Here is a 57,057-nt window from a genome sequence, read left to right on the forward strand (position 1 = left end):
ACCGCCGGACGACGAACTGGAGCGATCATGACCAGGAACCACGACCACCACGACGACGCCGACGAGCCCACCCGCGAGTACCCCCGGGACGGCTTCGCCCGTGACGCACAGCCGACCGAGCAGTTCCCGCAGGCCTCCGAGACCCGGCCGGGAGGCTCGGCACCGGTCGCGTCGTCGGCCGCCGCCGGGGAGCGGGGTCGCCGCCAGGGCCTCGGTCGCCGACTCGGGATCGGTGCGGCCGTCGTGGCCGTGCTGATCGGCGGGGTCGGTGTCACCGCGGCGGTCGCCGCGGGGAACGACGGTGGGGGCAGCAGTGCGGTGGGGGCGCCGACCGGTGCGCCGACCGGAGCGCCGTCAGAGGCTCCTTCTGGTGCACCGAGTGGGGCTCCGAGTGGGGCTCCGACTGATGGTCCGGCCGCTGGAGGGCCGGCCGCGGGCGGTGCCGCCGGAGGCCCCGCTGCCGGTGGTCCCGGCGCGACGTGCGGGCCGGCCGGTGGAGCGGCGGGTGGCGCGGCCGGTGCTCCCGAGGGTGACGCCGCACCGAAGCCGCCGGCCGGGGCGCCGAAGCCGGGCACGGACACGGACGCACCGAAGCCGGGCGCGGACGCAGACGCGCCGAAGCCGGGAGCGGACGCACCGAAGCCGGGCACGGATGCACCGAAGCCAACCGGTGCGCCGTCTGCACCGACCGAGGCTCCGACGACGGGGTCCTGACGCCTGGGTCCTGACCCGGCTCAGGACCTGCCGGCACCGCTCCGGACGTGCCCGACGAGCACCGGCTCGTCGGGCCGTCCGGTCACGCGCAGCAGGACTACCGGGGCTCGTCCTCGTGCCGCTCGAACCAGGTGTCGGCCTGTTCCCGTTCGTCCTCCGCCAGGAGCTGCCGGGCGCGCGGCATCGACCGACGGGCGAACACCAGCGTCGAGACGCCGATCCCCGTGAAGCTCGCCGCCGCCACGAACGAGAAGACGCTCGACCACGGGTCCTCCCCCTCGAGGACCGTCGACACGCCACCGACCGCGTTGAGCAGGCCCGCCGCAAGGCTCACCCAGCCGACCCACGCGCCACGCTCGGTGACCCGCCGGAGGTACCGGATGCGGACGGGCACGGGCACCTCGGCCGGGAGGTCGCTCCCCCGGACCCAAGCCTCCAGCCGGCGCTGCTGGCGGTACCCACCCGCGACCGCCCAGCTCGTGACGACCGCGGCGACCAGGACCACCAGCACGGCCGCGGCGACGAGCACCACGACGACCGGTGCCAGGGCGAAGTCCTTCACCGCGAGGAGCGTCCAGAGTCCGGCGACGAGGAGTCCAGAACCGACGAGTCGGACCCACCCACGGGCGTCGATCTCACGAAGTCGCATGGCCTGAGCGTAGTGAGCCGGCGCGCGTCACGACGCCGGGGCCTCCGACACGGACCACGCGAGCAGACGCGTCGTCCAGTCGGCGAGTGCGGCGACCGCGCGGCGCGAGACGACCGCGTGCGGCACCATGCTGGTGAACCCGTGGAAGGCCCCGGGCCAGACGTGCAGCTCCGCGTCGACCCCCGCTGCCCACAGCCGGCTGGCGTAGGCGACGGTCTCGTCGCGGAACACCTCCGCGCTGCCGCAGTCGAGGTAGGTGGGAGGCATCCCGCGCAGGTCGGTCGCGCGTGCCGGTGCCGCGTGGACGGAGACGTCACCGTCGCGGTGGTCCCCGAGGTACGCGTCCCAGCCGAACCGGGTCATCGCCCGGTCGGCCACACCGACGCCGTCGATCTGGCGCGTGGAGGTCGTCGAGTCGCTGTCGTCGAGCATCGGCGAGACCAGGACCTGGGCGTGGACGGAGGGGCCGCCACGGTCCCGAGCGAGGAGCGCCGTCCCCGCGGCCAGTCCCCCGCCGGCACTCTGCCCGACGAGCACGATGCGTGCCGGGTCGATCCCCAGCTCCTCGGCGTGGTCGGCGACCCAGACGAGGCCGGCGTAGCAGTCCTCGACGGGCACCGGGTCGGGGTGCTCCGGTGCGAGTCGGTAGTCGATGCTCAGCAGGACGACGTCGTGGTCCAGCAGCCAGTCGTCGTAGGAGTCGAGGTTGCCGAGGTGATGCCCGAACATCATGCCGCCGCCGTGGATGGTGAAGAACGCCGGCGCCGCGCCCGTCCTGCCGATGCGCTGGATGACGGCGAGGGCGATCGACGTGTCCCCGTCGACGGGCACGCGCACTGATCGGCGTTCCAGGCCGCGTCCGCGGAGACGGTCGTCGAGCTCGGCCTCTGTCACGTCGAGCTCGCGCATCGCCGGCAGCATCTCGCGGGTCAGGACGAAGGGGCCTCGGGCGTGGAGCCGGTCGAGGAACTCCTGCAGCTCCGGGTCGAACGGGGGTCGGGACATGGTGTCGGTCATCGCGCACTCCTGTTTCACGAGAAGTGGCGGCCCAGTCAGACCACGTGTCGCCGCGGCTGACGACAGCCGCGTTTTTCCTTCGCGAGGAGCATACCCCGCTGGGAGGCGAACCCCGGTCGTCAGGGGAGGAGCGCGCGGACGCGGTCCTCGAACCGAGCAGCCGCAGCACTCCGTGCGGGCGGTGCCTCGTCCTGGAGCCGTTCGGCGAGGTCGATCGCCGCGGTCAGCACGAGGGGGTGCTCTCGACCGTAGGTGACGACGCCGTCGAAGACCGTGCCGACCAGGTCCTCGAGCTCCGGCCAGTGCGGGAGCACCCGGGCGACTCCGTCGTCGTCGACGCAGGCCGTGACGGTCGCCCGGTCGCGCCAGGCCGGGACCAGCGCAGCGGAGGCGAGTTCCAGTGCCCCGACGGCTGTGTACGGGTCGTTCGTCCCGCTGGCCAGTCCGCGGACCGCGATCTCCACGAGCTGCTGCAGCGCGAACCGGACGTCCTGGTACGGGGTCCTCGCGGTGCCTGTCGTGACGCATGCACGGAGCGCCCGGACCGCGCGGTCGTCGAGGTCGACGCACTCCCCCGCCTCGGTCAGGACGGCGAGGACCGGTTCGCCGGGCAGCACGTGCTGCCCTGGCATCGCACGCACGTCGACGACTGCGTGCTGGTCCACCGCCCAGCGGACGAGCCGACGCCAGGCAACGGACTGCACGTAGCCGTCGTCCTCTGCCCGGACCGTGGTGCCACGGGCGGCGCAGGACGAGCGCGGCGCGGTGCTCACCCGGTCGTCGTCGACCGTCGCGAACGCCTCGTCGAGGGCCGCAGCGAGCTCCACCTGCACCCGTTTCTGCAGGGAGGTGATCTGCACGCTCGACGCGATGTGGTGGATGAAGAAGACCAGGACTGCGACGTCGATGAGCCCGATGAGCACCGCGACGTGCACCGCGATCACCGGCACGAACGCCGTCCCGTCGTCGACGTCGGTGTGCACCGAACGCAGCACGACGACGGCGTAGACGAAGGTCGACGTGAACACCGCGAGCACGAGCTGGTTGGCCCGGTCCGCCATGAAGTTGCGCACCAGGCGCGGACCGTACGTGGACGATGTGGTGGCGAGGACCGAGATGGTGATGGAGAACGACGTCCCCGCGACGGTGAGCATCGCGGTCCCGATCGTGGTGAGGATCGACCGGCCACCGCTCGCACTCAGCGCGTCCAGTACGGCGATCTGGATCCCGTGGTCGATGACGACCCGGTCCACGGCGACCAGTACCTCGGCCAGCAGGATCGCTCCGAGACCGAACACGGCCGGCAGGAACCAGAAGGACTCACGGATGCGGAGCGCCAGAGCCTGCACGCGGACCACCAGCCTCTCGGGACGCACAACGGGGTCGAGCACCACCGAGTGCCGGCAACAGTACCGGGCGACACGCCTGGGTGAACGCACAGGAACGAGAGCAGGCACCATGGGGTGCATGGCAAGCACAGCTCCACCCCTGCCCGATCCCGTCGCCACCACGCCGCAGCTCCGGCGGTGGGTGTTCTGGCCCGCCGCCATCATCGTGCTCGGCTTCGTGGCGTTCACCCTCGTCTCCCCCTCCACCGCCGAGGGGCTGTTCCTCGGGTTGCAGGACGGCATCGTCCGCAACTTCAGCTGGTACTACGTCCTGGTCGCCGCGTTCTTCGTCGGGTTCTCCCTCTTCGTCGGCTTCAGCCGGTACGGCGACATCACGCTCGGGAAGGACGCAGACGAGCCCGAGTTCTCCACCGGGTCCTGGTTCGCCCTGCTCTTCGCGGCGGGCATGGGCATCGGCCTGGTGTTCTACGGCGTCTCCGAACCACTCAGCCACTTCGCGTCGCCGCGCCCCGGGGTCACCGGGACCGAGAAGGAACTCGCACAGCAGGCCCTGACCCAGACGTTCCTGCACTGGGGCCTGCACGCCTGGGCGATCTACGTGGTCCTCGGGTTGGCGCTCGCCTACGCCATCCACCGCCGCGGTCGGCCGGTGTCGATCCGTTGGGCACTCGAGCCGTTGCTCGGCAACCGCGTCCGTGGCGGCTGGGGCAACCTCATCGACGTCATCGCCCTCGTCGGCACCCTGTTCGGCGTCGCCACCTCGCTCGGTCTCGGCGTCATCCAGATCGGCGCGGGTCTCGAGGCCGCCGGCATCGCCGAGAGCAGCATCGTCAGCCAGATCGCCATCATCGCCGTCATCACCGCTGTCACCATCGTCTCCCTCGTGACCGGCGTGACCAAGGGGATGAAGATCCTCTCGAACTTCAACCTCCTCCTCGCGGCCGCGCTGCTGCTGTTCGTGCTCATCGTCGGACCGACGCAGTTCCTGCTCCGCGACTTCGTGCAGTCGATCGGCTCGTACCTCCAGAACATCGTCGGCCTCTCCTTCAACGTCACCGCCCAGCAGGGCGCCGAGGGCGAGGCCTGGCAGGGCGCGTGGACCACGTTCTACTGGGGCTGGTGGATGTCCTGGGCTCCGTTCGTCGGCGTCTTCATCGCGCGCATCTCGAAGGGACGCACTGTCCGTCAGTTCGTGTTCGGAGTGCTCCTGGTGCCGACGCTGCTCACCTTCCTCTGGTTCGCGGTCCTCGGCGGCACGGCGATCCACCGACAGACGGACGGCGCGGGCGGCCTGGTCGGGTCCGACGGTTCGGTCGACGTCGAGGGATCGCTCTTCGCGCTCCTCGGTGACCTGCCCGCCGGTGCCGTCCTGACGTTCGGTGCGATCCTGCTCATCGGCGTCTTCTTCGTCACGTCGTCGGACTCCGGTTCCCTGGTGATGGCGATGATCGCGTCCGGTGGAGACATCGAACCGAAGAACTGGCTCCGGGTGTTCTTCGCCGGCGTCTCGGCCCTCCTCGCGGTCGCCCTGCTGCTCAGCGGTGGTCTCAACGCCCTCAAGACCGCAGCGATCACCACCGCGCTGCCGTTCAGCATCGTCCTGCTCCTCACCTGTTGGTCGACGATCATCGCGTTCTCCCGGGAGCGCCGGGCGTACGACAAGGCGGAGCGGGACGTCCTGCTCGAACACGTCGGCGCGTACTACGGCCTCGAGGTCGAGGCACCCAGCGAGCGCACTCCTCGCTCCGGCCTCGCCCGTCCCTGGGCTGCGGTGAAGAACCGGGTCCGCGGCGGCAGACCGACCAGCACACCGGGGAGCAGTACGGCCACGATGGACGACTTCCCCGTCCGGCCGGAGACCGTCTCGTCCGATCCCGCGATGGACGTCGGGCTCGACGCCACCACGGGACCGACGACCGGTGACCAGCGCCGAGCGGACTGACCCGTCCTGACCGCGGCCCCGTACACCCATCGTCCCGCTGGGACCGGATCAGCCGTTCCAGGCGTCGCGGACAGCGTTCCCGAGACGCGTGCGGGTGTCGTTCCGCTGCGACTCCGATCGGAGTGCGTCGACGCTCAGTGCACCGTCATGCAGGGTGAGGTCCGCCGACGTCTCGACGGGCTGCCCCGCGATGTCCACGGCCAGCCGTGTGCCGTCCGGCAGGACCGGCTTCAGCGCGGCTGCGAGGGCCGATGCGTCCTCCACCTTCGCCACGGAGACGGAGACGGAGGCGGTCGCATCGAACAAGGACACGCGAGTGGGCAGGAACCCCGTGAGCTCCCGACCGACGTCCACCGCGTCGCTGAACCGCGACGGAGACCCGCTCAGCAGCAGACCGTCCTCCCCGCGGTCCTCGAGCGCGGCCTTCGACGAGCCGACCTCGAGGGTCTGGATCGGCTTCGCCGGGGACGCGGCGGCGAGCGTGGCCGCAGCGCTGAGCGCGTTGTCGGTCCCGTCGGCGGTGACCGTCACCCACGCCGGCCGCAGGACGATCGCTGAGACCCCGGGACGGTCGATCGTCCGGGCGAGGCGGTTCGCTTCGACGTACGCACCGGGGTCGGGCCGCTCACCGTCGTCGGCCGAGTCGTCGGTGGTGATGATGCCGCCGTCGACGAGCGCCGCGGTCTCCGGTGCCGCCTGCTTGATCAGCGCGGCGGTGTCGGCGATGTCGGCGGCGTCATCGAGGTGCACGTGGAGGCGTCCGGGCTGGACGGAGGCGCTGGTCACCGTGTGCTTCGCCGTCACCGCACGGTACGCGGCGACCTCGGCGGACGGGTCACCGTTGACGTCGTTGGTGCGGCTGTCGGCGTTGGAGATGCTGTAGTCGGGGTTGCGCCGACTCAGCGCGGTCGTCTCCGGCGTGTTCCACGCGTCGGCTGACAGCGACACGTCCTTCCACCCGGATGCCGCGCCGACCTCCTGCACCGCATCCCAGCCCCGCACGAGGTCCGACGGACGCTCGACGTCGAGCTGGATCGATCCGTTCCCCGCCCCGGGCCCGTCTCCGGAGCTGATGGTGCCGCCGAGCCAGTGCCCACCGGCGCGGAGGTCGTCGACGACCGCGAGGACCGGGGTGTTCTCCGACCGGTGTCTGGCGACGTAGAAGCCGAACCCGTCCGCTTCGATGCGCGCCGAGTACGTCACCGAGGCTCCGGAGTGCTGCACTGCCCACCGGCCGACCTCGTCGGTGACGGTTCGCAGCTCCGTGTCGGACAGGTCGTCGTCGGTCACGACGAACGCGGTGACGGTGCCGGCGAACGGGAGGTCGTTCGTTCCCATGCCGGACACCGACCGCACGCCGTCGATGTCCGCCAACGCCTGCTCCGCCTTCCTGGCACCGGCCGAGCCCGCGTCGACGTGCATCGAACAGCCGCTCAGCATCACCGCGATGGCGACCCCCGCGGCGGTCGTCGCAGCCGTCAGCCGTGGTCGTCGTCTCCCCCTGGACATGGCGGGAGCGTAACGCAGTCTCCTGACGCGAATGGGACATCGTCCGGTCGTGTGCGCCGCGCCGCTGCCCGGACGCTGTCACTCCACGCGCGTTCATACGACAGCAGGCGATTCGCAGCGGGCACCAGTGACAGCCCGCGTGCACAAGCACATGGTGCCGCGCCCCGCACGCACGAAGAAGCCCCCGGCCGGACCTGGTGGTCCTGCCGGGGGCTTCGTGGTGGTGGGCGATACTGGGATCGAACCAGTGACCTCTTCCGTGTCAGGGAAGCGCGCTACCGCTGCGCCAATCGCCCAGAGAGTCCCTGCAGACCGAGGTCCGACAGAGTCTTGGAGGTGGGGACGGGATTCGAACCCGCGTGGACGGCTTTGCAGGCCGCTGCCTAGCCTCTCGGCCACCCCACCATCGAGGTTCACGTCTCCGTGAGTACCCGAACGGTGGGATACCCTCTGGTGAGAAACCGGCTCCCGAGGGAACCAGTACTCGAGCGGATGACGAGATTCGAACTCGCGACCCTCACCTTGGCAAGGTGATGCGCTACCACTGCGCCACATCCGCATGTCGTTGTCCGCTCTCGCGGCGACTCATGAACACTATCCGACTCAAGGCCCTTTCTCCAAAATCCTTCCCGTTCACCGGGCGTGTCCCCCGGGTTCATGCGGATCGGGGCCCTCGCACGGTGCTCGGTCGCTCGACTGGTGCGCGGTAGACCTCTCCGTGCGAGGCTCTCGGGGCGCACGGTGTGGCCAACCTCGCACCACGTTGCGCGAACACCGGCCGCGAACCAGCGCGACGCGCGCGAGGGCGACACGCGGTTCGGCACACCGCCGCTCTTCCGCTACTATCGATCCGCACGCAAGTGCAGGGGGCGATTGGCGCAGTTGGTAGCGCGCTTCGTTCACACCGAAGAGGTCATCAGTTCGAGTCTGGTATCGCCCACGAGCCCATCCAGGGCCTGAAGTACCCCCAAGAGCCCGACGCAACCGCGTCGGGCTCTTTGCATGACCACGACCCGACCGACCACCAGGGGCAGCATGACCGACGTCGACCTCGAGTACGCGCGCGTCCGTGCCGTGCTCGACCGTCCGACGCTCCGGCTCATGTCCCGCCCGACGAGCGGCGTCGTGCTCGCCGTCTTCCGCACGGTGTTCGACCGCGACGTGCAGTACGTCCCCGCCGACCGGATGCACCTGCAGGTCGAGGAGCACGTCACCCGCCTGCAGGCCACCGGCGCCCGGGTCCCGGCGAGCGAGCAGCCAGCACCACAAGCACAAGCACAAGCACAAGCACAAGCACCCGACGAGAACCGCCCGAACGGCCGTGCCCTCTGCCGCGAGTGGGTCACGGCACAGTGGCTCGTCCGCTCGAACTCCCCCGACGGCGACGAGCAGTACTCGCTCACGAGCCACGCGCTCGAGGCCCTGAGCCTCGTCGACACCCTGTCCTCCGACCGCGCCCTGATCAGCGAGAGCCGCCTGGCGATGATCGTCGACGCCGTGCACCGCTGGGCCGCCCGCGCCGAACCCGACCCCGCCGTGCAGATCCGCCGCCTCGACGCCCAGATCGCCGAGCTCCAGGCCGAGCGCGAGCGCCTGGCGTCCGGCGACGAGCCCGCCGTGGTCGACGAGGACCGGATGCGCGACGGCTACACGAACATCACGGACCTGATCCGGCAGCTGCCGAGCGACTTCAAGCGCGTCGAGGAAGCGGTGGCGTCGATGCACCGCGAGATCGTCGAGGACTTCCGCAACGAGGTCCGTCCGATCGGGGAGATCCTCGACGACTACCTCGCCCGGACGGACACCCTGATGCAGGCGACCCCCGAGGGCCGGGCCTTCGAGGGCGCCTTCGAGCTGCTCCGCGACGACGCCCTGCTCCTGCGCCTCCGCGACGACATCGCCACGATCCTCGAGCACCCGTTCGCCGCCGGACTGACCAGCGCCGAGCGCCGCACCTTCCGCAACACGGTGAGCATCCTCCGCCAGGGCATCGAGGACGTGCTCGCCCAGCGTCGACTCCTCACCGGCACGCTCCGCGACCAGATCGTCGCGCACGACGTCGTCCGGGACCGCGAGCTCGACGCCGTCCTCCGCAGCGTCAACCGTCGACTCGCCGCGCTCATGGACGGCGGTGGCCTCCGCGACCGCGTCCCGCTGGAACTCCTGCCCCCGGTCGCCGAGGTCGGCACCCTGCGCGAGCGGTTCTACGACCCCGACACCGAGGCGGTGCCGCCGCTCATCGAGGAACCCGACGACGACGTGTTCGAGGAGCTCGACGTCGAGTCCCTCCGGCGTCACGGCGGTCCGCTGCTCGCGGAGCTCCGCACCGTGCTGCGGTCGGGCACCGCCGAGTCCAGCGACCGCGCCTTCCACGGGCTGCCGCCCGAGCACCGCCGCCCCGTCGAGCTCTTCGGCCTGGCGCACCTGCTCACCGGCCGCCCCGACTTCGAGACCGCGGCCGCCACCGTCCCGCACCACACGGTGCGCCCGGACGGCACCGCGGTCACCTTCACCATGCCGACGGCCGACCTGGCACCACCGGTCCCGTCCGGCGACGACGACACCCTGGAGGCACGGTGACCGACACGACGCCGGCATCCGTCGACGAGACGGACGAGTTCGACGGCATCGACCCGTTCGACGACGCCGCATCCGTCCCCGACGACGACCGTGACGAGTCGAGCTTCGCCCTCTTCGAGGGCGACGAGGGTCGGCTCGACGAACCGCAGCGCCGGGCGCTCGTCGCCCTGCTGCGGCACTCGTACATCAGCGCGCGGACGCACGCGGACGAGTGGCGGGCGGTGCTCGACGCCGAACACCAGCTGCGGTCGCGCCTGAACGACCTGTTCCTCGAGCTGCACGTGGACCGCGACCGCGAGGTGGCCTGGAAGCGCCAAGCCCGCTCGGAGAGCCAACGCCGGGGCTTCCCGACACTGCTCCGCGACGTGCCGTACACCCGCGAGGAGACGATCGTCCTCGTCTGGCTCCGCATGCGCCTGCGCGCCGACGCGCGGCCCGGCCCCGACCAGGTGGTGGTCGACCGGTCCGAGATCCTCGCGCACGTGGCGGGGTTCCGTCCCGCCACCGCGACCGACCGCACCCGCGACGAGGGCCGCGTGGCGAAGGCCGTCGAACGACTCGTCACTGCCCGGGTGCTGCTCAAGACCAGCGACCCGGACCGCTTCCGGATCGCGAGCGTCGTCGAGGTGCTGCTCCCCCTCGAACGGCTGCTCGAGCTCGACGCCTGGTTGGCGAGCACAGCGTTGGCAAGCGCGACCACCGCGAGTGGCGACGTCCCTGGCGGAGCCGAGCCGAGCCTCCCGGCCGACCTGGACCTGGACGCCGAGACCGACGACACCGAGGAGGGGGCCGCGTGAGCGACCACCGGATGGACAGCGGCGGGATCCCCGCGCTGTTCGACACCGTCGCCCAGTGGCGCGCCGAGTCGATGCAGGTCGTGAACTGGGGCGGCTTCCACGGCCACCGGCAGATCGAGCTGTCCGGCACCGCGACGCTCATCTCCGGCGCGTCCGGAACCGGCAAGTCGACGCTGATGGACGCCTACCTCGCCGTGATGATGCCGTCGGACGTGCCGTTCAACGGCGCCTCGAACGACGCCACCACCGGTCGGGCGCGCAGCGCGGACCAGCGGAACCTGCTCACGTACCTGCGCGGCAAGGTCGACACCCGGCGCGACCCGGAGTCGGGCGCCCTCCGCGACGTGAACCTGCGCGGCGACGACACGACCACGTGGGGCGCGGCGGCGGTGACGTTCCGCAACGACGACGAGCGACAGTTCACGGTGCTGCGGGCGTACATCGTGCCGAAGCGGGCCCGCGGGGTCGGCGACATCCAGATGACGATGGCGACGGTCGACGACGCCTTCGACCTGCGGCGGCTCGAGGACTTCGTGCCGTCGCGGTTCAGCCACCTCGAGCTGACCGGTCGCGTGCCGGGACTCGTCATCCGCGACACGTACCAGGAGCTCGCGTACACGCTGCAGACGCGGCTCGGGATCGGCGACTCCGGTGGGGGCAACCGGGCGATGCGCCTGCTCGCGCGGATCCAGGCCGGGCAGCACATGCCGACCGTCGACTCGCTGTACAAGTCGCTCGTGCTCGAGACCCCCGGCACGTACGAGGCCGCCGACCGGGCGCTGGCGCACTTCGCCGCGCTCGACGACGCGTACGAGGCGATGGACACCGAGGAGCGGAAGGTCCGGATCCTCTCCCCCATCACCGAGCTGCACCTGGAGATCGAGCGTTCCCGGGCCGCGGCCGACGCCCTCGGCGGCATCGCCACCGGGTCCGAGGTCTCCCCGTTCGCGCACTGGACGGCGTCGCGGAAGCGCGAGCTGCTCGACGACGAGGTCGCGCGCAACGGTCGGGAGCGCACGGCTGCCCGCGCCGAGGTCGAGGCCGCGTCCGCGCGTCACGCCGCCGTCGAGATCGAGCTCCGGGAGGCCGAGGCCCGGCTGCGCGACTCCGGCGGCAACGCCCTCGCCCAGCTCGAGGACCGGATCGACCGCCGCACCCGGGAGCGCGACGTCGTCGTCCGCGCCCGTTCCGCCTTCGAGGCGCGGACGGAGGTGCTCGGGGAGTCGGTGTCGTCCGAGCAAGAATTCGTCGAGGCGCAGCGGGAGTCGCACGAGTTCCTCGGCACCTTCGCGGCCGCCCGGGACGACCTCGACGCCCGGCGCGACGCCCTGACCCGCGAGGAGTACCCGCTCCTCGACCGCGAGCGGTCCCTGCGCCAGGAACGGCAGTCGCTCGAGCACCGCCAGGGCGCGATGCCGCTGCCGATGCACGAGGCCCGGGTCGCGATGGCGCGCGCCGCCGGCATCGACCCCGCCGACCTGCCCTACGTCGCGGAGCTCCTCGACGTCCTGCCCGGCGAGGAGCGCTGGCGCACGGCGATCGAGTCCGTGCTCGCGCCCGTCGCCCGCACGCTGCTCGTCGACCAGGACCGGCTCGACGACTTCAGCGCCGCGATCGACGCCCTGCACCTGAGCGTCCGCGTGCAGTTCGAGGGCGTGCCCGCGGGTCCGCACCTCGACGTCGACGGGGACCCCGCGATGGTGTCCGGCAAGCTCGCGATCAAGGACTCCCCCTTCAGCACCTGGGTCCGCTCCCGGATCGAGTCGGACCGCATCGACGCCCGGTGTGTGGCGTCCGCCGCCGAGCTCGGTGGTGGCGGGCGTCGGGTGACCGAGTCCGGCCAGCTCCGGGACGGCCGCCGCGGCGCGCACGGCGACCGCCGCCAGGCCAACGTCATCGGGTTCACGAACGAGGCGCGGGTCGTCTCGGTGGAGGCCGAACTCGCGTCCATCGCCCAGGACCTCGCCACGCTCGAGGCCCGGCGCACCGACGTCGCGCAGGACATCGCCGCACTCGACGCCCTCCGGGCCGCGCACCAGCACCGGGTCGACACCACGTGGGACGGCATCGACGTCGCCGGCGTCGACGCGTCGCTGGCCCGGCTGTCGGCGGAGCGGGACGCCGTGCTCGCCGCCGACGACGGCCTGCGGACGCTGCGGGCGTCGGTGGCCAGGCTCCGGGGATCGCTCGACGAGGCCGCGGACCGCCGTGCCGCTGCGCGCCTGTCCGTGCAGCGCCTCGAGGAGCGGCACGGGGTGCTCGTCGACGGGCAGGACGCCGCCGCCGAGATCCTGTCGCGCTTCGACGACGCCCCGACGGCACTGCCGGACGACGAACAGGCGCGGCTGCTGGCCGAGACGTTCGAGGAGGTCGGTGCCCCGTCGGGCGTGGACGGCTTCGACGACGCCACGAAGCGCCTGCGCCGCCGGCTCGAGGAACGCCTGACCCAGGCGCTCGACGGGGCCGCCTCGGCATCCCACGCGCTGACCCTGACGTTCCAGCGGTACCAGGACGCCTGGGCCGACCCGAACCTCGGCACCGGGGTGGCGTCCTACCCCGACTACCGGGCGATCCTCGACCAGATCGTCGCGACCGGCCTGCACGCCCGTCGCAGCGAGTGGCGCCGACGGCTGTCGCAGTGGAGCGGCGAGGACCTCGTCCCGCTCGCCGGGGCCTTCGACCGCGCCGTCGTCGAGATCGAGGAGCGCCTGGAGCCCGTCAACGAGATCCTCCGCGACCTGCCCTTCGGCGCGAACCGGGACCGCCTGAAGATCGTCATCCGCCGGGTCACGCGCGAGGACGTCTCGCAGTTCCGCCGTGAGCTCCGGGCGCTGTCCGCGTCGGTCGACACCGAACTGACCGACGACGTGCTGGAGACCCGGTTCCGTCGACTCCGGCGCTTCATGGCCGTCATCCGGGTCGAGCCGGACGCCGCCCGCGGTCGCACGACCCAGCGCGACGCGGTGCTCGACGTCCGGCGCCACATGGAGATCACGGCGGTGCGGTACGACACCGAGGGCAACGACCTCGGCGTGTACTCGTCCCTCGGCGACAAGTCCGGCGGCGAGACGCAGGAGCTCGTGGCGTTCATCGTGGGGGCGGCCCTGCGCTACCAGCTCGGCGACGAGACCCGGCCGCGGCCCCGGTTCGCCCCGGTGTTCCTCGACGAGGCGTTCATCAAGGCGGACTCCGAGTTCGCCGGGCGTGCGGTGACGGCCTGGCTCCGACTCGGGTTCCAGCTCGTGGTGAGTGCGCCGCTCGACAAGGTCACGGCGCTCGAGCCCTCGATGGAGCGCCTGCTCTCGATGCGGAAGCACCCGGACACTGGCCACTCGTCCGTGACGGAGATCCGTCGGGAGGCCGTGCTGACGTCCTGAGCGGTCACGACACCCCGCTCACCTCCGCCGAGTGGTCAGGAACCGTCGGTGTCGGCGCGTCCGGGCGACGGTTCGTGGCCGCTCGACGCCGCACGAACGGGGTGTCGTGACCGGTCGGCGGGGCCTGGTGCGCGGGAGACCGACGATCCGTGGCCGCCCATGGGAGCACCGGGGGCGCGCGGTACGGTCGACGGGTGATGTGGAACCGGAAGAAACGACCCGAAGTGGGCCGGCAGCACGCCTCGCTCGGCATCGGTGCACTGGTGCAGGTCGTCGACGCGCAGACCGGCGGCGAGCACTGGCGGGACGCGATCGGGTCGGACGACGTGGTCGGGGTCATCGTCGCACCCGGCGGCAACCAGCTGGTCGGCTACCCCGGTGTCGGGGAACCGCTGTCGTGGACCGTCGCCTTCGACGAGCCCGTGTACACGAAGGACGGCCGCGGCCCCTTCGAGCGCGCGACCGTCCTGAGTCGTCAACTGGTCCCGGTGGAACCCGAGTAGGCAGAGGCCTAGTACTCGTCCCCACCGCTCTTGAGCATGGCCGCCATGGCCATGCAGGTCCCGACGCCACCGATGACGCCGATGCCGATGATGACTGCGCCGACGAGTTCGAGCATGGTGGTCTCCTGGTTCCGCGGGGCCGATGAGGGTCGTGTCCAGGCTACCGGAAGCGCTACCGGATGCCGCGCATCAGGCGCAGCACGGGGCGCGCGGTGACGAGCAGCAGCACCCCGACGACGACCGCCACGGAGCCGAGCACGGCGAAGTACGGCACCTCGTTCGCGGGGTCGTAGTACTTGGAGAGGACCCCGGTCACCGCGGTGCCGAGCGACACCGACAGGAAGAAGAGCGCCACCATCTGCGTCTGGAACTTCGGCGGCGCGAGCTTCGTGGCGACGGACTGGCCGATCGGGGACAGCAGCAGCTCGGCGACCGTGAAGACGAGCAGGATGCCGGCGAGGACGAGCACGGGGGTGCCGTTCCGGCCGGTCCCGGTGAATGGCAGGAAGAGCAGGAACGCGATGCCCATGATCCCGGTGCCGAGGGCGAACTTCGTCGGGGTGGACGGCTGCCGCTCCCCCAGCCGGGTCCACAGCGCCGCGAAGACGCCGGACAGCACGATGATCATGATCGGGTTGATGGACTGCACCCAGGACACGGGCATCTCGAACCCGCCGATCGTCCGGTCGAGTCGCTGGTCGGAGTAGATCGTCACGACGGTGAACTGCTGCTGGTACAGCGACCAGAACACGGCGCTGCCGATGAACAGCGGGATGAAGGCGAACACCCGCGACCGCTCGTCGGCGGTGACGCCGCTCGTCAGGATCACGACGAAGTAGGACACGGTCGCGACCACCACGACGGCGACCACCACGAGGGGCAGGTTGCCGACGGTGAGCAGCCCGGTCGTGACGGCGACCACGACGATCGCGAGCGCCACGACGACGCCCACCGCGACGACGGGGTACCGGCGCCGGTCGAGCGGGTTCGCGACCTTTCGGACCACGTCGGGGAGCTTCCGGCGGCGGATCGCGTACTGCACGAGCCCGGCGGCCATGCCGACCGCGGCGAGCCCGAAGCCGACGTGGAAGCCGGCGCGGCTCTGCAGCAGGCCGGTGAGGATCGGTCCGGCGAACGCGCCGATGTTCACGCCGAGGTAGTACAGCGAGAACCCGGCGTCACGGCGAGGGTCCTCCTTCGTGTACAACCCGCCGACGATGGTGGTGGCCGTGGCCTTCAGCCCGCCGGACCCGAGGGCGATCAGCACGAGGCCGACCCCGACCCCGGCGACCCCCGGCAGCAGTGCGAGGGCGATGTGCCCGAGCATCACGACGACCGCACTGCCGAACAGCGTGCGGTCGGCCCCGATCAGCCGGTCGGCGGTCCAGGCGCCGAGGATCGTGAACAGGTAGACCGACCCGCCGTACGCGCCCATGATCCCGGTGGCCACGGTCTGGTCGATGCCGAGGCCGCCGCGCGTGAGCGAGTAGTACATGTAGATGAGGACGATGCCCTGCATCCCGTAGAACGAGAACCGCTCCCAGAGCTCGACCGCGAAGGGGGTGGACAACTCGAACGGCTGGCCGAAGAACGTGCGTTGGGGTGTGCCCTCGCGATCCGGGGCGGTGGTGCCTGACATGCCAGCCAGTCTGGCGCGCGGGCCCGCAGGACGGCCAGTCGGCGAGGACTCCTCGTGATTGGAGGGTTCCCACGAGCCGCCGTGCACCGGCCGCAGCGGGGGTTGTCGCGCCGGCACCGCTCTCGTGCGGCTCACGGCCAGGGTGCATAGCGTTGCGTCCAGGAACGTCGTCCTGCGCCACCGCGCGACGACACCGGACAGTGCAGTTCAGGAGGCACCCCCGATGGTCGACATCGCACCCCGCACGAAGCAGACCGGCAGCGCGCAGACCGGCAGCACGCAGACCGACAGCACGCAGACCGACAGTGCGCCGAACGACAGTGCGCAGCGCGCCACGAGCCCGAAGGCCGACGCGACCGGCGACCCGGCACGCGGGACCCCGGCGGCCGGCACCGACCGCGACGTCCGCATCGACGTCGACCTGCTCGCGGAGCACCTGCTCGGACGATGGGCCGAGGACCGCCGGATCTCCCGCCGGCTCGTGCTCGACCCCGCACTGCACAAGACCGAGGGACTCGGCACGATCGAGCACCGACAGCGCGCGTTCGAGCAGCTGCAGATCCTGGTCGACGCCGGTGCGATCCAGCGTCCCTACCCGGTCGAGCTCGGCGGGCAGGACAACCACGGCGGCAACCTCGCGGCGTTCGAGGAGCTGACGACGGCGGACCCGTCGCTGCAGATCAAGGCCGGCGTGCAGTGGGGGCTGTTCGGCTCGGCCGTGCACCACCTCGGCACCGCCAGGAACCACGACGAGTTCCTGCCGGGCATCATCCGCTTCGACGTGCCCGGCTGCTTCGCGATGACCGAGACGGGTCACGGCTCGGACGTACAGAGCATCGCCACGTCGGCGACGTACGACCCGGACACCGAGGAGTTCGTCGTCCACACGCCGTTCCGCGGCGCGTGGAAGGACTACATCGGCAACGCCGCCCTGCACGGCAAGGCGGCGGTCGTGTTCGCCAAGCTCGTCACGCAGGGCGTCGACCACGGCGTGCACGCGTTCTACGTCCCGCTCCGCGACGACGACGGGGAGTTCCTGCCCGGTGTCGGCGGCGAGGACGACGGCGTCAAGGGCGGCCTGAACGGCATCGACAACGGCCGGCTGCACTTCGACCACGTCCGCATCCCCCGCACGAACCTGCTGAACCGCTACGGCGACGTCGCCGAGGACGGCACCTACAGCTCCCCGATCGACTCCCCCGGTCGCCGCTTCTTCACGATGCTCGGCACCCTGGTGCAGGGTCGCGTGTCGTTGGACGGTGCGGCCGTGGTGGCGCAGAAGATCGGGCTGCAGATCGCCCTGACCTACGCCATGGAGCGTCGGCAGTTCCCGACCGGCGGCGGCACCGAGGGCGTGCTGCTCGACTACGGCCGGCACCAGCGCCGGCTCATCCCCCGCCTGGCCACCGTGTTCGCGCAGTCCTTCGCGCACGAGCAGCTGCTCCGCACGTTCGACGACGTCTTCAGCGGCCGACTGGACACCCCGGAGCGCCGCGAGGACCTCGAGACCCAGGCCGCGGCGTTCAAGTCGCTCTCCACGTGGTCGGCGCTCGACACGCTGCAGGAGTGCCGCGAGGCCTGCGGCGGCGCGGGCTTCCTCGCCGAGAACCGGCTCACCAGCCTGCGCGCCGACCTCGACGTCTACGTGACGTTCGAGGGCGACAACACCGTGCTGCTGCAGCTCGTCGGCAAGCGCCTGCTCACGGACTTCCGGAAGAAGGCCCCGCGGGACGCGGCCTCGACGGCGAAGTTCGTCGCTGCGCAGGTCGGCGCGAAGCTCGCGGACGCCTCGGGCATCCGCCGCCTGGGCCAGACGGTCGCCGACCGCGGGTCCCTCGCTGCGAGCGTCACGGACCTCCGCGACGCCGGCACCCAGCGGGCGCTGCTCGCCGGCCGCGTCGAGACGATGGTGGCCGAGATCGGCATGCGGCTGAACACCGCGGGCAAGGACCGCGCCCGCGCGGCGCTGCTCCTGAACCGCTCGCAGCACGAGCTCATCGAGGCCGCCAGGGCGCACGCGGAGCTCATGCAGTGGGACGCCTTCACGGCCGCGATCGACGAGGTCCCCGAGGGCGACACCCGTCGCGTGCTCGTCTGGCTCCGCGACCTGTTCGCCCTCGGGCTGCTCGAGCAGCACCTGGACTGGTACCTCGTGCACGGGCGGCTCTCGGCGCAGCGTGCGCGCGCGGTGTCGGCGTCCATCGACCGCCTGGTCGCCCGGCTCCGCCCGCTCGTCCCGCAGCTGCTCGACACGTTCGGCTACGAGCCCGGACACGTCCGCGCCCCGATCGCCCTCGGCGAGGAGCGGGCACGGCAAGAGGAAGCTGCCGCGTGGTTCGCCGCGGAGCGCGCCGCGGGACGGCTGCCGGAGCAGGAGAAGAAGCCCCGCCCCTAGGGGCTCAGGCGCTCGGGTCGTCCGTGGGTGCGGGCGACCCGCTCGCCGGCGATCCGCCGAGCGCTGCACGCAGGCGCGCCTCGGCGTCGTCGGACGCTGCCCGGGTGGCCTCGACGTTGGCCTCAGCCACGGCGCGGACCACTTCCTCGCGCTGGATCTTGACGCCACGTGGGGCATCGATGCCGATGCGGACGCCGTCGCCCCGGGAGTCGAGCACCGTGATGACGATGTCGTCCCCGATGAGGATCCGCTCGCCGACCTTCCGCGTGAGTACCAGCACCCGCTCAGCCTAACCACGATGCCCGGTGTGGCTCGTCCGCGGCGCGGCGCGATCGGGGTTCAGCGCGGACGGACCGGCAGCCCGAGCTCGTGCACGCTGTCCGGCGTGGTGGTCTCCCGGGTGCCGACGGCGAGCACCCCGGCCACCGGCACGACCGCGGCGACGGCGTGCACCATGAGGAGCGAGTCCTCGTGCTTCCGCCCCGCGTCGACGACGACCCACACCTGGTCGGGCGCCAGGCCCTCGAGCGCCGCGTGGTCGTCCCACGCGACGGCACCGAGCAGCGCGTGGCCCGCGCGGACCCCGTCGGCCCGTGCGAGGATCCCGCCTCGGCGGTCGAGGGCGTCGGTCTCGCGGAGGTCGTGCCGCGCGGCGAACGCGGCGCGGGCGGCGTCGACGTCGGCGCTGCGTCCGACCAGCAGCACCAGGTCCCCGTCACCCGACAGGACGGGCGGCACCGGGGGCCGCCCCGCGGCCAGCGCACGCCGTCCGCGACGGGTGGTGAGGTCGTGGACGGGGGCCGAGCCTCCAGTCGGTCCGGCCTGGAGGCTCGGCGCGAGCTCCAGGGGCGGGCGCGACCCCGAGACGGGGTCGGTGGGGAACGGGAGCGCCTCCGGCGCTGCAACGGGGACGGGGCCGGTCGCCAGGACGGGGACCGGACCGGTCGGCGCTGCCGGGGCGATGCCGTCGGCGACGAAGCCGTCGAGCACGGACGCGAACACGTCGGCACGTGCCGACCGGGTACCGTCGCCGGTCGCGATGCGGGCCTCGGCCTCGTCGGCGTCGGCGAGGAGCGCGGCGATGCCGACCCGGGTGGCGGGTCCGTCGGCGATGGCGACGCGGACCGTCGGGACCTCGTCGGGGTCGAGCACCTCGACGGTGGCCTCGACGTGGGCGCGGCGGAAGAGCCCGCCGACACCGCCGCTGGTGACGCGCTCGGCGGCGATGATGCGCGCTCCGGCGCCGAACTCGGCTCGGACGGCGTCGCGGACGTCGTCGAGCGTCGCGCCGCTACGCTGCAATCGGGTCGGCGGCACGGACCACTCCCACGGTCTCGATGGTGGAGCCCGCCGCCGTTGCCTCCTGGTAGGAGAGCACGGGGAGGCCGTCGGACTGGGCGGCCACCATGCGGTGCACGGCCGGGCGGAGCTGCGGGGCGCAGACCAGCACGGCGGACAGCCCCTGCTCCTCGACGCTCCGGACGGCGTCACGCACGGAGCCGAGGACCTGCTCGATGCGGTGGGCGTCGAGGACGATCTGCGTGCCCTGCTCGGACGGCCGGAGCCCCTCGAGCATGGCCTGCTCGAGCAGCGGGTCGATCATGATCACGCGGAGGACTCCCTGGTCGAGGTGCCGGGCCGGCAGAGCCGGACCGAGTGCGGCGCGGGCGGCCTCGACGAGTCCTTCGGGGTCGGTGGACACCTTCGCGCGGAGGGTCAGCGCCTCGCAGATCCGGCCGAGGTCGTTGATCGGCACGCGCTCGACGAGCAGCCCCTGCAGCACGCGCTGGAGCTCGGCCATCGAGAGCATGCCGGGGACGAGTTCCTCGACGGCCGCGGGGTTGACCTGCTTGACGCCCTCGGCCAGGACCTTCACGTCCTCGCGGGTGAGCAGACGCGCGGCGTTGTCGCCGATGACGGCCTGCAGGTGGGTGACGAGCACGGACACGCGATCGATCACGGTCGCGCCGGTCATCTCCGCCGCGTGCCGGAGCTCGGCGGGGACCCACTTGCCGGCCAGGCCGAAGACGGGCTCGACGGTGGCGTCGCCCGGCAGGCCGTCGAGCTGGTCCCCGAGGGCCAGGACGCTCCGCGCGGGGGCGGTGCCGCGACCGGCCTCGACGCCGGCGATCCGGATGGCGTAGGTCGACGGCGGCAGCTCGATGCTGTCGCGGGTGCGGACTGGCGGCACGACGATGCCCATGTCCATCGCGATCTTGCGGCGGAGGGCCCGGACCCGGCCGAGCAGGTCGTCGGAGGCGCCGGAGACCATGTCGACCAGGTCGGGGGCGAGCTGGATCTCGAGGGCGTGCACGCGCATCTGCTCGACGAGGTCCTCGGTCGTGTCGCCGGAGGGTGCAGCAGCGGCGAGTGCCTGCTGCTCGGCCGCGGTGGCCTCGGCCTTGGCGGTGTTCTGCCCGATCCGCCAGCTGGTGAAGACCAGCGTCGCGCCGACGAGCAGGAACGGCATGATCGGCATGCCCGGGATGAACCCCATCGCGATCGCGGCCACGCCGGCGATCATGAGCGCGTTCCTGGACTGCCCGAGCTGCTTCGTCGCCGAGGCGCCCATCTCGCTCTCGGCACCGGAGCGGGTGACGATCATGCCCGTCGAGACGGCCATCAGGAGCGCGGGGATCTGGGTGACCAGGCCGTCGCCGATCGTCAGGATGCCGTACTTCGACAGCGCGTCCGTGACCGAGAGGCCGTTCTGCAGCATGCCGATGGCGATGCCACCGATGAGGTTGATGACGATGATGAGGATGCCGGCGATGGCGTCGCCCTTGACGAACTTCGACGCACCGTCCATCGCGCCGTAGAAGTCGGCCTCGGCGGACACCGACGCGCGGCGCTCCTTCGCCTCGGCGTCGGTGATGAGCCCGGCGTTCAGGTCGGCGTCGATGGCCATCTGCTTGCCGGGCATCGCGTCGAGGGTGAAGCGCGCCCCGACCTCGGCGACGCGCTCGGCGCCCTTCGTCACGACGACGAACTGGATGACGATGAGGATGAGGAAGATGACCGCGCCGATGATGATCGACCCGGAGACGGCGACGTGGCCGAACGCCTGGATGACGTCGCCGGCGAAGCCCTCGCCGAGCACCAGGCGGGTCGACGCGACGTTGAGCCCGAGGCGGAACAGCGTCGCGACGAGCAGCAGCGACGGGAACACCGAGAAGTCGAGCGGCTTCTTCACGAACAGCGTCGTGAGGAGGATCACCAGCGCCAGCAGGATGTTGCAGATGATGAGGAAGTCCAGCAGGAACGACGGCACCGGCAGGATCAGCAGCAGGATGATGCCGACGATGAGCACCGGGACGGCGAGCTTCGGCAGGTCCTTGAGCTTCATGCGGGGACTCCCTGGGTGGTGGACGCGGCGGGCGTCGGGTTCGTGGTGGGTCGAGGTGTGCGGAGCTTGCGGGGTCTGAGGTCCCCGGTGAGCGTCGCGGGGTCGAGCACGGTGGCGACCTCGTCGGGCGTGGTGGGCCGCGGCGGTGCGTGGGTGCCGGCCGCAGCGCCCCTGGCCTTGAGCGCCATCACGAAGGACAGCACCCGGGCGACGGGCGTGTAGAGGTCGACGGGCACCTCGTGGCCGAGCTCGCACGCGGCGTGCAGGGCACGGGTGAGCGGCACGTCGCGGACGATCGGCACCCGCGTCTCCTCGGCGCGGGCGCGGATGACGTCGGCGACCGGTCCGGCCCCCTTCGCCACGACCCGCGGCGCGGACTTGCCCGGCTCGTACTTCAGGGCGACGGCGTAGTGCGTCGGGTTCGTCATCACGACGTCCGCGTCGCCGACGGCCTGGATCATCCGGTTGCGGCTCATCGCGAGCTGGCGGGAGCGCCGCTGGCCCTTGACCTGCGGGTCGCCCTCGGCGGACTTGTTCTCGTCCTTGACCTCGCGCTTGGACATCATGGTGCGCTTGCGGTTGCGGCGGATGACGACGAACACGTCGAGCGCGGCGAGCACCAGGCCCGCGGCGATCGCGGCGCGGAGGAGCGTCCCCGCACCCTCGCCGGCGGCGCTGAGCACGGCCGCCAGTGGCAGCGACCCGCTCGTCATGAGCACGGGGACGAGTCCCTGCACGGCGAACCAGAGCACGAGCCCGACGACGGCCGTCTTCACGAGGGCCTTCACGCCGTTCCAGAGCGCCTGGGTGCCGAAGACCCGCTTGATGCCCTGCACGGGGTCGAAGTGCTCCGGCGTCGGGGCCAGGGAGCGGAAGTGCACGCCGCCCTGGGCGACGGCGGTCGCGGCCACGGCGACGAGCACGACGAGGAGCATCGGGCCGAGCGTCGCCGCCATCGAGCCCATCGCGTCCTCGAAGACGCCGCGCATGGTGCCGATCGACGGGTCGGCAATGACCGTGCGGACCGCGGCGAGCTGTTCCTGGCCGGCACCGGCGGCGCGGCCGATCGTCGCGGGGATCACCAGCGCCGCGGCGGCGATGCCGATCCACGCGCCGAGGTCCTGCGACCGGCCGAGCTGGCCCTTCTTGTGGACCTCCTTCATCCGCTTGGAGGTGGCCTTCTCGGACTTCTCACCGCTGTCGGACATGGGTCACCCCCTCCCGGTGATCGCCTGCACGGCGTCACCCGTCAGGCTGGACACGACGGACGGCAGCGCCATGAAGAGCGCCCCGGCGAAGATCACGGTCAGGCCGATCTTGATCGGGAAGCCCATCTGGAAGGCGTTGAGCGCGGGGGCGACACGGGTGAGCAGGCCGAGGCCGACGTCGGCGAGGAACAGCACGACGACGAGCGGGCCGGCGATCTGCAGCGTCGCGAGGAACATCTGCGACAGCGCCGCGACGAGGAGCCCGGCGACGCCGCCGAACGCCATCGTGCCGACGTGGCCGGTGCCGTCGACCAGGGGCACCGCGTCGAACGAGCGGACGATGCCGGCGACGATGAGCTGGTACCCGCCGGAGGCGAAGAGCAGCGCGAGCGCCGCCATCTGGAACAGGCGCGTGAACTGCGCACCGTTCACCTGGGACTGCGGGTCGTACGCCTGCGCGAGCGTGAAGCCGCCGAACAGGTCGATGAGCGCACCGGCGGACTGCACGGCGGAGAACACCAGGTAGACGAGGAACCCGAGGACGAGTCCCACGCCGAGCTGCGTCACGAGCGCGACGAGGAAGGGCCCGGTGTCGAGGGAGGTGTACCCGGCGGTGACACGCGGAGCGACCCCGACGGCGAGCCCGAGCGCCAGGATGAGCTTCGCCGTCGCGGGGAACGCCTTGTACGAGAACGGCGGCGCGACCATGAAGAACGCGATGAGCCGGACGCCGGCGAGCATGGTGCCCTCGAGCCCGTCGAGGTCGATCGCGAGCTCCATCAGGCGGCCCCGAGCAGCTTCGGGATCTGGTCGAACGCGAAGTGCGTGAAGCCGATCATCTCGGAGATCATCCAGTTGCCGCAGACGACCAGTGCGACGGCGACCGCGAGGGCCTTCGGCACGAACGACAGCGTCACCTCCTGGATCTGGGTGACGGACTGGAAGAGCGAGATCGCGAACCCGACGACGAGGGACGTGATGAGCACGGGCGCCGCGAGCTTGCCGGCGACGACGAGTGCCTGGAGGACGAGGTCGATGACCGCCTGCTGGTCCATCAGTGCACCACCTGGTAGCTCTCGATGAGCGACTTGATGATGAGTCCCCACCCGTCGACGAGCACGAACAGCAGCACCTTGAACGGCAGCGAGATCATCACCGGCGGGAGCATCATCATGCCCATCGACATCAGCGCCGCGGAGACGACGAGGTCGATCACCAGGAACGGGATGAAGATGACGAACCCGATGATGAACGCGCTGCGGAGCTCGGAGATGATGAACGCGGGGATGACGGTCGTCATCGGCACGTCGGCGAGCGTCTTCGGGTTGTCCAGCCCGGCGGCGCGGGTGATGAGCGCCACGTCCTCCTCGCGCGTCTGGTGCAGCATGAAGGTGCGGAGCGGCTTGGTGCCGATGTCGACGGCCTGCTGGAAGTCGAGGTGTCCGGCGAGGTAGGGCTGCAGGGCGTCGTCGTTGATGTGCCCGATGACCGGGGCCATCACGAACAGCGACAGGAACAGGGCCAGGCCGGCGATGACCTGGTTCGGCGGGATCGACTGCAGGCCGAGCGCGTTCCTGGTCATGGCGAGGACGACGAAGATCTTCGTGAACGACGTCATCATGAGCATGAGCGCCGGGGCGACGCTGAGCAGGGTGATGCCGATCAGGGTCACGACGGCGGACGAGGGCGCCCCGTCCGGGCCGTTCACGTTCACCGAGAAGCCGCCGCCGGTCGGGGCGGTGGGCGTCGCGGGGGCGGTCGGCTCGACGACGCCGGCCGCGTGGGCGCCGGTGGCGGTGAGCATCAGGAACCCGGCCACCACCGCCACGCCGAGGATCGCGAGCAGGACGAGCCTGGCACCGCGCGCCGCGGTCACCCGGCCCGCCGGGAGCGCAGCGCGGCGGCGGCCTGCCGCCAGGTGTCGGCGGACAGGAGCGAGCCCTGCAGCTGCGCGGACGTGGGGACGACGGTGCGCTGGGGGCGACGGTCGCGGTTGCGCGGACGCATCGGCAGCGGTTCTGCCGCCGGAGCGGACGGGAGGCTCGTGGCGGCCTGGTCCTGCAGCGCGAGTTCCTGACGGAACGCCTCCGCCGACGGGGTCGGTACGGGCGTCTGGGTCGGGGCCGCGACCGGGACCGCGCGCACGGGCAGCTGCACCGCTCCGGTCACGATGGTGAGCTCGGGCGCGGGCGCCTCGCCGCTCGTGAGCAGGCTCACGCCGTGCTCGGTGACGCCGAGGACGAGTCGCTCGCCCTCCACGTCGACGACGACCACGCTGGCCTTGCCGCCGATGCCGGTGCGGCCGACGACCTCGATCGCGGCGGACCGACGACCCCTGGCCTTCGCCCGGCCGAACTGCCCCTTCGCCGTGCGGCGGTGCAGCACCCACATGAGGGCGAGCACGACGCCGAGCGAGAGCGCGACGCGGAGGGTGATGACGAGGGTGTCCACGCGGGTCAGACCGTCTCGGCGACGTCAAGGATCTTGGTGATGCGGACGGCGTAGTCCTGGTCGACGACGACGACCTCGCCGTGCGCGATCAGGCGGCCGTTCAGCAGCACGTCGGCGGGCGCACCGGCGGAGCGGTCGAGCTCGACGACGGCGCCGGGCTCCATGCCGAGGACGTCACGGACGGACATCCGGGTGCGGCCGATCTCGACCGTCAAGGTCATCTCGACGTTGTTGATGCGGCCGAGGTTCCCGGCGGGGATGCCGAGCGCGGGCGCCTGGGTGGTGGCACCGAGGACGCCGTTCTCGCGGATGCGCACGGCGAACCAGCCGCCGGGCACACCACCGGCGGTGAGCTCGAACACGACTGTGTCGGCGTCGGCGAAGAGCGACGCGGCCGACTCGCGGCGGGCCTCGCCGAGGACGCCCACGCCGAGGACCGACGCCGCGGCCTCGAGCGACGGACGGAGCACATCCGTGACGTCGACCAGGCCGTGGTCGGTGCCGCCGGCGGCGGTGATGCCGTCGAGGTCGGTGAGGACCAGCGCGAGGTCCGCGGAGAGTCCACCGACGAACGAGGCGACCACGCCGTCGACCGCGGCCTGCATGCCGGCGGGGGTCGAGCCTCCCGGCAGGACCGCTGCGTGCAGCGGGACCGTCGTCGGGAGCTGACCGACGAGTGCCTCGGCGGCGCCGGTGTGGAGGGTGGTGGTGGCGCTCATGCGGGCTGCTCCGATGTGGTGGTGACGACGATGCCGGCGAGGCGCGAGCCGTTCGCGCCGACGGCCGCGGTGCCGACGGGCTCGCCGTCGACCGCGATGGTAAGGGGACGGTGCTGCGGGTGGGGCAGCGGCAGGACGTCGCCGACGGCGAGCCGCAGCACCTGCGACGGCAGCACGGTGGCTGGTGCGAAGTGCAGGGCGACGCCGACGGGGACGCTGGCGAGCTGCACGTCGAGGAGCGCTCGGGCGTCGGCGGGCGTCACGGTCGCCGCGGCCTCGCCGAGCTGCGGCAGGACGGCCTCGGCGGGCAGGGCCAGCGTGCCGGGGGCGACGCGCTCCCCCACGCGGATGTCGAACGAGGCGACGATCATCAGGTCGCCCTTTTGCGCGGCCTGGGCGAACTGGGAGTTGTACTGGAAGCCGCTGACGCCGATGTCCTGCGCGAGCAGGCCGCCGAACGAGTAGCGGAGGTCGTCGAGGGCGTCCTCGACGAGCTTGCGGACCAGGGCCTGCTCGATGGGCGTGAAGGTGCGGTCGGGGGTGGGCAGCGGGCGCGAGGCGCCGAGCGCGTGCGACACCCAGGTCAGGGCGGCGTCGAGCGGGACCTGCAGCACGCCCTTCGGCGCCGTGTCGACGATCGGCAGCAGGGCCATGCCGGTCAGCGCGGGCAGGGAGGCGGCGTACTCGTCGTACGTCATCATCTGGACCTGCTCGCACGTGACCTGGCTCACGACGCGGACCTTCGCGGTCAGCTGCGTGCCCCACTGCCGGGCGAACGTCTCGAAGGCGAGCTCGAGGACCCGGGCGTGCTCGCGGGCGAGCGTCGAGGGGCGCGCGAAGTCGTACACCTCGGGCGCGGGCAGGGTCTCGGTCACGGAGGCGTCTATCGGTCGCCTGCGTGTCCTCCGTCAGTGCTGTACCCCGTAGTGGGGCGGTGGGCGGTCAGTGCCCGGCATCGCTCCCGGTGCCGCCGTGGGTCTCGGCCGCCGCGGTGTCCTTCGTCCCCGTCGTCGTCTTCGTCGTGGCCGTGCCGCCGGTGCCGGCGGCGCTCGCGCCGTGGGCGTGGTCCTGCGCCGCGGCCAGTGCCGGCATCAGGGCGCTGACGTCCTGGTCCTGGTTCGACAGCACCACGATGTCGACCCGGCGGTTCAGGGCGAGGTCCGTGTCGGTGTCGCCCTTCGCCAGCGGACGGCTCGACCCGAACCCGACGCTCTGCACGTGGTCGCCCGGCATCCCGCCGCGCTCGACGAGGTCCCGCAGCACCCCGGTCGCCCGGGCGGAGCTGAGCTCCCAGTTCGTGGCGTACGGGGCGGTCGAGTTCCGCTGGTCGGCGTGGCCCTCGATGCTGACGTCGTGCCCGGCGGTCTTCAGCACCGGGGCGATGGCGTCCATGATCGTCTTCGCCTGGCCGGAGAGGTCCGCGCTGTTCGTGCCGAAGTACGTCTCGCTGCCGACCAGGCGGACGATGAGCCCGCGGGCGTCGACCGTGAACGTGACGTTGGCCGTCTGGCCGGCCTTCTGGAGGTTGCCCGTGATCGCCTTCTGGATGGCCTTGAGGTCGTCGAGCTCCTGCTCCGCCGCGGCGATGTCCTTCTTCGTGGCGGTGACGGGCACGACGGTGGACGCGGGGTCGACGTTCGTGTCCTTCGCCCCGGAGGCCGCCGTCGAGTGGTCCGCCTGCGCCTTGTCCGTGGAGTAGCCGGAGCCGTCCTCGACCTGGTCCTTCGTCACGACCGTGCCGCTCGCGGTGTCGACCTTCTGCGACTTCACCTCGCCGAAGCCCGTCGCGAGCGAGTTCTTCAGCGCGATGTACTTCTCCTGGTCGACCGTCGACATCGCGAAGAGCACCAGGAACATGCACATCAGCACGGTGATCATGTCCATGTAGGACGCCATCCACCGCTCGTCGGGGTGTTCGGCGTCGTCGTGACCGCCCTTCTTCCGACCACGGCCGCGGCCGCGGGGGTTCGCGCTCATCGTCAGGCCGCCAGCTGCTGGTCGTCGGCCGCGCCCTTGGCCGCCTTGCCCTTGCCGCCGGTGTCGTTGCGGGCGGCGGGCGGGACCATGGCCTTCAGGCGCTCCCCGAGCAGGCGCGGCTGGCTGCCGGCCTGCACCGCGAGCAGTCCCTCCATCAGGAGCGTCTGCCGGTCGGACTCGAGCTGCGCGAGCTTGCGGAGCTTGCCGCCGATCGGCAGCCACATGAAGTTGGCGGTGAGCAGGCCCCACAGCGTCGCCACGAAGGCGCTCGCGATGAGGGGGCCGAGCTCGTCCGGCTTGCCGAGGTTGGCGAGCACGTGGGTCAGCGACACGACGGTGCCGATGATGCCGACGGTCGGGGCGAACCCGCCGAGGCCCATGAAGAACGAGCTCGCGCTGCGCATCGGCGCGGCGTTCGACTCGATCTCGTCCTCGAGCAGGATCCGCAGCTCGTCGCCGTCCGTGCCGTCGGCGATGTTCTGCAGCGCCTTCTTCATGAACGGGTCGTCGTGCTTCTCGGCCTCCTGCTCGAGCGCCAGCAGACCGTTCGAACGGGCGACCTCGGCCAGGCCCACGACGTCCTCGATGACGGACGCCGGCGGGGTGACCTTGCCGGTGAAGGCCTTGGGCGCGGCCTTGAAGCTCGCGATGGCGTCCTTGAGCGTGGTGCTCGCGACCCCGGCGCCGATGGTGGCGCCGAACACGAGCAGGATCGGCGCGGGGAGGAACAGCCCGCCGAGCTCGACGTGCTCCATCTCGATCATGCCGAAGAGGGCGCCGAAGGCGAGGAGGATGCCGATGATCGTCGCGATGTCCACGTCAGCGACCCCCGTCCTGCGTCCGGGCCGCTGCGTGCAGGGCGGGCGCTGCGTGCAGGGCGGCGACGGGTGCGAGCGTCGGCTGCGGCCCGGTGAGGGTGCGCGGCTCGGTGCCGTAGGCCATGGTGACGATGCGGGCGCGGTACGCGGCGATCCGCTCGATGACCTCGGCCATGGACTCGCGGACGATGTACTTCGCGCCGTCGACCATGATGAGGGTCGTGTCCGGCGTCTCCTGGATGCGCTCCACGAGGTCGGGGTTGACAGCGAAGCCGCTGCCGTTGAGTCGTGTGACGACGATCATGGGGTCCGTCCCTGGGGTGTCTCACCTGCCACCGTCCGTGGGGCAGGTCGTCCGACCACCCGTCCGTGGGTGGTCAGTGCGCTCTATCGGCCGGTGCCGTGTCCCCGTTAGGGACGACACAGCCATCGAGGGAGCAGGAATGGTCGCCTCCGCCAGGGCGACCCGACGGTTCCTGCTCCCTCGATGGCGGACGGGAGGCTCCCCATCCGGCACGGCCGCCCCGCCGCTGGCGCGTCGGTGCGGAACCGGCGGACGTGGGCCCAGTGGCGGGGTCGCCACGAGCCTCCCGTCCGGTGCGGGTCACCTGACCAGCGTCAGCTGACCGCGATCTCGTTGGGGATGCCGGGCAGGCGGTCGCTGGAGGCGACCACCTCGCCGGAGGCGAGGTCCACCGCGTGCACGGTGCGCTCGGCGGGGTCGGTCACGTAGGCGGTGCCGTCGACGACCTTCAGCGCCGGGTGGGCGTCCTGCCACTCGGCCGGGCCCTCCCACGCGTCGATGACGTCGATGGTGCCGAGGGGCTTGCCGGTCTCCTCGTCGAAGCGGTGCAGGGCGCCGTCGGAGCCGAGGACGAGCGCCTCGTCGTCGAGCCCGCGGGCGAGGCCCCGGAACGTGAAGCCGACACCGTCGGGCAGGTCGGCGACGCGGTACTCGTCACGCGCGGCGTCGACGAGCGCGACCTGGTCGAGCAGGTAGCCCTCGCTGTCCGGGTCGTCGTTGTAGTCGCCCACGGCGATGCTCGACGTGTCGGTGGTGAACAGGTTGCCCGTGCGGCCGTACGTGGTCGGGGCGTCGATCTTGGTGAACGTGCCGTCCTGGTACACGAGCGCGCCGTCCGTGCAGCCGAAGACGGCGACGTCGCCGCTGACGGCCCCCTCGCCGTGCACGTCGGGGCAGACCTCGGAGCGGGCGGTCTCGGTGCCGTCGGCGTCGAGGGCGCGGACGCCGGAGCGGGACTCCTCGGTGCCGATGGTGGTCAGGAGCGTGCCGTCCTCGAGCTCGATCGCGACGCCGTGGTGGGCCGCCTCGGACTCGGTCGTGTCGACGTCCGGCAGCTCCCCGTCCGCGACGCTAGCGGCCAGGTCGGCGTGGTCGAAGGACGTCACGTCGCCGCTGCCGTCCGCGAAGAGCGCGGTGCGGTCGCCGTGCACGACCGCGTGCCCGCCGGTGTCGGCGGGGAAGGTGAGGTCGGTCAGGGTCGGTTCGCCGGTGGTGCCGGCGGCGGTGTCGAGCACGCGGAAGCCCTCCGGCACGGTGACGAGCACGTGGCGGTCGTCCCCGGCGGGGTTGACGCGGGTGAAGCCGTCGACCGGCTCGTCCCCGACGACGCGGAGGTCCTGGTCGAGGACGAGCAGGCCCCCGTCGTACGTCAGGGTGATGCGGGGGCCGGTGTCGGAGCGGTTGCCGGCGCCGCTGTCGGCGGTGGCCGATGCGCTGCCGGTCGCGGTTTCGCGGTCGGCGGTGCCGCTCGCGGCGGTGTCGCTCGCGCATCCGGTGAGGAGGAGGGCGGTCGCGCCGAGCAGGACTGCGGGCGCGAGGGTCGTTCGTCTGGTCATGGACAGCACTGTATTGATTCTCATTCTCATCTGCGAGCCGACAGGCCGGTGACGATGTCCTCGGTGTTCGACCGCATCATCTCGAGGTAAGTGGCGGCACCCTCGCCCGGGGGCGAGAGGGACTCGGTGGCGAGGGCGGTGACGTCGACGTGGACGTCGGCCTCCTGCGCGAGGACCTCCGCGAGGCGCGCGGGCTGCGAGGCGTCGACGAAGATCGTCGGCACGCCGGCCTCCTCGATCGCGGTGGTGAGGTCGCGCAGGTCGGCGGCGCTCGGCGAGGCCAGGGTCGTGCCGCTCGGGATCACGGCGCCGACGACCCGGAAGTCGAACCGGTCGGCGAGGTACCCGAAGACGTGGTGGTTCGTCACGAGCGCCCGGCGGTCCTCGGGCAGCGCGGCGAAGGCGGTCGTCATGTCGTCGTCGAGGGCGTCGAGCTCGGCGCCGTACGCCTGGAGTCCGGCGTCGAGCGCGGCGTCGTCGATGCCGTCGACCTCGTGGAGCTCCGCGCCGAGTGCGTCGACGACGTCCGCCATCCGGGCCGGGTCGGTCCAGAGGTGCGGGTCGACGCCGTGGTCGTCCTCGGTGGACCACTCCAGCGGTTCGATCGAGTCCCCGGCGGTGAACACGGGCACGCCGTCGGTCGCTGCGGCTGCGACGTGCCGGGCGACGCCCTCCTCGAGGCCGAGGCCGTTCTCCACGACGAGGTCCGCGCGGCGGAGGTCGGCGGCCTCGCGGGCGGAGACCTCGAACGAGTGCGGGTCGGCGCCGGGCGGCATGAGCACCATGACCTCGGCCTGCTCCCCCACGACCTGCTGCACGACGTCGCCGAGGATGTTCGTCGTCACCGCGACCAGGGGGCGGTCGTCCGCGCCGGGGCTGCTGCACCCCGAGGCGCCCAGCACGAGCGTCACGGCGGCTCCGACCGCGACCGCCGAGACCGCGCCTCGCCTCATCGCCCGACCTCGGCCATCACGTCGGGGCGGACGGGTACCGCGATCGAGCGGGCCAGGCGCGCGTCGTCGGCGAAGTCCACCTCGTGCACCACCCGGTCGTCCGGGTCCGCCAGGTACGCCCGCTGGGCGTCGACCTGCAGCGCGGGGACGGAGCCCGCCGGCACGAGCGGTTCGGTCGTCACGGCGGTCCGGTCCGTCCCGCTCAGCACCCGCATGCGGCCGTCGGCGTCGAGTGCCACGACGTGCTCGTCGGTGTCGTCCACGGCGGTGACGGCGACGAGGGGGCGGTCCGTGGGGACGTGCTCCCAGGTGCGCTCTCGGGTGTCGAGGAGCCAGGCGCCGGTGTCCCCGGCGAGGGCCGCGACCGTCGGTCGACCGGTGCGGTTCGCGAAGGCCGTGGCCCGCGGCAGGTCGGCGGGAGCTTCGAGGTGCTCGGCGGTGGGGGTGGCGTCCTCACCGGGCGTGTCCGCGGCCGTCACCAGGACCGCGCCGTCCGCACAGCCGACGACGGCGCCGACCCGGGTGACGATGCCACCGGCGGGGTCCGTGCACGCGGCGGTGACCCCGGTCGGCTCCCCCTGCGCGTCGAGCACCACCACCCGGTCTTGCTCGGCGTCACCGGCGACGAGCCGGTCCCCGAGGGGCAGGAGCACGGCGGCGGCGACCCGCGCGGTCGCGGTGACCTCGCCCTGCCCGAGTGCGGCGCGGTCGAGGGCGACCGCGGTGCCGGCGTCCGGCCAGGACACCGTCGTGGTGGACTCCGACGACGCCACGGCCACCGGTCCCCCACCCGGCAGCGTGCCGACGGTCCGCGCGGTGGCGTCGTAGTAGTGGGTGTGGTCGCCGTGGTCGACCGTCCATGCGCCACCGTCGACGATCGTCGTCCGGTCGGTGTCGCTCGTGACGAGGAACCGCCCGTCGGTGGCCGCGTGCTCGGGGGCGTCGACGGCGTCGAGGTCGGTGGCGTCGCCGGCGAGCAGGTCGTGCAGGGCGAGCGCGCCCGTGTCGTCCGCGACGAGCAGGCGGAGCTGCGGCTCGGCGGCCTCGGAGGCGCCCTCGACGAAGCCGTGGGGTCTCCCGGAGGACCCAGCGGCACCGGACGACGCGGCGGGGCCGGCCGACCCGGCTGACCCGCCCGTGCAGGCGGTCAGGCCGAGCGTGACGGCTGCGGCGAGGCCGAGGCCGAGGCCGAGTGCGGTGCGGTGGTGTGGTGCGTGGAGCATGGTTCCTTCCGGGTGGTGCGGACGTGGACGAGTCGGAGCGTGTGGGACAGGGCGACGACGGTGACCGCGACGGCGGCGATGCTCGCGCCCGCTGCGGTGCCGAGGTGCCACGAGACGAGCAGCCCGGCGAGCACCGCCGCCGAGCCGAGGACCGCGCCGAGGGCCATCGTCGCGAGCAGCCCGCGGGTCCAGGCCCGTGCGGCGGCGGCCGGCGCCAGGAGCAGCCCGACGACGAGCAGCGTGCCGACGGCCCGGTAGGACGCGACCACGGCGAGCGTCACGAGGGCGACCAGGACGACCTCGGCCAGGCGGGGACGCAGCCCGAGGGTGGCGGCCTTCCGTGGGTCGAACGCCGCCGCGGTGAAGGGCCGGTGGAACACGGCCGCGACGAGCAGCGCCACGACGGTCGCGACCGCCAGCGTGCCGAGGTCGACCGGGGTGACGGCGAGCACGTCCCCGAACAGGATCGCCGTCACGTCGGTGGCGAAGGACCGCGAGCCGGAGACGATGATCACCCCGAGCGCGAGCATGCCGACGAACAGCAGCCCGATCGCGGTGTCGTACGACAGGCCGCTCCGCCGTCGGAGGACCCCGACGCCGAGCACCATCGCTCCGGCACTGACCGCAGCGCCGAGCACCGCGGGCACCCCGGTCAACGTGGCGAGGGCGACACCGGGGAGCATGCCGTGCGCTAGCGCCTCGCCGAGGAACGCCATCCCGCGCACGAGGACCCACGTCCCCACGACGGCGCAGAGGACCGCCGCGAGCACGCCCGCCGCCAGGGCGCGGAGCATGAAGTCGACGGAGAACGGGTCGGTCAGCCAGGTCACGGTCCCGAACGCTACATGAAAATGGTTCCCGTTACTGTTAACCTCCACAGGTGCCGTCCCAGCCCGTCCGCCTCCGTTCCGTGACCGTCCGCCGCGGCCAACGCACCGTGCTCCACCGCACCGACGCCGTCTTCGAACACGGCTCCGTCACCGTCGTCGCCGGCGCGAACGGCTCCGGCAAGTCCACGCTCCTCGAGGCCGTCGCCGGCACCCTCCCCACGACCGAGGGCAGCGTCACCGGAGCAGGACCACGCCGGGTCGCCCACGTCGCCCAGTCGGTCTCGACCCCCGGGCCACCCCTCACCGTGCACGCCGCCGTCGCCATGGGCCGGTGGGGCGCCCTCCCCTGGTGGCGTCCCCTCCGCGCCGCCGACCGCGCACTCGTCGACGACCAGCTCCGGCGCCTCGACCTGGTCGACCTCGCCAACCGCCCCCTCGCCGAGCTCTCCGGCGGCCAACGCCAGCGCGCCCTCGTCGCGATGGGCCTCGCCCAGCGCGCCCCCGTGCTCCTCGTCGACGAACCCACCGCCGGCGTCGACGCCCACTCGCTCCGCCTGGTGCTCGCAGCGCTCGCCGCCGAGGCCGCCCGCGGCGCCGTCGTCGTGCACGCGGCGCACGACCCCGGGGCGCTCGCCGCAGCGGACCGCGTGCTCACCCTGCGCGAGGGCGCCCTGCGCTGACGCACCGTGCCCCGCGCCGAGGGAGCAGGAATGGTCGCCTCCGCCAGGGCGACCCGACGGTTCCTGCTCCATCGATGGCGGACGGGAGGCTCAGGGCGGGGTCTCCACGAGCCTCCCGTCCGGAATTCCCTGGGTGGGTGCATCCGGGCGGGCCCTCGGGACGGTAGTGGGGGTGAGCGTCGATGACGACGCCCACCCGACACGGCCTGCGGGCCGACCTGGAGGCACACCATGCGCAAGAACCTCGTGACCGGCATCGGTGCCGGCGCACTGCTCGCGGCCTTCGCGATCGCGGTCCCCGCGACCGCGGCGACCGCCGCACCTGGCGACGCCACGCTGAGCGTCCTGCACGCCGTCCCCGACACCACGGTCGACGTCTGGCTCGACGGAGCCCGCGCGATCGACGACTTCACCCCGGGCACGATGGCCGGTCCGATGTCCGTCGCGGCCGGAGCCCACACCCTCGCGATCACGGCGAGCGACGCGACCGACGACTCCAAGCCGATCATCGGCCCGGCCGACGTGTCGTTCGCCGCCGGCAGCAACTCCACCGCGGTGGCACACCTGGAGGCCGACGGCAGCCCGACGGCCACCGTCTTCACGAACGACACCTCCGCGGTCCCCGCCGGGCAGGGACGTCTCGTCGTCCGGCACGTCGCGGCCGCACCCGCGGTCGACGTGCTCGCAGGCGGGAAGGCCGTCGTGTCGAACCTGTCGAACCCGGACGAGCAGGCGCTGACCCTGGCTGCCGGCACGGTGTCCGCCACGGTCGCGGCGACCGGGACGACCGCCCCGGTGATCGGCCCGGCAGACGTCGCCGTCGCGGCGGGTGCCGACACGATCGTGTACGCGTGGGGCAGCCTCGAGGACGAGAACCTCATGCTCGCCACGCAGACGATCAGCGACCTCGGCGGTGACCCGAACGGCGTGCCGGCCGGGAACGCCGGACTCGTCGCGACGAACGGCACGGAGACCACCCCGCTCGTGATCGGCGGCAGCGCCGTCGTCCTCGCCGGGCTGGCGCTCCTGGTCCTCCGACGTCGCGTGAGCGCCGTCCGAGCCGCACGGCGCTGACCGTGCACCACCGGGTCGGGGCGGCGGTGGCGGTCCCCCTCGCCGCCGCCGTCGCCCTGGCCTGCCTGACCGGGTGCTCGTCGGCGGACCGTGTCCCCGGCGGGCGCTCGCTGTCGGGGGGCGGGTCGTCGGCTTCGGCTGGGGCTCCGGCGGGGGCTTCGGCTTCCGCTTCGGCGGGGGCTTCGGCTTCCGCTTCGGCGGGGGCCGGTGCGCCGTCGCCGGCGCCGTCCGCGTTCTCCACCGCCGTGCCCCTGCGCGACGCCGCGCTCCCCGCCGAGGTGCCGGCCGTTGTCGCCCCCGTGCGCGTCGCCGTCCCGGCCCTCGACATCGACCAGGCCGTCCAGCCCGAGGGCGTCGACCCCTCCGGCGCGATGGCACTCCCCGCTGACCCGGCCGTCGCCGGTTGGTGGCGCTTCGGCTCGACCCCGACCTCCACGGCGGGCTCCACCGTCCTGGCCGCGCACGTGGACGCGGTCGGGTACGGCATCGGCCCGTTCGCGCACCTGGTCGACGTGCCGGTCGGCACGCAGGTCACCGTCACCAGCGAGGACGGCACCACGACGCGGTACGCCGTCGCCACGGTCGACCTGCTCGCGAAGACCGGCGTGCCCTGGGCGAGCGTGTTCGACCACGACGGACCACGGCGTCTCGTGCTCGTCACCTGCGGCGGGACGTTCGACACCGCCACGCACCACTACCGCAGCAACCTCGTCGTCACCGCGACGCCGCTGTGACCGATCCCCGACTCCCCACCGCGACACGGTCCCGAGCCCTACCATCAGGGCAGGGGACCCGAGTTGCCCCTGGAAGGCACCACGCCGACGTGACGACCAACCAGCCCGACGAGAGCGACCTCGCCGACGCCTTCGGCAGCGGTGACGAGCGCGTCCTCCGGGCGGTCTACGAGCGGTGGTCGTCCCTCGTGTACACGCTGGCACTGCGCTCGCTGACCGACGTCGCGGCGGCCGAGGACGTCACCCAACAGGTCTTCGTCCGGGCCTGGCGCGGGCGGCACACCTACCACCCGGACCGGGCTCCGCTCGGCGCCTGGCTCGTCGGCATCACCAGGAACTGCGTCGCCGACGCCCTGGCCGAACGGGCCCGGCACGAGCGACTGGCCCACGCCGTCGCCGACGAGGAACGCACCGCTCCCGCCGAGGACCCGCACGACGGGATGGCGGAACGCGTGCTCGTCGCCGGGGAGCTCGACCGGCTCGAGGACGTGCCCCGCACGGTGATGCGACTGGCGTTCTTCGAGGAACTGAGCCACCGTGAGATCGCGGAGCGGCTCGGGCTGCCGCTCGGCACCGTGAAGAGCCACATCCGTCGAAGTCTGGCTCGGCTCCGAACACGTCTGGAGGTGATCGAATGAACCACATCGACGAGGAGACCCTCGCGTTGCTCGCCATCGGCGACGACGCGCCCTCCGGTGCGGCCGCCGAGCACCTCGCGGCGTGCCCGACGTGCCGCGCCGAACTGGCCGAGCTCCGGCACGTGGTGACCGTGGCGAAGTCCTCGCAGAGCGTCGAGCTCGAGCAGCCGTCCGCGCGGGTGTGGGACCGGATCGCGACGGACCTCGGGTTCGACGACCGGTCGGCCGCGCCTTCCGCTCCTGCTGTGGTTCCCGGGCCTGCCCCTGCCTCTGCTCCTGCTTCTGCTCCTGCTCCTGCTCCCGACGGCCACGTCGCGCGTCGCCGGCCTCGGGTCCGTCGTCGGACGGCGCTGCTCCTCACCGCGGCCGCTGCCGTCGTGGGCCTGGTGCTCGGCCTCGGCGGTGGCTGGTACCTGTTCGTCGGCGGCCCGGGCCGTTCCGACACGGTGGTGTCCCGCACGGCGCTCGACCCGCTGCCCGGATGGTCCGGTGCCCGTGGTTCCGCCGAGCTCGAGCGGGACGCCGACGGACGGCTCAGCCTGGTCGTCGACCTCGACCACCGGGCTGCCGACGGCGCAGCGCCCCTCCGCGAGGTCTGGATGATGCGCTCCGACCTCAGCGGGCTCGTCAGCGTCGGGTTCCTCGACGGTGACACCGGCCGGTTCGTGGTGCCCGCGGGCGTCGACCCGACGCGGTACCCCGTGGTGGACGTCTCCGCCGAGTCGAACGACGGCGACCCCGCGCACTCGGGCGACTCCGTCGTGCGCGGCACGCTCCACACGCGGGCCTGACGCCCCCCCCCCCGCACACACATCGAGGGAGCAGAAGACGTCGAGTCCCCCGATCCGACCCGACGTCTTCTGCTCCATCGATGACGGACCCGCCCGCCGCGCCCGACCCCCACCCGCGGGGTCCACGCAAGGGGGGACGGGCCGTCACCCGACCGGGGGAACCGGCCAGGTCCTCCCGGCCGTTGCCCAGGCCGACCACAGCACCAGCGCAGGTCGGGAGCGCTCCATCGAGGGATGGCCAGATCCCTGCTGACCGTCCCCCTGTCCCTCACCGTCGTCGCCGCCGCGCTCGCGTGGATCGTGCTCGGTCCGGCTGCCGCGCTCGCGTTCGTGGCGCTCGCGCTGCTCGAGATCGCGATGGCGGCGGACTCCTCCGTGCCGATGGCCGGCATCGCCGGGCGCCTGCACTCCCCCGCCAGGAGGCTGTTCCTGTCGCTCGGGATCGTCGCCGGCGTCCTCGCGATGCGGCTCATGCTGCCGCCCGTCGCCGTCGTCGTGGGCTCCGCCGAGGACCCGACCGCCACCGTCGGCGAGGCCGTCTTCGCCCCCGGCGCCTTCGCCGCCCACCTGCAGGAGGTCCGGCCCGCCCTCGCCGCCTTCGGCGCCGCGTTCATCTGGCTGGTGTTCGCGGAGTACCTGTTCAACACGGACCGTGCGTCGCGTCGGTCCTGGCTCGGCCGCCTGGAGGCTCGACTCGCCGCCGTCGCCCGCCCTCGCGTCTGGTCGCTGGTCACCGCCACGGCCGGGGTCGCGGTGACGAGCGTCCTGGTCGCCTCCGCCGCCGCGTGGGAGGCGCCCGAGGTCGTGCCGGTGGTCGTCGGCGGCGCCCTGGGCATCGGCGCGTACCTCGGGTCGAAGCGGCTCGCACGATGGGCGCTGCACGGGGGTGGGGGTGCTGGTGGTGCGGGTGCCGGGGGTGCGGCTGTGGGCACCGACACGGACGCGGTCGGGACCGGGCGTGGGGCCTGGCGCATCCACGTGTACGCGTCGACCGTGGTGTTCGAGCGAGGGCTCGTCGTGTTCATGCTGTTCGAGATCCTCGACGGCGTGTACTCGCTGTCAGGGTCCGGCGTGCTCGGCGCGGACGGGCTCAGCGCGCTCGAGCAGGCCGCGGTCGGTGCTGGGGCGATCGGCGTCGGGGCGTTGTTCCTCGCGCGGTTGACGTCGCGCCTGGACCAGGCGGCGGGATTGAAGCGACTGCGCTACCTGAAGGCCGGTGCGGCGTACGTGCTCGGGGTGCTGGCGGTGCTGCTGTGGACGAGCCTGCTCGTGCCGATCCCGGGCGTGCTCGTCGGGTGGTTCGGCACGGTCGTGATCGGCCTGGCGCTGGCGTCCTCGTTGCCGTGGCGGGCGTGGGTGCGGCGCGCGGGGCTCCGTCCGGCGCGGGGGTGAGGCGGGCGGGCTGGCGCGCACGGTCGTGGTCCGTGCAGCCTCGCACCGTGCTGTCCGCGCCGTGCTGCCCTGCACGCGCTGCCCCGCACCGTGCGCGCTTCCCCGGCCGGTGCGAGGTTGACCACTCCGTGCTGAGGCGTTGCGCCGCACGGGGTGGTCAACCTCGCACGGAGGCCACGACCTCGGCCAGCGCTGGCACGACGCACCCGCGTCGGCCCACACACGCCGGGCACCCGGGAGCCGGTGCGCCCGGCGTCGGCACGGCCGAGCGCACCGGGCACCTGCGCCGCGCCTACTCCCGCTCGCCCTGCCGGAGCAGCCGGGTCTCCTCGGCGTCGTACTCGGCACGGACCTGACGCAGCACGAGGTCGTCGATGTCGCCGTCGTCGCGCATCTTGATCACCCTCGCCGACTTCAGCCGCACGAGCGCGAGTTCGAGCTCCACCGCGGCACCGCGCTGCTGCAGGAGGGGGTGGTCGTCGTCGTCGCTCTGCTCGGCGCGCACGAGGGCGAGATGGCCCTCGTACTCGTCCTGGATGCGCTGCACGACCTCGGCGTCGGCGCCGGACCGCTTGGCCAGACGGGGCAGGGCGTCGAGCGCTTCCTCGATCGCCAGACGCTCGGCACGCCGGCGTTCCTCGACCACCTCGCCGCTGCCGTCGAAGTCCGCCCACCGCACCACCGCGGGCAGCACGAGCGACTGCGCGACGATCGTGACGACGACCACGCCGGCCACCACGAAGACGATGAGGTCGCGGTCCGGGAACGCGCCGCCGCTCTCGACCATGCGCGGGACGGCGACGGCGGCCGCGAGCGAGACAGCCCCACGGAAGCCCGTGAATCCGCTCACCACGCGGTCGCGGTGTCCTTCGCGCGGACCGCCGCCGGTGCGCAGGGTCACGAGCCGGATGGTGCCCCACGACAGGTTGAGGAACGCGAAGCGGAGCACGACGACCGCGAGCGACACCAGCCCGATCATGCCGAGGCCGACCAGGAGCTCGCGCGGCTCGAGCTCGCGGATGGCGATCGTGGCCTCGATCCCGACGAGCACGAACAGGGCACCGTTGAGCAGGAACGTGGCGAACGACCAGAACGAGCGCACCTGCTGCCGGGTCTCTGCGCGGTCGAGCTTCGGTGCGACCTGGCTGACGACGAGGCCGGCGACGACGACCGCGAGCACACCCGACGCCCCGATCGCCTCCGCCGCGAGGAACGCGACGAACGGCACGAGCAGCGTCAACATGTTCTCGAGGATCACCGCCGACACCCGGCGCAGCACGAGCATCCCGAGCCAGGACACCAGCAGCCCCGCCGCGATGCCCCCGACGTAGGAGAGCAGCAGCATGCCGGAGACGTTCCAGACGGTGAGCGTCTGCTCGCCCGCCGTGACCGCCACCGCGATGCCGTAGATGACGAGCGTCGTTCCGTCGTTCACCAGGCTCTCCGCGCGGAGCACCGTGGTGTTGCGTCGGGGCAGCGACCGCGTCAGGGCACCGACCGCGGTGGCGTCGGTCGGTGCGACGGCGGCACCGAGCACCCACGCCGGACCCCAGGGCATCCCGAGCAGGTGCAGCAGCGTGGCGACACCGCCGGCCGTCAGCACGACGAGCAGCGTGCCCATGAGCAGGATGCCGCGGAAGTTCGCGCGGATCTCCCGTAGTGAGATCGTCAGGCTCTCCCAGTACAGCAGCGCGGGCAGGAACAGCAGCAGGACCGCGTCGGCCGGCAGCTCCAGCTTCCCGAAGACGGGGATGAACGCGATGCCGGCGCCGAAGGCGAGCAGCAGGACGGGCGGCGCGATCCGCAAGCGTCCGGAGATCGCCGTCGCGACGGCGATCGCCGTGGCGAGCACGACGACGAGTTCTGGTGCGATGAGTTCCATGGGTGTCACAGCCTGACATGGCGTCGATGTGGGCGGTGCCGGGAAGTGCGCACCTGTGGAGAGTCAGCGCGACGAGGTGCCCTGTGCATTCCGCGCCCGGACGCGCGCACTGCCCCGACCTGCCACAGTGGAGGCGTGGGAACCGCAACGGCGCCGCTGCCGACCCGACGTCACCGCTTGGCACTCTTCGCCACGTCCACCATGACGGGGTTCGGCATCGCGTCCTGGATCACCCGCACCCCGGCGGTCCGCGACGACCTCGGCGCCTCGCTCGAGGCGATGGGCCTCGTCCTCTTCGGCCTCTCCGTCGGCTCGATGATCGGCATCCTCGGTGCCGGCGCACTGATCCGCCGCGTCGGGACCCGTCCGCTCGTGCTGCTCGGCGGCGCGCTGCCCGTGATCGGCGTCCTGCTGGTCGGGCTCACGGCACCGGCGCAGCTGCCCGCCGGGGTGTGGATCGGCCTGTTCCTCGTCGGCTTCGGCGCCGGGGTCGCCGAGATCGGCCTGAACGTCGAAGCCGCCGCCGTCGAACGGGTCATCGAGCGCCCGGTCGTGCCCGTCCTGCACGCGTGCTTCAGCCTCGGTACCGTCGCCGGTGGACTCGTCGGCATCGCGATGACCGCGGCCCGGGTGCCCGTCGTGGTGCACCTACCAGTCGCCGCCGTCGTGATGGCCGCGCTCGCCCTCACCGCCGCGCTCAACCTCCGCCCGATGCCCCGCCCCGACACGGCAGCGGCAGCGGCAGCGGCAGCCAGCGCAGCGACCGCCGACCCCAGCGACAGCGAGTCCGTCAGCACCGCGACCGCCCGCCGACGCTCGGTCATCACCGTGCAGCTCCTGCTCCTCGCCGTCATCACCCTCGCGATGGCCTTCGCCGAGGGTGCTGCGAGCGACTGGCTCCCCCTCCTCATGACGAGCGACCACGACGCCCCGGAGGTCCTCGGCTCCCTCGTCTTCACCGGGTTCGCCCTCGCCATGCTCATCGGCCGTTCCGCCGGGACGCCCCTCGTCACCCGGTTCGGACGCGCAACGGTCATCCGCACGTGCGCGGTCGTCGGCGCCGTGGGCGTGGTGGCCGTCGTGCTCTCGCCGTCCCCGATCGTGACCGCCGCGGCCGCGGCTGTGTGGGGCCTCGGCATCGCGCTCGGCTTCCCGCTCGCCGTGTCGGCTGCCGGCGACCACCCCACCGACGGCGACCGCCGGGTGTCCGTCGTCGCGACCGCTGGCTACGTCGCGTTCCTGGTCGGGCCGCCGGCGCTCGGCTTCCTCGGGGAGCACCTCGGCCTCCGGGTCGCGATGCTCGTCCCCCTGGCGCTCCTCGTCGTCACCGTCGTCATCGCATCGGCGGCCGGCCGACAGACCTCGACGCCCCGCACCACCTGAGACGCCGGAGTCTCGCCGACTCGCTCACCGAGACGCCGGTGTCTCACGTGGACACCGGCGTCTCGTCAGAACACTGGAGTGGCCCAGACGCCGGTGTCTCGTCGAGACGCCCCAGAGCGCCCGAGACACCGCGGAAAACTGCGGCGTCTCGAGGCTCTCGCGGCGTCTCGAAGTGACGGCCCTGTCTCGCCGCACCACCTCAACCAGACGCCGGTGTCTCGTCGGGACCCTGGAGTGGCCCCAGACGCCGGTGTCTCGTCGAAACGCCCCAGAGTGCCCGAGACGCCGCGGAAAACTGCGGCGTCTCGAGGCCCTCCCGGCGTCTCGTGCTGACGGCCCTGTCTCGCGGCACCAGAACACTGAGACGCCGGCGTCTCGTCGGAACACTGGAGTCGCCCCAGACGCCGGTGTCTCGTCGAGACGCCGCAGAGTGCCCGAGACACCGCGGAAAACTGCGGCGTCTCAAGGCTCTCGCGGCGTCTCACGGTGACGGACCTGTCTCGCGGCAGCAGCACGTCCAGACGCCGGCGTCTCGCCGCCGCCGCGCAACAGCGGACGGACGGGAGGCCCGGCGCCAGCTGGCACCGGGCCTCCCGTCCGCGATCAGGCGGTGTGCGCCGGGGGCGACCTCGCCCACCGTCCGACCCACGAGCGGACGTCCCGCCAGGCCCGGCGCGCCGACCGCACCAGCGGCCGGGGTCGACCGTCGACCGGACGACTCCGGCCGGGCAGGACTGCCGTCGTCGTCGACGACGCCATGAGGCCACGGACGAGGTCCGCGAACAGCGTGTCGACGATCACGGCCTCCGCGTCGTGGATCGCTGCGTCCGCCGTCTGCGCCGAGGCAACGAGTTCCACCGCAGCACCTCCGACGTCGGTCAGCCGGCGATGGCCTGCTGGTCGGTGGGGGCGCCGCTCGTGATCGCGATCTTCCGGGGCTTCGCCTTCGGGGTGACCGGGATCACGAGGGAGAGCACGCCGTTGTCGTAGTGCGCCGAGATGGCCTCGGAGTCGACGCCCTCGCCGAGGCTGAACTGCCGCAGGTACGAACCGTGCGGGCGCTCCTGAAGCAGCCAGCCGCTGCCGGACCGCTCCGGGGCGCTGCGCTCGGCGCGGATGGTGAGGAGCTGGCCGTCCACGTTGACGTCGACCGAACCGGGGTCGATGCCGGGCAGGTCGGCGTTGAGGACGTACTGGTCGCCGTCGCGGTGCAGGTCGACGGGCATCGGCTTGAGGCTCTGACGGCCGCCGAGCAGAGCACCCGTCAGACGGTCCAGCTCGGTGAAAGGATCGAACGTCATGGTCATGTGAGAGTCCCCTTTCGGTGTCGGAGTGTCGAGGTGTCCGGCTCTGGACGCCGGATCTGCCGTCATCGTAGGACTGCGCTGGGCCAGTGTTCCTCAGGGGTCGCTTCGAGGTCCCTGCGTGGTTGCTCGGAGCTCGACCCGGCGCTGCTCCGCGCCGCTCGGCCGTCCGTACGGCGCTGAGACCTCAGCTCACGCCACCTCGTGCGGGTACTCGGCGGAGCGCCCCTGGAACGCGAGGATCGCCGAGTTGTGGACGTTCCCGTCCTCGATCTCGATCGCACGGCGGAGTGGCTCGCACTCCTGCCACGAGGCACGACCCTCCATCACCGGTCGGATGAACGGCAGCAGCGCCTCGCTGATCTCCCACGTCGCCGAGTTCCAGAGCAGCGACGGGCTGTGGTCGACGGCGTAGTAGTTGGTCCACTCGCCGACGGTGACGAGCGGCTCCTCGAAGGAGGTCGCCCGCGCCCAGTCGAAGCCCATGCCGGGGTCGATGGAGACGTCGACGACGAGACTGCCGGGGCGGAAGGCCCCGAGGTCGACCTCCCGCAGGTACGTCAGGGGCGCGTTCGGGTCCTGCAGCGTGCAGTTCACGACGATGTCGTGGTCGGCGAGGTACGGCGCGAGTGCGACGGGCCCGTCGGGGGTGTCCACGGTGCTGGCGTAGGGCGCCTCGGGGTCGTGCTCGAAGTGCAGCATGTCCACGGACGGGATCGGGGACCCGACCGCGGCGATGTCGCGGTTCGTCAGGACGCGCACGTCGTGGACCCCGTGGGCGTTGAGCGCGGTGACGGCGCCGCGGGCCGTGGCTCCGAAGCCGATCACCACGGCGGAGAGCCGACGGCCGTAGTCGCCGGTCGAGCCGCAGAGCTGCATCGCGTGGATGACCGAGCAGTACCCGGCGAGCTCGTTGTTCTTGTGGAACACGTGCAGCCCGAAGCCGCCGTCGGCGCGCCAGTGGTTCATGGCCTCCCAGGCGATGAGCGTCAGGCGCTTGTCGATCGCGTGCTGTGTCAGTTCGCGGTCCTGCACGCAGTGCGGCCACCCCCACAGGACCTGGCCGTCGCGGAGGTCCTCGAGGTCGGCGGCGAGCGGCTTCGGGAGCAGGACGACGTCGGCGGCCGCGATGACCTCGGCACGGTCGGCCATCGCGCCGACGAGCGGCTCGATCTGGTCGTCCGGCACGCCGAACCGCAGCCCGTACCCACGCTCCAGCACCATCGCGGCGCGCAGGTCGGGATCGATCCGGGCGATGTGGGCGGGGTGGACGGGGAGTCGCCACTCGTCGGCCTTGGCGGACTGCGCCAGGACGCCGAGACGGAGCAGCGGCGTTGCGGTTCCTTCAGTGGTCATGGGGCGACCCTACGGGGCGTGCTGACCCGCCGATCACACATCAGATCTCATACCCGAGGGGGAGGCAGTGGACGCACGGCCTGTCCTACCGTGGCGGGCGTGATCGAAGTCGACCATCTCACCAAACGTTACGGTCCCAAGCTCGCCGTCGACGACGTCTCGTTCGTCGTGCGGCCGGGCAGCGTGACCGGCTTCCTCGGCCCCAACGGCGCCGGGAAGTCCACCACGATGCGCATGATCATGGGGCTGGACCGGCCGACCGCCGGCACCGCGACCGTGAACGGGAAGCCCTACACGGCCTTCCGTGACCCGCTCCGGCAGGTCGGGGCCCTGCTCGAGGCCAAGGCGGTCCACTCCGGCCGCAGCGCCTACAACCACCTGCTCTCGCTCGCGGCGACCCACGGCATCCCGAAGTCCCGCGTGCACGAGGTCATCGACATGACCGGGCTCGACTCCGTCGCCCGCAAGCGCGTCGGCGGGTTCTCCCTCGGCATGGGCCAGCGCCTCGGCATCGCGGCGGCGCTGCTCGGCGACCCGAAGACCCTGATCCTCGACGAGCCGGTCAACGGCCTCGACCCCGACGGCGTGCTGTGGGTCAGGCAGCTCGCCCGGCGGATGGCAGCAGACGGACGCACCGTCTTCCTCTCCAGCCACCTGATGAGCGAGATGGCCCAGACGGCGGACCGCGTGGTCGTCCTCGGCCGCGGCAAGGTGCTCGCCGACGCCCCCATCGCCGAGTTCGTCGCCGGTGCCGGCGCTGCCGACGGCCAGCCCGGAGGCGGCAGCCGCGTCGTCGTCCGCACCCCGTCACCCGACCAGCTCTTCGCCGCGATCGGCCAGGCCGCCACCGCGGTCACCCCGCGCGACGACGGCTCCTTCCTCGTGGTCGGCCCCGACGCCCCCACGGTCGGCACCATCGCCGCCCGGGCCGGCGTCGTGCTCCACGAACTCACCCCGATGGGCGCCAGCCTGGAAGAGGCGTACATGGCCCTCACCCGCGACGACGTCGAGTACCGATCGGAGGGCGTCCGATGAGCGCGCCGAACACCGCCCCGGCCCAGCAGCACCGGCACCGCGAGGCCTCCGTGCCGGACAGCGTCGGCCTGACCTTCCCGCGCCTGGTCCGCAGCGAGTGGATCAAGCTCCGCAGCATCCGGTCCACCGTCTGGTGCTTCGCCATCCTCGTCCTGCTGACGATCGCGATGGCCGTGCTGCTCGGCGCCGTCGTCGACCAGGGCACCGACCCCCTGCCGCAGGACGCGGTCAACGGCAGCTTCGTCAGCCTGAACACCGCGAGCGTCTCCCTGACGGCCCTGGTCGTCGGCGTGCTCGGCGTGCTCATCATCACGGGCGAGTACGGCACCGGACAGGTCCGCTCCACGTTCACGGCCGACCCCGGCCGCACCGGGGTGATCCTCGCCAAGGCGTTCGTCCTCGCGCTCGCGACCTTCGTCGTGAGCCTCGTGTCGACGTGGATCGGCGTCGTGGTCTCCGCAGTTCTGCAGGCCGGCAAGGACGTCCACCCGGAGCTCGGTGACCCGTCCGTGTGGATGCCGATCCTCGGCGCCTCGGTCTACGTGACGCTCGTGGCGCTGTTCGCCTACGGCATCGGGCTGCTCGTCCGGTCGAGCGCCGGCGGCATCGCGATCACGCTCGGGATCTTCCTGGTGCTCCCGGTGATCCTGTCGATCTTCACGCAGCTGGTGCAGGCGCAGTGGGTCGCCGACCTCGCGAAGTTCCTGCCCTCGACCGCCGGCGGTGAGCTGTACAGCTACGCCTGGGCCGGTTCCGGCGCACAGCAGGGTGTGGTGCTGAACGGCTGGGGTGGCTTCGCCGTCTTCGCCGGCGAGGTCGTCGTCATCGGCGCCGCGGCGATCGCGGTCGCGCGCTCGCGCGACGTCTGACCCGACCACCCCTGGACGGGAGGCCCACCACCGGACCGGTGGTGAGCCTCCCGTCCGTCGTCCGGTCCAGGCCCTACGCTCGCTGGCGGGCCGTCGACCGCGGCCCCTGACGACCGAGGACGTGCGCCATGCCCCGACCGCTCCGCTTCGACGGAACGACCATCGCCGATGCGGACGGGATCGACGCGACCGCGCTCGGGTGGGTCGTCGGCCCTGGTCCCGTGACCGTCGCGCTCGACGCCGACGTCACGGACTTCCACCGTCAGGGGTGGACCTCGTGGTCCCCCTCGGGCTGGGCGGCGCTCGACGAGAGCCCCGTGCGGATCTGGGGCGATGACGAGCGACGCCAGACCGCCGACGACGCCGCCAACGACACGCCGGACCGGCACGAGGGCAACGGCGTCGGTGCCGTTCGCCTGGCCGACGGCCGCGTGCTGCTCCTCGGCGCACTCGGACTCGGCACGCCGCGGGTCGGGGCATCGCGCGTCGGGGCCTCACACGCAGAACTCAGCGGCACCGTCGAGCACGACGACGGCTCGGGGTGGTTCCTCGGCCTCGGCCCCGAGGACGCGGTCTTCGCCCGGTACGCCGGACTGCTCCGGGAACGGCTGGGCACCCCGACCGCTCCCCCGGTGTCGACGCTCTGGTGCAGCTGGTACTCGTACTTCGAGGACATCGACGAACAGCTCGTCACGACGGCCGTCGACGACCTCGGCACGCTGCCGATCGACGTCGTGCAGCTCGACGACGGCTGGGAGACGATCGTCGGCGACTGGGTGCCGAACGCGAAGTTCCCGTCCGGCATGGACGCCATCGCCGCGCGGATCGCCGCCCGGGGGTCCCGGCCGGGTCTCTGGCTCGCACCGCTCATCTGCCTGCCGGGCTCGACGACCGCGACCGAGCACCCCGAGTGGCTCGTGCAGGACCCCGACGGCGGACCGCTCGTCGCCGGACACAACTGGGACTCGCACTACTTCGCCCTCGACACCACCCGACCCGACGTGCAGGAGCACCTCGACACGGTGATCCGTCGGGTGGTCGGCTGGGGCTTCCGCTACCTCAAGCTCGACTTCATGTACGCCGGTGCCCTCCGGGGTGTCCGGCACCAGGACCTGCCACGCGAACGTGTCTGGCGGGACGCCGTCGAGCTGATCCGTGCCGCGGCCGGCCCCGACGTGTACCTGCTCGGCTGCGGTGTGCCGATGCTGCCGTCGGTCGGGCTCCTCGACGGGGTGCGCGTCGGACCGGACACGGCGTCGGACTGGACGTACCCGGCCTGCGTCGCCGACCCGAGCCACGAGGGCGGGCTCAACGGCGTCGCTGCGTCGGTCCCCCGGCTCTGGATGCGCGACCTGTACCAGGTCGATCCCGACGTCGCCTACTTCCGCTCCCGCGAGACCACGCTGACGCCCGAGCAGCGACAGACGATCGCGGACCTCGCCGTCGTGTCGGGGTTCCGGTCCACGTCCGACCCCGTCGCGTGGCTCGAGGACCCGGAGCGCGAGGCGATGGCGCGCTTCCTCCGCGAGGACCCCGTCGTGCAGCCCCTCGGCGACGACCGGTTCCTGGTGGACGGCCGCACGGTGGACTTCGGTCCGGCGGTGCGCGAAGCGCGCGCCGGTCGCGAGCAGCTCACCGAGACGCGGTCGCCGGCCGTCTGACCCGGCCAGCCACGGACTGGAGGCTCGGTGCCCGTCCGGCACCGAGCCTCCAGTCCGTCATTGCGTGCGTCGCCGGACGCGACCGGTCACGACACCCCGTCGGTCAGGGGGTGTCGACGCGGCGGGCCGCGGGGGTCTGGACGCCGAGCTGCTGGGCGAGCCGGTCGACGCGGCCGTGGATGGCGTCGCGGACGGACGACCAGGCGTTGACCCCGCCCTCCGGTGCGCCGACGAACCAGTCCTGCACCTGGGTCCCGCGTGGCACGGGGCAGGTGTCCCGGCAGCCGATGCGGACGACGAGGTCGGCGTCGACCAGGTCCTGCGGCTCGAGTCGGACCAGCACGGCGTCGGGGTCGAGGTCGACGCGGTCGAGGTGCATGGCGGCCACGACCTCGGGATCGATCCGGCGGGCGGGGTCGAGCGCTCGCGCGGTGACCTCGACGTCCTCGGGCAGGAGCCGGCGGAAGTACGCCACCGCGATCTGCGCGCGACCGGCGCCGTGCGGGCTGACGACCACGAGTCGGTGGAAACCGTCTCGAGGTACGTCGACCTGCGCCCCGGGGACGTGGCCCGTCAGCACGCGCACCTGGCGCACGATGCCCACCACGACGCCCGCGCCGAACAGCGGGGCGCCGAGGAGCAGCAGCAGCCAGAGCGGAGCGCGTCGGTACCCGGCGCCGATCGTCGCGCCGAGGTCCCAGTCGACCGAGTTGCCCGCCCAGACCATGAGCACGAGGAAGCCGGCGCTGCCGACGGAGACCGCCCACGGGTGACGGATGAGCCAGGCCTGGGACCCGGGGCGTGGCCTGTCGTTCGTCACGCTGCGATCGTAGGGGGCGGTGCTCTGTCGCGGGACGTCTGTCCGTGCGATGCTCGTCGCAACGGACGGCGAGGGGGCCACGATGCGCAGTGTGACGGATGGGGACGGCCGGCTGGTCACGCGGGTCGCGGTGACACGGATGGTCGTCGTCACGCTGGTGACGGCGGTGGTCGTGTCGGTGCTCGTCGGCCTCGCTCCCGGTGTCGGAGGTCGAGCCGTGTTCTTCGGTCTCTCGGTCGCGGGGCTCGCGCTCGCGCTCACCGGGTTCACGCTCCGAGGCTCGATCGGCACGCGCTGGTCGAGTGGCCGGCAGTTCGGCGGCCGGGACGGCGGCGGACGCCTCCGCCGGGCGATCCGGACCGACTCGGTCGCGGGCCTGTCCGAGGACGAGCAGGCGATCGCGGGTGACTACGCCGACCGCTTCCGTCAGGGCATCGTGATCACGGCCGCGCAGAGCGTCGGACTCGGCTTGTCGATCGGCATGAACCAGGCGTCACAGATGGCCGACGGTTCCTCGGTGGAGGTGTTCAACGTCGTCCTGCTCATCGCGGGGGCCGGGCTCATCGTCGGGGCCGTCGTCACGGGCGTCGTGCAGGACCGGCAGTGCAAGCGGTTCCTCGAGCACTACGAGCGGATCGACCCCGTGCGCGTCTGACCCGCCGGTACGCTCCGGGCATGGACCTCATCGGTGACCCCGGCCGCGGCTCGTGGCTGCTCGCGCGGGCAGGCGACGCCGCGCAGGTCGGCGGCATCGCGGGCACGGGCTTCGAGGCACACGCCCGCATCCTCCACCCGCTGACCGCGGTGCTCGAGGACCGGACCACCATCGACGAGCACGGGGACCACCTGGAGCTCGACGAGGTGCGGTGGCGGTGGGCGGACGTCGCCGCGCGGACCGGCACGACCATGCGGCCGCTCGTGACCTGGTCGGCCGTGAGCGGTCGCGATGACGAGTCCGACGTGTCGTTCCCTGACGGCTGGCGGGTGTCACCGCCCGAGGAGGGCTGGTTCGACCCCGTGGTGCTGGCGGCGCTCACCGACCACCTCACACGTGCGACTTCGACGCCCGGCGACCTGGTGGCCGGGTTCTGGGACGGCCGGAGCGACTTCATCGGCGGTTCGACGCTGGGCTTCGGGTGGCAGGGCGACGAGGCCCCGACTGCTGAGGAGCGCGACGAACTCCGCGGGTGGATGGCGGAGCGCACTGCATCGCACCGGCGGGAGCAGGACGCAGTCGTGGCGTCGTTGTCGGTGCCCCGGTTCGCCTGGCCCGGACGGGACCTGATCCTCGCGGCGACCGACCTGTCGACGCTGGCCGACCCGACGTGGCTCGACCACGCCCGCCTCGGGCCCCTGGTTCCGCTCCTCCACACGCCGCAGATGCTCTGGCCCGAGGACCGCGCCTGGGTGATGGCCTCGGAGATCGACTGGGACTCGACGATCGTCGCGGGGTCGCGGTCCCTGGTCGACGGCGTGCTGGCCGACGAACGGCTCGAGGCGTTCGAGGTGGACGAGGACAGCGGGCCGTCCTGACGCTCAGGCGAGGGTCCTGCCCCGCGCAGCCGATGCCCGGCGCGGCAGCCGGGGTCTTGCCCTGAGCGTCAGCCGAACTGGGAGCTGACCGTCGGTCCCCAGACGAAGTCCGCGATGGTGGCGGCGAGGAAGGCCGCGCTGAGCACGGCGACGACGACCAGCACGACGACGAACGGACGCGACGCGCGAGCCCGTCGCCACCAGAGCAACGCCGGGAAGGCGATCCCGAGGCCCGGCACCACCAGGTTGCTCAGCACCTGGAGGACGACGAACAGCACGAGCAACGCCGGGGCGGCACGACGCGTCGGGACGTCCTGGTGGTCGGTCGTCATGGTCACGGTGCTCCTCGGTCCGATGCCGCTGGGCCGAGCGGCGGTCAACCGTAGCGGGCGGCGGCGGACGTCGTCCAGGACGGCGGCTTCGTCGTCCGATGCGTGGACAGCCTCGGTGTGAGTGATCCGTGCGGAGTCGCCGTCCGGCCGTCGGGACTCCGTGAGGATCGTCGTCGACCGCCGAGGAGGACGGCATCGTGGCGGACGTGACACTCACCACGATCATGCCGACCCTGCGGGCGTCGATCCCCGAACCCATCGAGCCGTCCCTCTGGCCCGCGCACACCATCGTCACCACGGCCGACGTCGCCGTCGCCGCGATCTCGATGGCGCGGCTCGCAGACGTCGTCGGCACGCCGTGCGTCCACACCGCGGAGCAGGCACCACCTCGGTACCGGCCGCGGGACTGGCAGCCGAACGACGTCAGCGTCGCCGTGGCGTCGGTGCTGCGCGTCCGGCGACCGCGCCCCGGGGTGGTGCTCGTCGAACTCGACGCCGTCCTGCCCCAGAGTGCGGTGCTCGACCAGGTGCGGCTCATCGGTCGAGCGAGCACGGCCCCGGCGACGCAGACGTACGTCGTCAGCCCGTGCGACGGGTCCACCGACGGGCCCTTCCACCGGCTGCCGGCACCGCTGCCGTCGGACGTGCACGAGGGTGACCTGCTCTGCTTCCCGTGCCTGGTGGCACTGCGACACCGGGACGTCACGCAGGCGTCGGTCGCGACACCGGTCCGCGCCGAGGTCGTCGAGGTCGGACGTGTCGAGGTCGGACCGCTCGCGACAGTCGGCAACGACCGATGAGCGCGATCACCGAGCACCGCACCCGCGCCTCCCATGGCGTGCACCGATGGGGTCGCTACACGGAGCGTCCGGTCAGCCGGACGATGTGGAGCAGCAGGACCCTCGTGGTGTTCGCCCCGGGGACCACCACCCATGACGCCGTGCTCCTGCGCGCCTGGCACGTGTGGCCGGTGCTCGGCGCGGTCGTGTCCGTCGTGGTCATGCTCGCGCTCGACCACCCGCGCGGCCTCGGCCTGGCTGCGGCTGCCGGGGTCTACGCAATCGGCTTCGGCGTCCTCGGCGCCGCGACACGTCGGACCCGCCCGCAGGTCCGGTCGCTGACCACCACGGTGTTCCACGGCAACGGCCGCCCCGAGGTGCACGGCGACGTCCGACTCCTCGAGGGCTCGCTCGACGCACTCCTGCTCGTCGAACACGCTCATCGCACCGGGGCCGTCGACCGCGTCGGCATCGAGGTCGTCTGGGCCGACGTGTGGACCGCCCTGCCGCCTCGTTCGCCCTCGCGAGACGCCGGCGTCTCACCCCGCTGACCGACTCCGACGCCGAGACGCCGGTGTCTCGCGACGTCGCATCACCGAGACGCCGGCGTCTCACCGCGGCGCATCGTCCAGACGCCGGTGTCTCACCGAAACACCGCAGAGCTCTCGAGACGCCGCCGAAACCAGCGGCGTCTCGAGGTCCTCGCGGCGTCTCACGCAGACAGGGGTGTCTCGCCGAGCCACAGCACCCGGACGCCGGCGTCTCACAGCGACGGGGGTGTCTCGCCGAGCCACAGCAGTCAGACGCCGGTGTCTCACCGAAACACCGCAGACCTCTCGAGACGCCGCCGAAACCAGCGGCGTCTCGAGGTCCTCGCGGCGTCTCACGCAGACAGGGGTGTCTCACCGAGCCACAGCACCCAGACAGGGGTGTCTCGCCTAGCCCCAGCACGCAGACACCGGCGTCTCACAGCGACGGGGGTGTCTCACCGAGCCACAGCAGCCAGACGCCGGTGTCTCACCGAAACACCGCAGACCTCTCGAGACGCCGCCGAAACCAGCGGCGTCTCGAGGTCCTCGCGGCGTCTCACGCAGACAGGGGTGTCTCGCCCAGCCACCGCACCCAGACGCCGGCGTCTCGCCGAACACTGCCCGCTGACAGGGGTGTCGCACCGGGCTGCCTCTGTCCGCGATCCGTCGCCGGGCCGCGGGTCGCCCAGGAGGACACGAGTTCAGTGGGCCGCGTCTGCGTGGATGCGCCGCGCGATGTCGGAGGAACCACATGCTGTCCTTGATCTACTCCAGCGTCGCGACGAGCGTCCTCGAGCCCCAGGAGCTCACCGCGCTGCTGGCCCAGAGCCGCGCGTCGAACGAGCAGACCGGCATCACCGGCATGCTGCTGTACCGCAACGGCTACTTCCTGCAGGTGCTCGAGGGCCCGGACGCCGTGGTCCGACGGAAGATGCAGACGATCCGGGACGACGCCCGCCACACCAAGGTGTCGGTGCTGCTCGAGGACGTCATCGAGGACCGCCAGTTCCCGGAGTGGACGATGGGCTTCCCCGCCGAGGACGAGCTCGAGGACGTGCCCGGCTACCGCGCGACCTTCGACGACCTCGACGCGCACGAGGGCGACGCGGTCTCGTCGGTGCCCGCCCTCCGCGCGCTCGTCGGCTGGTTCCAGGCGCGCGCGGTCTGACGACCCCGGCGCGCCGAGGCAGCGCGGTCTGACGACCCCGGCGCGCCGAAGCGGCGCGCGGTCTGACGACCCTGGCGCGCCCAGGCCCGCGCGGTCTGACGATCCCGGCGCGCCGAGGCCGTCAGCGGTAGAGCTCCCCGCTGGCCAGCACGGCGAAGTCACGGAGCAGGTCCACCTCGACGGACCGTTCGTTCCGAGGGGCGGGGTCGAAGACGCACACGGCCCCGACGCGGACACCGTCGAGGGTCTCGATCGGGTACCCGGCGTAGAAGCGGATCGTGTTGCGCGGCAGCCCACCGGCGACGTGCCAGGCGTCGCCGACGACCATCGGCCCTGGTCCGGTCACCGTCGTCCGGCAGAACGAGTCCTCGAGTGCGGTGTCCCCGGAGGCGTTCCACGTGCCCGACTTGGTCCACTGTCGGCCTTCGGGGAGGAAGTTGATCGCCGCCCCTCGTGTCCGGAACAACCGGCGCATGCCGTCGACGATGCGGTCGAAGCGTTCCTCGCCCGGGGTGTCGATGATCCCGAGGCGGTCCAGCGCGTCGTACCGCCGCTGCTCGTGCTGCGGCGCGTCACGGTGCCCCTGCGGGCTGTCCGCCCGTGCTCGCTGTTCCGCCAGGACCCCGTGGAGGACCTCGATCACCCGCGGCCGAGCGGCTGGCCCGCTGTCCACCGCGAGCGCGACGATCCGGGGCCCAGAGGCCTGGACGGCAGCGGCGAGGAACCCCCGGTCGGCTCCGCCCGGGATCACCACCACGAAGACCGCTGCCCGGTCGACGCCCGGCCGGAGCTCGTCGATCACGGCCCTGACGCCCATGACGACGCGCGACGGGACCTGCCCCTGCACCGCGCGCTCCGGGACGGCGAGGAGCACGACGTCGTACGTCGACGTGTCCACCCCGAGGTCGGCGTCCACGGGTCCCGAGCCCGACGACCACCACGCCGTTGCCGTGACGTCCGTGCCCCGCCCGGTGCTCGCTGCCAGTTCGTCCGCGATGCGCCGTGCTCCGGTCGACAGCCCGCCCCCGAGCGGGACCAGGGCGTCCCCGAACACCAGCACGCGATCGGGGTCGAGTCCGCTCGCAGACGCAGTCGTGGCCGATGGCGTTCCAACCGGGTTCATCGGTTCTCCGTTCCCCGAGGAGCGGCGGGGAGCACCCGCCGCGACCTCGACCGTCTCCCTGTCGAGACAGCAGCCCCGCTGCTCGACGTCGGTTGAACGCGAGACCCTGCGGGATCCGCACCACGATACGGGAACGACGACAGCGGGACCGCTCGACGACACGGTCACACGACGGCGCGGTCGTAAGCTCGCGACCACCAGGACGATGAGCACCAGGACGATGAGCACCGCGACGATGCGCACCACGACGACCGGAGGAACGATGACCGACCTGCACCACGTCCGCGCACTGATCACCGGCGGGACCTCGGGTCTCGGCCGCGCCATGGCCGAGGGCCTCGCCGATGCCGGTGCCCGGGTCGCCGTCACGGGACGGTCGGCCGACCGGGTCGCCGAGGCCGCAACGGCCATCGGGAACGACACCGTCGGCATCGTGATGGACAGCCGTGACGACTCGTCGGTCGACGCCGGGACGGCGGCCGCGTGGGACGCGCTCGGCGGAGTCGACCTGCTGGTGAACAACGCCGGGATCGGGATGCGCACCGTGAACCCGGACTTCATGACGACGCCGCAGGGCTTCTGGGACGTCACGCCCGACGGGTTCCGCGCCGTGGTCGACACGAACCTGACGGGGTACTTCCTGGTCGCGCGCGCCGTGGTCCCGCGGATGCTCGCAGCCGGCAGCGGGCGCGTCGTCACGATCAGCATGAACCACGGCACGATGAACCGTCGCGGGTTCGTGCCGTACGGTCCGTCCCGCGCCGGGGCCGAGGCCTTCGCGCGGATCATGGCAGCCGACCTCGCGGACACCCCGGTGCGGGCGAACATCCTGCTCCCGGGCGGCGCGACGGCGACCGGGATGCTCGACGGCGCCGCGCAGCCCGCTGGGCTCGCGGTGCTCTCCCCCGACGTCATGCGGGACCCGATCCGGTGGCTCGCCTCCGACGAGTCCGCCGACGTGCACGACGAGCGGATCGTCGCGACCGAGTTCGCGGAGTGGCTGGCAGCACGGCGTCGGTGACCACCGGACTGGAGGCTCGGTACCAGCTGGCACCGAGCCTCCCGTCCGGCAGCAGCCCTCCCGACGGGCAGTTCAGCCGAGCTGGCCGGCCTTCATCGCGGCGATCACCCCGCCGTCGATGAGGAGGTCGGCGCCGGTGACGAACGACGATCCGGCGCTGAGGAGCCAGGCGGCGATGTCGCCGACCTCGCTCGGGGTGCCCATCCGCCCGGCGGCAGAAGTGGTGATCATGGTCCGGTAGCCCGCAGCGAAGGGGCCGGACATCTCGTCCTGGGCGAGCGGCGTCGAGATGATCCCGGGGCTCAGGCAGTTGACGCGGGCTCCCCGCCCGCCCCATGACACGGCGGCAGCCTGGACCCGGAGCGCGTTGGCCCGCTTGGCCAGCGTGTACGCCTGTCCGGAGTCGCCGACCTGGTCGGGTGCGAGGAAGGGCAGGTCGAGCAGTTCCGTGGTCGGGGTGTACGCCAGGGCGTGATCGACCTCCTTCGAGAAGCCGTCCCCCATGTGCCCGGCCATGCTCGCGATGACGACGCCCGTGCCGCCGGGGGCGATCACGCGCCCGAACTCCTCGAGGACGTAGGCCGTGCCGAGCAGGTCGACGTGCAGCACGCGCTCGGTGGTCGCCTGTACCGGTGAGACACCGGCCGCGACGACGACGCGGGTGACCTCGCCCATCGCTGCGGCAGAGTCCGCGAGTGCCGAGACCGAGTGGTGGTCGGAGATGTCCATCCGGTGCGTCGTCACGTCGTGGCCCTCGCCACGGAGCTGCTCGGCGACGCCCGCCATCGTGTCCTCGTCGAAGTCGGAGAGCAGGAGGTGCTTCCCGACCGCTGCTCGGCGAGCGATGGCGACGCCGATGCTGCCGGAGCCGATGACGACGGCGATCTCACGGGTGGTGTTCATGGTGGTGCGCTCCTCGTTCAGGCGGTGGTCGACGCCCAGTGGCGGACGACCCGGGTGGTGCTCGACGAGCCTCGCCGCACCCGCGGCGGACCGGCAGTGACGGCTGTTCCGTGCACTGCCAGTACCTGGTCACGACACACGCGTCCGACCTACCGTGGTCGCATGACGCTGAAGGACGACGTGCACGAGTTCC

53 protein-coding genes, 4 tRNA genes and 1 pseudogene (1 of these 58 only partly in view) are annotated in these 57,057 nt (G+C 72.4%); 25 read left to right on the forward strand and 33 right to left on the reverse strand.

The annotated features are described in order from the left end of the window. Positions 1–714, forward strand: a pseudogene (locus tag BIU98_RS10150) (hypothetical protein); the annotation flags it as partial. A gap of 97 nt (positions 715–811) precedes the next feature. On the opposite strand, the gene BIU98_RS10155 reads toward BIU98_RS10150, so the two are convergent. The 3 genes from BIU98_RS10155 to BIU98_RS10165 all read right to left on the reverse strand — a co-directional run bounded on the left by BIU98_RS10155 (position 812) and on the right by BIU98_RS10165 (position 3,738). After that, entirely contained in the window at positions 812–1,363 is a 552-nt protein-coding gene (locus BIU98_RS10155) for a hypothetical protein (protein WP_071275524.1), read from the reverse strand. A gap of 27 nt (positions 1,364–1,390) precedes the next feature. After that, positions 1,391–2,380, reverse strand: a complete 990-nt coding sequence (locus BIU98_RS10160) for an alpha/beta hydrolase (protein WP_071275526.1) — start codon at positions 2,378–2,380, stop codon at positions 1,391–1,393. A 119-nt stretch (positions 2,381–2,499) separates the two neighbouring features. Next, positions 2,500–3,738 (reverse strand): DUF2254 domain-containing protein, encoded by a 1,239-nt coding sequence (locus BIU98_RS10165; protein WP_071275528.1) that lies wholly within the window; start codon positions 3,736–3,738, stop codon positions 2,500–2,502. A 109-nt stretch (positions 3,739–3,847) separates the two neighbouring features. On the opposite strand from BIU98_RS10165, the gene BIU98_RS10170 reads away from it, so the two are divergent. Then, entirely contained in the window at positions 3,848–5,671 is a 1,824-nt protein-coding gene (locus BIU98_RS10170) for a BCCT family transporter (RefSeq protein WP_254787852.1), read from the forward strand. Positions 5,672–5,719: 48 nt separating this feature from the next. On the opposite strand, the gene BIU98_RS10175 is transcribed toward BIU98_RS10170, so the two are convergent. The 4 genes from BIU98_RS10175 to BIU98_RS10195 all read right to left on the reverse strand — a co-directional run bounded on the left by BIU98_RS10175 (position 5,720) and on the right by BIU98_RS10195 (position 7,739). Further along, entirely contained in the window at positions 5,720–7,180 is a 1,461-nt protein-coding gene (locus BIU98_RS10175; protein WP_139200654.1) for a hypothetical protein, read from the reverse strand. 221 nt (positions 7,181–7,401) lie between these two features. Beyond that, positions 7,402–7,476 (reverse strand) — tRNA-Val (locus BIU98_RS10185). A 35-nt stretch (positions 7,477–7,511) separates the two neighbouring features. Continuing rightward, positions 7,512–7,585, reverse strand: a tRNA-Cys gene (locus tag BIU98_RS10190). A gap of 82 nt (positions 7,586–7,667) precedes the next feature. Continuing rightward, positions 7,668–7,739: transfer RNA gene (locus tag BIU98_RS10195), tRNA-Gly, on the reverse strand. A 308-nt stretch (positions 7,740–8,047) separates the two neighbouring features. Here BIU98_RS10195 and BIU98_RS10200 point away from each other — a divergent pair. The 5 genes from BIU98_RS10200 to BIU98_RS10220 all read left to right on the forward strand — a co-directional run bounded on the left by BIU98_RS10200 (position 8,048) and on the right by BIU98_RS10220 (position 14,437). Next, positions 8,048–8,120: transfer RNA gene (locus BIU98_RS10200), tRNA-Val, on the forward strand. A gap of 62 nt (positions 8,121–8,182) precedes the next feature. After that, complete coding sequence (locus BIU98_RS10205) at positions 8,183–9,760, forward strand: DUF3375 family protein (protein WP_083393155.1); 1,578 nt, start codon at positions 8,183–8,185, stop codon at positions 9,758–9,760. Further along, complete coding sequence (locus BIU98_RS10210; protein ID WP_071275539.1) at positions 9,757–10,557, forward strand: DUF4194 domain-containing protein; 801 nt, start codon at positions 9,757–9,759, stop codon at positions 10,555–10,557. The genes BIU98_RS10205 and BIU98_RS10210 overlap by 4 nt, the downstream gene beginning before the upstream one ends. Then, positions 10,554–13,934, forward strand: coding sequence for an ATP-binding protein (locus BIU98_RS10215; RefSeq protein ID WP_071275541.1), 3,381 nt, complete (start codon positions 10,554–10,556; stop codon positions 13,932–13,934). The genes BIU98_RS10210 and BIU98_RS10215 overlap by 4 nt, the downstream gene beginning before the upstream one ends. A gap of 194 nt (positions 13,935–14,128) precedes the next feature. Beyond that, positions 14,129–14,437, forward strand: coding sequence for a hypothetical protein (locus BIU98_RS10220; RefSeq protein ID WP_139200655.1), 309 nt, complete (start codon positions 14,129–14,131; stop codon positions 14,435–14,437). 172 nt (positions 14,438–14,609) lie between these two features. On the opposite strand, the gene BIU98_RS10225 is transcribed toward BIU98_RS10220, so the two are convergent. Then, positions 14,610–16,076, reverse strand: coding sequence for a peptide MFS transporter (locus BIU98_RS10225; protein WP_071275545.1), 1,467 nt, complete (start codon positions 16,074–16,076; stop codon positions 14,610–14,612). Between the two features lie 223 nt (positions 16,077–16,299). Between BIU98_RS10225 and BIU98_RS10230 the strand changes: the two genes are divergently transcribed. Next, positions 16,300–18,471 (forward strand): acyl-CoA dehydrogenase, encoded by a 2,172-nt coding sequence (locus tag BIU98_RS10230; protein ID WP_071275547.1) that lies wholly within the window; start codon positions 16,300–16,302, stop codon positions 18,469–18,471. 4 nt (positions 18,472–18,475) lie between these two features. On the opposite strand, the gene csrA is transcribed toward BIU98_RS10230, so the two are convergent. From csrA to aztB, 17 genes are all read right to left on the reverse strand, one after another. Further along, the gene (gene csrA, locus BIU98_RS10235) at positions 18,476–18,751 is read right to left on the reverse strand and encodes a carbon storage regulator CsrA (RefSeq protein WP_071275549.1); all 276 of its coding nucleotides are present in this window, start codon (positions 18,749–18,751) and stop codon (positions 18,476–18,478) included. 59 nt (positions 18,752–18,810) lie between these two features. Then, positions 18,811–19,788, reverse strand: a complete 978-nt coding sequence (locus BIU98_RS10240) for a hypothetical protein (protein WP_139200656.1) — start codon at positions 19,786–19,788, stop codon at positions 18,811–18,813. Further along, positions 19,763–21,817, reverse strand: coding sequence for a flagellar biosynthesis protein FlhA (locus tag BIU98_RS10245; protein ID WP_071275553.1), 2,055 nt, complete (start codon positions 21,815–21,817; stop codon positions 19,763–19,765). Before BIU98_RS10245 ends, BIU98_RS10240 begins: the two co-directional genes overlap by 26 nt. Next, a complete protein-coding gene (locus tag BIU98_RS10250; RefSeq protein WP_071275555.1) occupies positions 21,814–23,025 on the reverse strand; it encodes a flagellar biosynthesis protein FlhB in 1,212 nt (403 codons plus the stop codon). The genes BIU98_RS10245 and BIU98_RS10250 overlap by 4 nt, the downstream gene beginning before the upstream one ends. 3 nt (positions 23,026–23,028) lie before the next feature. Continuing rightward, entirely contained in the window at positions 23,029–23,805 is a 777-nt protein-coding gene (locus BIU98_RS10255; protein WP_071275557.1) for a flagellar biosynthetic protein FliR, read from the reverse strand. Continuing rightward, the gene (gene fliQ, locus BIU98_RS10260; protein WP_071275559.1) at positions 23,805–24,080 is read right to left on the reverse strand and encodes a flagellar biosynthesis protein FliQ; all 276 of its coding nucleotides are present in this window, start codon (positions 24,078–24,080) and stop codon (positions 23,805–23,807) included. Before fliQ ends, BIU98_RS10255 begins: the two co-directional genes overlap by 1 nt. After that, positions 24,080–24,901 carry a flagellar type III secretion system pore protein FliP gene (gene fliP, locus BIU98_RS10265; RefSeq protein WP_071275561.1) on the reverse strand — a complete coding sequence of 274 codons (822 nt, stop codon included), beginning with the start codon at positions 24,899–24,901 and terminating at the stop codon, positions 24,080–24,082. Before fliP ends, fliQ begins: the two co-directional genes overlap by 1 nt. Next, positions 24,898–25,476, reverse strand: a complete 579-nt coding sequence (gene fliO, locus BIU98_RS10270; protein WP_071275562.1) for a flagellar biosynthetic protein FliO — start codon at positions 25,474–25,476, stop codon at positions 24,898–24,900. The genes fliP and fliO overlap by 4 nt, the downstream gene beginning before the upstream one ends. A gap of 5 nt (positions 25,477–25,481) precedes the next feature. Further along, on the reverse strand, positions 25,482–26,195 hold the full coding sequence (gene fliN, locus BIU98_RS10275) for a flagellar motor switch protein FliN (protein WP_071275563.1): 714 nt from the start codon (positions 26,193–26,195) through the stop codon (positions 25,482–25,484). Then, positions 26,192–27,070, reverse strand: coding sequence for a flagellar motor switch protein FliM (locus tag BIU98_RS10280; RefSeq protein ID WP_071275566.1), 879 nt, complete (start codon positions 27,068–27,070; stop codon positions 26,192–26,194). The genes fliN and BIU98_RS10280 overlap by 4 nt, the downstream gene beginning before the upstream one ends. A 67-nt stretch (positions 27,071–27,137) precedes the next feature. After that, positions 27,138–28,172 (reverse strand): flagellar motor protein MotB, encoded by a 1,035-nt coding sequence (locus tag BIU98_RS10285; protein ID WP_083393157.1) that lies wholly within the window; start codon positions 28,170–28,172, stop codon positions 27,138–27,140. A 2-nt stretch (positions 28,173–28,174) separates the two neighbouring features. Continuing rightward, positions 28,175–28,990, reverse strand: a complete 816-nt coding sequence (locus tag BIU98_RS10290) for a motility protein A (protein ID WP_071275568.1) — start codon at positions 28,988–28,990, stop codon at positions 28,175–28,177. A 1-nt stretch (position 28,991) separates the two neighbouring features. Further along, positions 28,992–29,294 (reverse strand): flagellar FlbD family protein, encoded by a 303-nt coding sequence (locus tag BIU98_RS10295; RefSeq protein WP_071275571.1) that lies wholly within the window; start codon positions 29,292–29,294, stop codon positions 28,992–28,994. A gap of 314 nt (positions 29,295–29,608) precedes the next feature. Further along, on the reverse strand, positions 29,609–30,850 hold the full coding sequence (locus BIU98_RS10300; RefSeq protein ID WP_071276443.1) for a hypothetical protein: 1,242 nt from the start codon (positions 30,848–30,850) through the stop codon (positions 29,609–29,611). A gap of 26 nt (positions 30,851–30,876) precedes the next feature. Further along, the gene (gene aztC, locus BIU98_RS10305) at positions 30,877–31,803 is read right to left on the reverse strand and encodes a zinc ABC transporter substrate-binding protein AztC (protein WP_071275573.1); all 927 of its coding nucleotides are present in this window, start codon (positions 31,801–31,803) and stop codon (positions 30,877–30,879) included. After that, positions 31,800–33,026, reverse strand: coding sequence for a hypothetical protein (locus tag BIU98_RS10310; protein ID WP_071275575.1), 1,227 nt, complete (start codon positions 33,024–33,026; stop codon positions 31,800–31,802). Before BIU98_RS10310 ends, aztC begins: the two co-directional genes overlap by 4 nt. Further along, positions 32,951–33,856, reverse strand: a complete 906-nt coding sequence (gene aztB, locus BIU98_RS10315) for a zinc ABC transporter permease AztB (protein WP_071275577.1) — start codon at positions 33,854–33,856, stop codon at positions 32,951–32,953. The genes BIU98_RS10310 and aztB overlap by 76 nt, the downstream gene beginning before the upstream one ends. A gap of 50 nt (positions 33,857–33,906) precedes the next feature. On the opposite strand from aztB, the gene BIU98_RS10320 reads away from it, so the two are divergent. The 6 genes from BIU98_RS10320 (at position 33,907) to BIU98_RS10345 (ending at position 39,165) form a co-directional block, all read left to right on the forward strand. Further along, the gene (locus BIU98_RS10320; protein WP_071275579.1) at positions 33,907–34,536 is read left to right on the forward strand and encodes a metal ABC transporter ATP-binding protein; all 630 of its coding nucleotides are present in this window, start codon (positions 33,907–33,909) and stop codon (positions 34,534–34,536) included. A gap of 231 nt (positions 34,537–34,767) precedes the next feature. After that, positions 34,768–35,610, forward strand: coding sequence for a DUF4397 domain-containing protein (locus BIU98_RS10325; protein WP_071275581.1), 843 nt, complete (start codon positions 34,768–34,770; stop codon positions 35,608–35,610). 245 nt (positions 35,611–35,855) lie between these two features. Next, positions 35,856–36,344 carry a class F sortase gene (locus BIU98_RS10330; RefSeq protein ID WP_083393158.1) on the forward strand — a complete coding sequence of 163 codons (489 nt, stop codon included), beginning with the start codon at positions 35,856–35,858 and terminating at the stop codon, positions 36,342–36,344. Between the two features lie 89 nt (positions 36,345–36,433). After that, complete coding sequence (locus tag BIU98_RS10335) at positions 36,434–36,982, forward strand: RNA polymerase sigma factor (RefSeq protein WP_071275583.1); 549 nt, start codon at positions 36,434–36,436, stop codon at positions 36,980–36,982. Continuing rightward, a complete protein-coding gene (locus BIU98_RS10340; RefSeq protein WP_071275585.1) occupies positions 36,979–37,773 on the forward strand; it encodes an anti-sigma factor in 795 nt (264 codons plus the stop codon). The genes BIU98_RS10335 and BIU98_RS10340 overlap by 4 nt, the downstream gene beginning before the upstream one ends. A 234-nt stretch (positions 37,774–38,007) precedes the next feature. Then, positions 38,008–39,165, forward strand: coding sequence for a DUF475 domain-containing protein (locus BIU98_RS10345; RefSeq protein ID WP_071275587.1), 1,158 nt, complete (start codon positions 38,008–38,010; stop codon positions 39,163–39,165). Positions 39,166–39,457: 292 nt separating this feature from the next. Here the strand turns inward: BIU98_RS10345 and BIU98_RS10350 are convergent, their stop codons facing one another. Next, a complete protein-coding gene (locus BIU98_RS10350) occupies positions 39,458–41,047 on the reverse strand; it encodes a Na+/H+ antiporter (protein WP_071275589.1) in 1,590 nt (529 codons plus the stop codon). A 135-nt stretch (positions 41,048–41,182) separates the two neighbouring features. On the opposite strand from BIU98_RS10350, the gene BIU98_RS10355 reads away from it, so the two are divergent. After that, positions 41,183–42,430, forward strand: a complete 1,248-nt coding sequence (locus BIU98_RS10355) for an MFS transporter (RefSeq protein ID WP_254787854.1) — start codon at positions 41,183–41,185, stop codon at positions 42,428–42,430. Positions 42,431–43,033: 603 nt separating this feature from the next. Here BIU98_RS10355 and BIU98_RS10360 read toward each other — a convergent pair. The 3 genes from BIU98_RS10360 to BIU98_RS10370 all read right to left on the reverse strand — a co-directional run bounded on the left by BIU98_RS10360 (position 43,034) and on the right by BIU98_RS10370 (position 45,090). Then, the gene (locus tag BIU98_RS10360; RefSeq protein WP_071275591.1) at positions 43,034–43,288 is read right to left on the reverse strand and encodes a hypothetical protein; all 255 of its coding nucleotides are present in this window, start codon (positions 43,286–43,288) and stop codon (positions 43,034–43,036) included. 20 nt (positions 43,289–43,308) lie between these two features. Next, complete coding sequence (locus BIU98_RS10365; RefSeq protein WP_071275593.1) at positions 43,309–43,737, reverse strand: Hsp20/alpha crystallin family protein; 429 nt, start codon at positions 43,735–43,737, stop codon at positions 43,309–43,311. A 189-nt stretch (positions 43,738–43,926) separates the two neighbouring features. Then, the gene (locus BIU98_RS10370; protein WP_071275595.1) at positions 43,927–45,090 is read right to left on the reverse strand and encodes a N(5)-(carboxyethyl)ornithine synthase; all 1,164 of its coding nucleotides are present in this window, start codon (positions 45,088–45,090) and stop codon (positions 43,927–43,929) included. Between the two features lie 99 nt (positions 45,091–45,189). Here BIU98_RS10370 and BIU98_RS10375 point away from each other — a divergent pair, with 99 nt between their 5' ends. From BIU98_RS10375 to BIU98_RS10385, 3 genes are all read left to right on the forward strand, one after another. Next, positions 45,190–46,125 carry an ABC transporter ATP-binding protein gene (locus BIU98_RS10375; protein WP_071275596.1) on the forward strand — a complete coding sequence of 312 codons (936 nt, stop codon included), beginning with the start codon at positions 45,190–45,192 and terminating at the stop codon, positions 46,123–46,125. Next, on the forward strand, positions 46,122–46,994 hold the full coding sequence (locus BIU98_RS10380; RefSeq protein ID WP_083393159.1) for an ABC transporter permease: 873 nt from the start codon (positions 46,122–46,124) through the stop codon (positions 46,992–46,994). The genes BIU98_RS10375 and BIU98_RS10380 overlap by 4 nt, the downstream gene beginning before the upstream one ends. A 128-nt stretch (positions 46,995–47,122) precedes the next feature. Next, the gene (locus tag BIU98_RS10385; RefSeq protein WP_071275598.1) at positions 47,123–48,655 is read left to right on the forward strand and encodes a glycoside hydrolase family 36 protein; all 1,533 of its coding nucleotides are present in this window, start codon (positions 47,123–47,125) and stop codon (positions 48,653–48,655) included. A 103-nt stretch (positions 48,656–48,758) separates the two neighbouring features. Here the strand turns inward: BIU98_RS10385 and BIU98_RS10390 are convergent, their stop codons facing one another. Further along, positions 48,759–49,475, reverse strand: a complete 717-nt coding sequence (locus BIU98_RS10390) for a hypothetical protein (protein WP_083393160.1) — start codon at positions 49,473–49,475, stop codon at positions 48,759–48,761. An 82-nt stretch (positions 49,476–49,557) separates the two neighbouring features. On the opposite strand from BIU98_RS10390, the gene BIU98_RS10395 reads away from it, so the two are divergent. Together BIU98_RS10395 and BIU98_RS10400 are read left to right on the forward strand one after the other, a co-directional pair. Continuing rightward, complete coding sequence (locus BIU98_RS10395; RefSeq protein ID WP_139200657.1) at positions 49,558–50,130, forward strand: hypothetical protein; 573 nt, start codon at positions 49,558–49,560, stop codon at positions 50,128–50,130. A gap of 20 nt (positions 50,131–50,150) precedes the next feature. Continuing rightward, complete coding sequence (locus BIU98_RS10400; RefSeq protein WP_071275602.1) at positions 50,151–51,008, forward strand: hypothetical protein; 858 nt, start codon at positions 50,151–50,153, stop codon at positions 51,006–51,008. Positions 51,009–51,076: 68 nt separating this feature from the next. Here BIU98_RS10400 and BIU98_RS10405 read toward each other — a convergent pair whose 3' ends face one another. Next, entirely contained in the window at positions 51,077–51,346 is a 270-nt protein-coding gene (locus BIU98_RS10405) for a hypothetical protein (RefSeq protein ID WP_139200658.1), read from the reverse strand. Between the two features lie 191 nt (positions 51,347–51,537). On the opposite strand from BIU98_RS10405, the gene BIU98_RS10410 reads away from it, so the two are divergent. The 3 genes from BIU98_RS10410 (at position 51,538) to BIU98_RS10420 (ending at position 53,817) form a co-directional block, all read left to right on the forward strand. Then, on the forward strand, positions 51,538–52,140 hold the full coding sequence (locus tag BIU98_RS10410) for a hypothetical protein (protein WP_071275606.1): 603 nt from the start codon (positions 51,538–51,540) through the stop codon (positions 52,138–52,140). After that, a complete protein-coding gene (locus BIU98_RS10415) occupies positions 52,137–52,670 on the forward strand; it encodes a DUF6611 family protein (RefSeq protein WP_071275608.1) in 534 nt (177 codons plus the stop codon). Before BIU98_RS10410 ends, BIU98_RS10415 begins: the two co-directional genes overlap by 4 nt. A gap of 730 nt (positions 52,671–53,400) precedes the next feature. Continuing rightward, positions 53,401–53,817: a BLUF domain-containing protein gene (locus BIU98_RS10420; RefSeq protein WP_071275610.1), complete on the forward strand. Its 417-nt coding sequence runs from the start codon at positions 53,401–53,403 to the stop codon at positions 53,815–53,817. 121 nt (positions 53,818–53,938) lie between these two features. Here the strand turns inward: BIU98_RS10420 and BIU98_RS10425 are convergent, their stop codons facing one another. Next, complete coding sequence (locus BIU98_RS10425) at positions 53,939–54,877, reverse strand: GAF domain-containing protein (protein ID WP_071275612.1); 939 nt, start codon at positions 54,875–54,877, stop codon at positions 53,939–53,941. Between the two features lie 268 nt (positions 54,878–55,145). Between BIU98_RS10425 and BIU98_RS10430 the strand changes: the two genes are divergently transcribed. Then, a complete protein-coding gene (locus tag BIU98_RS10430) occupies positions 55,146–55,961 on the forward strand; it encodes an SDR family NAD(P)-dependent oxidoreductase (protein ID WP_217635690.1) in 816 nt (271 codons plus the stop codon). A gap of 72 nt (positions 55,962–56,033) precedes the next feature. On the opposite strand, the gene BIU98_RS10435 is transcribed toward BIU98_RS10430, so the two are convergent. After that, entirely contained in the window at positions 56,034–56,864 is an 831-nt protein-coding gene (locus BIU98_RS10435) for an SDR family oxidoreductase (RefSeq protein ID WP_071275614.1), read from the reverse strand. Between the two features lie 162 nt (positions 56,865–57,026). Here BIU98_RS10435 and BIU98_RS10440 point away from each other — a divergent pair, with 162 nt between their 5' ends. Continuing rightward, on the forward strand, positions 57,027–57,057 hold the start of the coding sequence (locus tag BIU98_RS10440; RefSeq protein ID WP_071275616.1) for a helix-turn-helix transcriptional regulator. The gene runs 830 nt beyond the window's last position; the window shows 31 of its 861 coding nt (coding positions 1–31); the start codon lies at positions 57,027–57,029; its stop codon lies beyond the right edge, outside the window.

The sequence above is a fragment of the Curtobacterium sp. MMLR14_010 genome, assembly GCF_001865015.1.
In the GTDB taxonomy this organism is placed as follows: Bacteria; Actinomycetota; Actinomycetes; order Actinomycetales; family Microbacteriaceae; genus Curtobacterium.

Excerpts from the sequence above, each read along its gene's own strand:
- BIU98_RS10155 (WP_071275524.1), bottom strand. The coding sequence starts at position 1,363 with ATGCGACTTCGTGAGATCGACGCCCGTGGGTGGGTCCGACTCGTCGGT.
- BIU98_RS10160 (WP_071275526.1), bottom strand. The coding sequence starts at position 2,380 with ATGACCGACACCATGTCCCGACCCCCGTTCGACCCGGAGCTGCAGGAG.
- BIU98_RS10170 (WP_254787852.1), top strand. The coding sequence starts at position 3,848 with ATGGCAAGCACAGCTCCACCCCTGCCCGATCCCGTCGCCACCACGCCG.
- BIU98_RS10175 (WP_139200654.1), bottom strand. The coding sequence starts at position 7,180 with ATGTCCAGGGGGAGACGACGACCACGGCTGACGGCTGCGACGACCGCC.
- BIU98_RS10205 (WP_083393155.1), top strand. The coding sequence starts at position 8,183 with ATGACCACGACCCGACCGACCACCAGGGGCAGCATGACCGACGTCGAC.
- BIU98_RS10225 (WP_071275545.1), bottom strand. The coding sequence starts at position 16,076 with ATGTCAGGCACCACCGCCCCGGATCGCGAGGGCACACCCCAACGCACG.
- BIU98_RS10230 (WP_071275547.1), top strand. The coding sequence starts at position 16,300 with ATGGTCGACATCGCACCCCGCACGAAGCAGACCGGCAGCGCGCAGACC.
- BIU98_RS10245 (WP_071275553.1), bottom strand. The coding sequence starts at position 21,817 with ATGAAGCTCAAGGACCTGCCGAAGCTCGCCGTCCCGGTGCTCATCGTC.
- BIU98_RS10250 (WP_071275555.1), bottom strand. The coding sequence starts at position 23,025 with ATGTCCGACAGCGGTGAGAAGTCCGAGAAGGCCACCTCCAAGCGGATG.
- BIU98_RS10255 (WP_071275557.1), bottom strand. The coding sequence starts at position 23,805 with ATGGAGCTCGCGATCGACCTCGACGGGCTCGAGGGCACCATGCTCGCC.
- fliQ (WP_071275559.1), bottom strand. The coding sequence starts at position 24,080 with ATGGACCAGCAGGCGGTCATCGACCTCGTCCTCCAGGCACTCGTCGTC.
- fliN (WP_071275563.1), bottom strand. The coding sequence starts at position 26,195 with ATGAGCGCCACCACCACCCTCCACACCGGCGCCGCCGAGGCACTCGTC.
- BIU98_RS10285 (WP_083393157.1), bottom strand. The coding sequence starts at position 28,172 with ATGAGCGCGAACCCCCGCGGCCGCGGCCGTGGTCGGAAGAAGGGCGGT.
- BIU98_RS10295 (WP_071275571.1), bottom strand. The coding sequence starts at position 29,294 with ATGATCGTCGTCACACGACTCAACGGCAGCGGCTTCGCTGTCAACCCC.
- BIU98_RS10300 (WP_071276443.1), bottom strand. The coding sequence starts at position 30,850 with ATGACCAGACGAACGACCCTCGCGCCCGCAGTCCTGCTCGGCGCGACC.
- aztC (WP_071275573.1), bottom strand. The coding sequence starts at position 31,803 with ATGAGGCGAGGCGCGGTCTCGGCGGTCGCGGTCGGAGCCGCCGTGACG.
- BIU98_RS10310 (WP_071275575.1), bottom strand. The coding sequence starts at position 33,026 with ATGCTCCACGCACCACACCACCGCACCGCACTCGGCCTCGGCCTCGGC.
- BIU98_RS10325 (WP_071275581.1), top strand. The coding sequence starts at position 34,768 with ATGCGCAAGAACCTCGTGACCGGCATCGGTGCCGGCGCACTGCTCGCG.
- BIU98_RS10340 (WP_071275585.1), top strand. The coding sequence starts at position 36,979 with ATGAACCACATCGACGAGGAGACCCTCGCGTTGCTCGCCATCGGCGAC.
- BIU98_RS10345 (WP_071275587.1), top strand. The coding sequence starts at position 38,008 with ATGGCCAGATCCCTGCTGACCGTCCCCCTGTCCCTCACCGTCGTCGCC.
- BIU98_RS10350 (WP_071275589.1), bottom strand. The coding sequence starts at position 41,047 with ATGGAACTCATCGCACCAGAACTCGTCGTCGTGCTCGCCACGGCGATC.
- BIU98_RS10365 (WP_071275593.1), bottom strand. The coding sequence starts at position 43,737 with ATGACCATGACGTTCGATCCTTTCACCGAGCTGGACCGTCTGACGGGT.
- BIU98_RS10370 (WP_071275595.1), bottom strand. The coding sequence starts at position 45,090 with ATGACCACTGAAGGAACCGCAACGCCGCTGCTCCGTCTCGGCGTCCTG.
- BIU98_RS10380 (WP_083393159.1), top strand. The coding sequence starts at position 46,122 with ATGAGCGCGCCGAACACCGCCCCGGCCCAGCAGCACCGGCACCGCGAG.
- BIU98_RS10385 (WP_071275598.1), top strand. The coding sequence starts at position 47,123 with ATGCCCCGACCGCTCCGCTTCGACGGAACGACCATCGCCGATGCGGAC.
- BIU98_RS10395 (WP_139200657.1), top strand. The coding sequence starts at position 49,558 with ATGCGCAGTGTGACGGATGGGGACGGCCGGCTGGTCACGCGGGTCGCG.
- BIU98_RS10400 (WP_071275602.1), top strand. The coding sequence starts at position 50,151 with ATGGACCTCATCGGTGACCCCGGCCGCGGCTCGTGGCTGCTCGCGCGG.
- BIU98_RS10415 (WP_071275608.1), top strand. The coding sequence starts at position 52,137 with ATGAGCGCGATCACCGAGCACCGCACCCGCGCCTCCCATGGCGTGCAC.
- BIU98_RS10420 (WP_071275610.1), top strand. The coding sequence starts at position 53,401 with ATGCTGTCCTTGATCTACTCCAGCGTCGCGACGAGCGTCCTCGAGCCC.
- BIU98_RS10430 (WP_217635690.1), top strand. The coding sequence starts at position 55,146 with ATGAGCACCAGGACGATGAGCACCGCGACGATGCGCACCACGACGACC.
- BIU98_RS10435 (WP_071275614.1), bottom strand. The coding sequence starts at position 56,864 with ATGAACACCACCCGTGAGATCGCCGTCGTCATCGGCTCCGGCAGCATC.